At 72.5% G+C, this 56,805-nt stretch carries 49 protein-coding genes (2 of these 49 cut by a window edge); 19 read left to right on the forward strand and 30 right to left on the reverse strand.

Going from position 1 to position 56,805, the window contains the following annotated elements:
* The 8 genes from A6A06_RS38835 to rsmI all read right to left on the reverse strand — a co-directional run.
* Positions 1–640, reverse strand: partial view of a helix-turn-helix transcriptional regulator gene (locus A6A06_RS38835; RefSeq protein WP_073768696.1) — the 5' portion only. 77 nt of this gene lie to the left of the window's left edge; only the first 640 of its 717 coding nucleotides appear in the window; the start codon lies at positions 638–640; the stop codon falls past the left edge of the window.
* A 237-nt stretch (positions 641–877) separates the two neighbouring features.
* Positions 878–2,680: an ABC-F family ATP-binding cassette domain-containing protein gene (locus A6A06_RS38840; protein WP_073768698.1), complete on the reverse strand. Its 1,803-nt coding sequence runs from the start codon at positions 2,678–2,680 to the stop codon at positions 878–880.
* Positions 2,681–2,985: 305 nt separating this feature from the next.
* Positions 2,986–3,903, reverse strand: coding sequence for a 4-(cytidine 5'-diphospho)-2-C-methyl-D-erythritol kinase (locus A6A06_RS38845; RefSeq protein ID WP_073768700.1), 918 nt, complete (start codon positions 3,901–3,903; stop codon positions 2,986–2,988).
* The gene (gene rsmA / locus A6A06_RS38850; protein ID WP_073768702.1) at positions 3,900–4,793 is read right to left on the reverse strand and encodes a 16S rRNA (adenine(1518)-N(6)/adenine(1519)-N(6))-dimethyltransferase RsmA; all 894 of its coding nucleotides are present in this window, start codon (positions 4,791–4,793) and stop codon (positions 3,900–3,902) included. Before rsmA ends, A6A06_RS38845 begins: the two co-directional genes overlap by 4 nt.
* A gap of 88 nt (positions 4,794–4,881) precedes the next feature.
* Positions 4,882–6,558: a resuscitation-promoting factor gene (locus tag A6A06_RS38855; RefSeq protein ID WP_199931422.1), complete on the reverse strand. Its 1,677-nt coding sequence runs from the start codon at positions 6,556–6,558 to the stop codon at positions 4,882–4,884.
* Positions 6,559–6,684: 126 nt separating this feature from the next.
* Positions 6,685–7,617 (reverse strand): TatD family hydrolase, encoded by a 933-nt coding sequence (locus A6A06_RS38860; protein WP_073768704.1) that lies wholly within the window; start codon positions 7,615–7,617, stop codon positions 6,685–6,687.
* Between the two features lie 75 nt (positions 7,618–7,692).
* Positions 7,693–8,166 carry a hypothetical protein gene (locus A6A06_RS38865; RefSeq protein ID WP_073768706.1) on the reverse strand — a complete coding sequence of 158 codons (474 nt, stop codon included), beginning with the start codon at positions 8,164–8,166 and terminating at the stop codon, positions 7,693–7,695.
* Positions 8,167–8,336: 170 nt separating this feature from the next.
* On the reverse strand, positions 8,337–9,206 hold the full coding sequence (gene rsmI, locus A6A06_RS38870; RefSeq protein ID WP_073768708.1) for a 16S rRNA (cytidine(1402)-2'-O)-methyltransferase: 870 nt from the start codon (positions 9,204–9,206) through the stop codon (positions 8,337–8,339).
* A 173-nt stretch (positions 9,207–9,379) separates the two neighbouring features.
* Between rsmI and A6A06_RS38875 the strand changes: the two genes are divergently transcribed.
* The 4 genes from A6A06_RS38875 to A6A06_RS38890 all read left to right on the forward strand — a co-directional run bounded on the left by A6A06_RS38875 (position 9,380) and on the right by A6A06_RS38890 (position 14,442).
* Positions 9,380–11,107, forward strand: a complete 1,728-nt coding sequence (locus tag A6A06_RS38875) for a dolichyl-phosphate-mannose--protein mannosyltransferase (RefSeq protein ID WP_073768710.1) — start codon at positions 9,380–9,382, stop codon at positions 11,105–11,107.
* Positions 11,108–11,243: 136 nt separating this feature from the next.
* Positions 11,244–11,591 (forward strand): hypothetical protein, encoded by a 348-nt coding sequence (locus A6A06_RS38880; protein WP_199931423.1) that lies wholly within the window; start codon positions 11,244–11,246, stop codon positions 11,589–11,591.
* A 124-nt stretch (positions 11,592–11,715) separates the two neighbouring features.
* A complete protein-coding gene (locus tag A6A06_RS38885; protein ID WP_073768714.1) occupies positions 11,716–13,371 on the forward strand; it encodes a penicillin-binding transpeptidase domain-containing protein in 1,656 nt (551 codons plus the stop codon).
* Between the two features lie 225 nt (positions 13,372–13,596).
* Positions 13,597–14,442, forward strand: a complete 846-nt coding sequence (locus A6A06_RS38890) for an EamA family transporter (RefSeq protein ID WP_073768716.1) — start codon at positions 13,597–13,599, stop codon at positions 14,440–14,442.
* 88 nt (positions 14,443–14,530) lie between these two features.
* On the opposite strand, the gene A6A06_RS38895 is transcribed toward A6A06_RS38890, so the two are convergent.
* From A6A06_RS38895 to A6A06_RS38915, 5 genes are all read right to left on the reverse strand, one after another.
* Entirely contained in the window at positions 14,531–15,340 is an 810-nt protein-coding gene (locus tag A6A06_RS38895; RefSeq protein ID WP_073768718.1) for an SDR family NAD(P)-dependent oxidoreductase, read from the reverse strand.
* Positions 15,341–15,416: 76 nt separating this feature from the next.
* The gene (locus A6A06_RS38900) at positions 15,417–16,619 is read right to left on the reverse strand and encodes a serine hydrolase domain-containing protein (RefSeq protein ID WP_073768720.1); all 1,203 of its coding nucleotides are present in this window, start codon (positions 16,617–16,619) and stop codon (positions 15,417–15,419) included.
* 89 nt (positions 16,620–16,708) lie between these two features.
* Entirely contained in the window at positions 16,709–17,515 is an 807-nt protein-coding gene (locus A6A06_RS38905; protein ID WP_073768722.1) for an energy-coupling factor ABC transporter ATP-binding protein, read from the reverse strand.
* Entirely contained in the window at positions 17,503–18,264 is a 762-nt protein-coding gene (cbiQ, locus tag A6A06_RS38910; protein WP_073768724.1) for a cobalt ECF transporter T component CbiQ, read from the reverse strand. Before cbiQ ends, A6A06_RS38905 begins: the two co-directional genes overlap by 13 nt.
* Before the next feature lies 1 nt (position 18,265).
* The gene (locus tag A6A06_RS38915; protein WP_079194645.1) at positions 18,266–19,534 is read right to left on the reverse strand and encodes an energy-coupling factor ABC transporter permease; all 1,269 of its coding nucleotides are present in this window, start codon (positions 19,532–19,534) and stop codon (positions 18,266–18,268) included.
* Positions 19,535–19,684: 150 nt separating this feature from the next.
* Here A6A06_RS38915 and A6A06_RS38920 point away from each other — a divergent pair, with 150 nt between their 5' ends.
* Entirely contained in the window at positions 19,685–21,730 is a 2,046-nt protein-coding gene (locus tag A6A06_RS38920; protein WP_073768726.1) for an MFS transporter, read from the forward strand.
* Between the two features lie 46 nt (positions 21,731–21,776).
* Here A6A06_RS38920 and A6A06_RS38925 read toward each other — a convergent pair whose 3' ends face one another.
* On the reverse strand, positions 21,777–21,998 hold the full coding sequence (locus A6A06_RS38925) for a DUF397 domain-containing protein (protein WP_073768728.1): 222 nt from the start codon (positions 21,996–21,998) through the stop codon (positions 21,777–21,779).
* Positions 21,995–22,858 carry a DUF5753 domain-containing protein gene (locus A6A06_RS38930; RefSeq protein ID WP_073768730.1) on the reverse strand — a complete coding sequence of 288 codons (864 nt, stop codon included), beginning with the start codon at positions 22,856–22,858 and terminating at the stop codon, positions 21,995–21,997. The genes A6A06_RS38925 and A6A06_RS38930 overlap by 4 nt, the downstream gene beginning before the upstream one ends.
* 248 nt (positions 22,859–23,106) lie before the next feature.
* Between A6A06_RS38930 and A6A06_RS38935 the strand changes: the two genes are divergently transcribed.
* Together A6A06_RS38935 and A6A06_RS38940 are read left to right on the forward strand one after the other, a co-directional pair.
* Positions 23,107–23,547: an ATP-binding protein gene (locus A6A06_RS38935; RefSeq protein WP_073768732.1), complete on the forward strand. Its 441-nt coding sequence runs from the start codon at positions 23,107–23,109 to the stop codon at positions 23,545–23,547.
* A 269-nt stretch (positions 23,548–23,816) separates the two neighbouring features.
* On the forward strand, positions 23,817–25,019 hold the full coding sequence (locus A6A06_RS38940) for a serine hydrolase domain-containing protein (protein WP_073768734.1): 1,203 nt from the start codon (positions 23,817–23,819) through the stop codon (positions 25,017–25,019).
* A gap of 125 nt (positions 25,020–25,144) precedes the next feature.
* On the opposite strand, the gene A6A06_RS38945 is transcribed toward A6A06_RS38940, so the two are convergent.
* On the reverse strand, positions 25,145–27,352 hold the full coding sequence (locus tag A6A06_RS38945; protein ID WP_073768736.1) for an MMPL family transporter: 2,208 nt from the start codon (positions 27,350–27,352) through the stop codon (positions 25,145–25,147).
* 139 nt (positions 27,353–27,491) lie between these two features.
* Positions 27,492–28,064 (reverse strand): TetR/AcrR family transcriptional regulator, encoded by a 573-nt coding sequence (locus tag A6A06_RS38950; protein WP_073768738.1) that lies wholly within the window; start codon positions 28,062–28,064, stop codon positions 27,492–27,494.
* 206 nt (positions 28,065–28,270) lie between these two features.
* Here A6A06_RS38950 and A6A06_RS38955 point away from each other — a divergent pair, with 206 nt between their 5' ends.
* Both A6A06_RS38955 and A6A06_RS38960 read left to right on the forward strand, forming a co-directional pair.
* Positions 28,271–31,651, forward strand: a complete 3,381-nt coding sequence (locus A6A06_RS38955) for a S41 family peptidase (protein WP_242441181.1) — start codon at positions 28,271–28,273, stop codon at positions 31,649–31,651.
* 31 nt (positions 31,652–31,682) lie between these two features.
* The gene (locus A6A06_RS38960; RefSeq protein WP_073768742.1) at positions 31,683–32,285 is read left to right on the forward strand and encodes a hypothetical protein; all 603 of its coding nucleotides are present in this window, start codon (positions 31,683–31,685) and stop codon (positions 32,283–32,285) included.
* 74 nt (positions 32,286–32,359) lie between these two features.
* On the opposite strand, the gene A6A06_RS38965 is transcribed toward A6A06_RS38960, so the two are convergent.
* From A6A06_RS38965 to A6A06_RS38975, 3 genes are read right to left on the reverse strand one after another with little or no spacing between them, the layout of a single operon-like run.
* Positions 32,360–33,241 (reverse strand): SDR family oxidoreductase, encoded by an 882-nt coding sequence (locus A6A06_RS38965; RefSeq protein ID WP_073768744.1) that lies wholly within the window; start codon positions 33,239–33,241, stop codon positions 32,360–32,362.
* Positions 33,238–34,191, reverse strand: a complete 954-nt coding sequence (locus A6A06_RS38970) for an alpha/beta fold hydrolase (RefSeq protein ID WP_443333828.1) — start codon at positions 34,189–34,191, stop codon at positions 33,238–33,240. Before A6A06_RS38970 ends, A6A06_RS38965 begins: the two co-directional genes overlap by 4 nt.
* Positions 34,192–34,205: 14 nt before the next feature.
* Entirely contained in the window at positions 34,206–35,735 is a 1,530-nt protein-coding gene (locus tag A6A06_RS38975) for a flavin-containing monooxygenase (RefSeq protein WP_073768746.1), read from the reverse strand.
* A 312-nt stretch (positions 35,736–36,047) separates the two neighbouring features.
* Here A6A06_RS38975 and A6A06_RS38980 point away from each other — a divergent pair, with 312 nt between their 5' ends.
* Positions 36,048–36,830, forward strand: coding sequence for a MerR family transcriptional regulator (locus tag A6A06_RS38980; RefSeq protein WP_073768871.1), 783 nt, complete (start codon positions 36,048–36,050; stop codon positions 36,828–36,830).
* A gap of 124 nt (positions 36,831–36,954) precedes the next feature.
* Positions 36,955–37,701 (forward strand): ALF repeat-containing protein, encoded by a 747-nt coding sequence (locus A6A06_RS38985; RefSeq protein ID WP_073768748.1) that lies wholly within the window; start codon positions 36,955–36,957, stop codon positions 37,699–37,701.
* 220 nt (positions 37,702–37,921) lie between these two features.
* Here A6A06_RS38985 and A6A06_RS38990 read toward each other — a convergent pair whose 3' ends face one another.
* Positions 37,922–38,218 carry a hypothetical protein gene (locus A6A06_RS38990; RefSeq protein ID WP_073768750.1) on the reverse strand — a complete coding sequence of 99 codons (297 nt, stop codon included), beginning with the start codon at positions 38,216–38,218 and terminating at the stop codon, positions 37,922–37,924.
* A gap of 105 nt (positions 38,219–38,323) precedes the next feature.
* Complete coding sequence (locus A6A06_RS38995) at positions 38,324–39,442, reverse strand: methyltransferase domain-containing protein (RefSeq protein ID WP_079194647.1); 1,119 nt, start codon at positions 39,440–39,442, stop codon at positions 38,324–38,326.
* A 780-nt stretch (positions 39,443–40,222) separates the two neighbouring features.
* Between A6A06_RS38995 and A6A06_RS39005 the strand changes: the two genes are divergently transcribed.
* Both A6A06_RS39005 and A6A06_RS39010 read left to right on the forward strand, forming a co-directional pair.
* A complete protein-coding gene (locus A6A06_RS39005) occupies positions 40,223–41,410 on the forward strand; it encodes a helix-turn-helix domain-containing protein (protein WP_073768755.1) in 1,188 nt (395 codons plus the stop codon).
* Between the two features lie 46 nt (positions 41,411–41,456).
* Positions 41,457–41,669, forward strand: coding sequence for a DUF397 domain-containing protein (locus tag A6A06_RS39010; RefSeq protein WP_073768873.1), 213 nt, complete (start codon positions 41,457–41,459; stop codon positions 41,667–41,669).
* 38 nt (positions 41,670–41,707) lie between these two features.
* Here A6A06_RS39010 and A6A06_RS39015 read toward each other — a convergent pair whose 3' ends face one another.
* Positions 41,708–42,514, reverse strand: coding sequence for an exodeoxyribonuclease III (locus A6A06_RS39015; RefSeq protein WP_073768758.1), 807 nt, complete (start codon positions 42,512–42,514; stop codon positions 41,708–41,710).
* Between the two features lie 150 nt (positions 42,515–42,664).
* Entirely contained in the window at positions 42,665–42,991 is a 327-nt protein-coding gene (locus A6A06_RS39020; RefSeq protein WP_073768760.1) for a hypothetical protein, read from the reverse strand.
* 216 nt (positions 42,992–43,207) lie between these two features.
* Here A6A06_RS39020 and A6A06_RS39025 point away from each other — a divergent pair, with 216 nt between their 5' ends.
* The 4 genes from A6A06_RS39025 to A6A06_RS39040 all read left to right on the forward strand — a co-directional run bounded on the left by A6A06_RS39025 (position 43,208) and on the right by A6A06_RS39040 (position 46,447).
* Positions 43,208–43,804 (forward strand): GNAT family N-acetyltransferase, encoded by a 597-nt coding sequence (locus A6A06_RS39025; protein ID WP_073768762.1) that lies wholly within the window; start codon positions 43,208–43,210, stop codon positions 43,802–43,804.
* A 105-nt stretch (positions 43,805–43,909) separates the two neighbouring features.
* Complete coding sequence (locus A6A06_RS39030) at positions 43,910–44,920, forward strand: ABC transporter ATP-binding protein (RefSeq protein ID WP_073768764.1); 1,011 nt, start codon at positions 43,910–43,912, stop codon at positions 44,918–44,920.
* On the forward strand, positions 44,917–45,921 hold the full coding sequence (locus A6A06_RS39035; RefSeq protein WP_073768766.1) for an ABC transporter permease subunit: 1,005 nt from the start codon (positions 44,917–44,919) through the stop codon (positions 45,919–45,921). Before A6A06_RS39030 ends, A6A06_RS39035 begins: the two co-directional genes overlap by 4 nt.
* Positions 45,922–46,045: 124 nt before the next feature.
* On the forward strand, positions 46,046–46,447 hold the full coding sequence (locus tag A6A06_RS39040; RefSeq protein WP_073768875.1) for a GntR family transcriptional regulator: 402 nt from the start codon (positions 46,046–46,048) through the stop codon (positions 46,445–46,447).
* Positions 46,448–46,498: 51 nt separating this feature from the next.
* Here A6A06_RS39040 and A6A06_RS39045 read toward each other — a convergent pair whose 3' ends face one another.
* The 3 genes from A6A06_RS39045 to A6A06_RS39055 all read right to left on the reverse strand — a co-directional run bounded on the left by A6A06_RS39045 (position 46,499) and on the right by A6A06_RS39055 (position 48,882).
* Positions 46,499–47,002 carry a DUF1269 domain-containing protein gene (locus tag A6A06_RS39045; protein ID WP_073768768.1) on the reverse strand — a complete coding sequence of 168 codons (504 nt, stop codon included), beginning with the start codon at positions 47,000–47,002 and terminating at the stop codon, positions 46,499–46,501.
* A 122-nt stretch (positions 47,003–47,124) separates the two neighbouring features.
* A complete protein-coding gene (locus A6A06_RS39050) occupies positions 47,125–48,384 on the reverse strand; it encodes a sensor histidine kinase (RefSeq protein ID WP_073768770.1) in 1,260 nt (419 codons plus the stop codon).
* Between the two features lie 6 nt (positions 48,385–48,390).
* Complete coding sequence (locus tag A6A06_RS39055) at positions 48,391–48,882, reverse strand: hypothetical protein (protein ID WP_073768772.1); 492 nt, start codon at positions 48,880–48,882, stop codon at positions 48,391–48,393.
* A gap of 342 nt (positions 48,883–49,224) precedes the next feature.
* On the opposite strand from A6A06_RS39055, the gene A6A06_RS39060 reads away from it, so the two are divergent.
* On the forward strand, positions 49,225–50,058 hold the full coding sequence (locus A6A06_RS39060; RefSeq protein WP_073768774.1) for a MerR family transcriptional regulator: 834 nt from the start codon (positions 49,225–49,227) through the stop codon (positions 50,056–50,058).
* Complete coding sequence (locus A6A06_RS39065; protein WP_073768776.1) at positions 50,055–51,311, forward strand: glycosyltransferase; 1,257 nt, start codon at positions 50,055–50,057, stop codon at positions 51,309–51,311. The genes A6A06_RS39060 and A6A06_RS39065 overlap by 4 nt, the downstream gene beginning before the upstream one ends.
* A 50-nt stretch (positions 51,312–51,361) precedes the next feature.
* Here A6A06_RS39065 and A6A06_RS39070 read toward each other — a convergent pair whose 3' ends face one another.
* The 3 genes from A6A06_RS39070 to A6A06_RS39080 form a co-directional block, all read right to left on the reverse strand.
* Positions 51,362–54,439 carry an alpha-mannosidase gene (locus A6A06_RS39070; RefSeq protein WP_073768778.1) on the reverse strand — a complete coding sequence of 1,026 codons (3,078 nt, stop codon included), beginning with the start codon at positions 54,437–54,439 and terminating at the stop codon, positions 51,362–51,364.
* A gap of 186 nt (positions 54,440–54,625) precedes the next feature.
* Positions 54,626–55,897, reverse strand: a complete 1,272-nt coding sequence (locus A6A06_RS39075) for a glycoside hydrolase 5 family protein (RefSeq protein ID WP_073768877.1) — start codon at positions 55,895–55,897, stop codon at positions 54,626–54,628.
* Positions 55,898–56,058: 161 nt separating this feature from the next.
* On the reverse strand, positions 56,059–56,805 hold the 3' portion of the coding sequence (locus tag A6A06_RS39080) for a carbohydrate ABC transporter permease (protein WP_073768879.1). It continues 60 nt past the right edge of the window; only the last 747 of its 807 coding nucleotides appear in the window; the start codon falls outside the window, past its right edge — the gene reads right to left on this strand; it ends in the stop codon at positions 56,059–56,061.

Here is a 56,805-nt window from a genome sequence, read left to right on the forward strand (position 1 = left end):
CCGTACGGGCCGCCAGCGCCGCGGCCTCCAGCCGCGAGCCCACGCCCAGCTTCATCAGCACCCGCTGCACATGCGTACGGGCGGTGCTCGGCGCGATCCCCATCCCCGCGGCGATCAGCCGGGTGTCCTCACCTTCCGCGACCCGCACCAGCACCTCCACCTCGCGCGGAGTGAGCATCTGGAGCAGCCGGGCGCCCTCGTCGTCGGGCTGGGCGGCCGGATGCAGCAGCTCCTCGAAGGCTTGCTGGAGCAACTGCGGCGCGATGGCCGCCTCGCCCGCCCGCGCCTTCATCATGGCGCGTTCCACGCCCTCGATGCGCTCGTCGTGCCGTACGTACCCCGAAGCGCCCGCGGCGAACGCGGCCGCGATACCCCGCGGGTTGGGCACCGGACCGAGGACCACGACCGCGACCTGCGGCCGCTCCTTCTTGATCCGTACGACCGGGTCGAAGGCGCCCGGCTCGGCCGGGGACGCCGTGCCCAGCAGGCACACTTCGGGCGCCCGGCTCACCACCAGATCCGCCGCCCCGGCGCTCGGGGCGGCCGCCGCGAGCACGCGGTGCCCGCGCAGTTTCAAGGCCGAGGCGAGTGCCTCGGCGAGCAGTCGGTGATCGTCGACCACCATCAGCCGCACGCCCATTGCAGCAACCCCCCAAATTCCCCGGCGAGCCCAGCCCCCCGGCCCTCGCCAGGCCCCTTGCCCCCGGAAGCTACACGCTTGTTCGACGTTGCGCGCCCCCTAAGGGGAAGAAGCCTGCCGTAATGCTGAAATCCCGGCCAGTCATGGTTGGTGACACACAGTTTCTTGGCCGAATGTGACAGGAGAGGCGCCGGAGCTGATCGTTCGCGGTCGGCTCCGGCGGTGGCGGCCCGTCCGCTACGCGTCCTCCGCCAGCTCCAGCCACCGCATCTCCAGCTCCTCGCGCTCCCCCACCAGCGAGCGCAGCTGCGCGTCCAGCCCCGCGACCTTCTCGAAGTCCGTCGCGTGCTCCGCGATCTGCGCGTGCAGCTTCGACTCCTTCTCCCCGATCCGGTCCAGCTGCCGCTCGATCTTCTGGAGCTCCTTCTGTGCCGCCCGCGTCACCGCCGCCGGCTTCTGCTTCGGCGCGGCCTCCGCCGGGGCCGCCGCGGGCGCCGCCGCGTCGATCACCTGCTGCCGCCGCTCCAGGTACTCGTCCAGCCCCCGCGGCAGCATCCGCAGCGTCGCGTCCCCCAGCAGTGCGAACACCCGGTCCGTGGTCCGCTCGACGAAGTACCGGTCGTGGCTGATGACCACCAGCGACCCCGCCCAGCCGTCCAGCAGGTCCTCCAGCTGCGTCAGCGTCTCGATGTCGAGGTCGTTCGTCGGCTCGTCCAGGAACAGCACGTTCGGCTCGTCCATCAGCAGCCGCAGGATCTGCAGCCGCCGCCGCTCACCACCCGACAGATCGCCGACCGGCGTCCACTGCTTCTCCTTGGTGAACCCGAACTTCTCGCACAGCTGCCCCGCGGTCATCTCCCGGCCCTTGCCGAGATCCACCCGCTCCCGCACCCGCTGCACCGCCTCCAGCACCCGCAGCGCCGGGTCCAGCTCCGTGACCTCCTGCGACAGATAGGCCAGCTTCACGGTCTTGCCGACCACGACCTTGCCCGCCACCGGCTGCGCCTCGCCCTCCGTCCGCGCCGCCTCGGCCAGCAGACGCAGCAACGACGTCTTGCCCGCACCGTTGACACCCACCAGCCCGATCCGGTCCCCCGGCCCGAGCTGCCACGTCAGATGCTTCACCAGGACCTTCGGCCCGGCCTGCACGGTCACGTCCGCCAGCTCGAAAACCGTCTTGCCCAGCCGCGAGTTCGCGAACTTCATCAGCTCGGCGGTGTCCCGCGGCGGCGGCACGTCCGCGATCAGCTCGTTGGCCGCCTCGATACGGAACCGCGGCTTGCTCGTCCGCGCCGGAGCCCCCCGCCGCAGCCAGGCCAGCTCCTTGCGCATCAGGTTCTGCCGCTTGGCCTCTTCAGTGGCCGCGATCCGCTCCCGCTCCGCACGGGCGAAGACGTAATCGCTGTAGCCGCCCTCGTACTCATGGACATCGCCGCGCTGCACGTCCCACATCCGGGTGCACACCTGGTCCAGGAACCACCGGTCGTGCGTCACGCACACCAGCGCCGACCGCCGCGCCCGCAGATGCCCCGCGAGCCACGAGATCCCCTCGACGTCCAGATGGTTCGTCGGCTCGTCCAGCACGATCAGGTCCTGCTCGGCGATCAGCAGCTTCGCCAGCGCGATCCGCCGCCGCTCACCACCCGACAGCGGCCCGATCACGGTGTCCAGCCCCTGCCCCAGCCCCGGCAGGTCCAGCCCGCCGAACAGCCCGGTCAGCACGTCCCGGATCTTCGCGTTGCCCCGCCACTCGTGATCCGCGAGATCACCGATCACCTCGTGGCGTACGGTCGCGGCCGGATCCAGCGAATCGTGCTGCGTCAGCACCCCCAGCCGCAGCCCGCTGTTGTGCGTCACCCGGCCGTCGTCGGCACCCTCCAGCTTCGCGAGGATCCGGATCAAGGTCGTCTTACCGTCGCCGTTACGCCCCACGACGCCGATCCGGTCCCCCTCATTGACACCCAGGGAAACACCGTCGAGCAGTGCACGGGTCCCGTACACCTTGCCCACGGCTTCCAGATTGACGAGGTTGGCGGCCACTCTTCACTCCATCGGTCGGGTCCTCCTGACAGCCTAGTCCGGCGCCGGAAGGGTTTTTCCTCACGCTTCCCGCGCAGGAAGAAACGACGGGGCTTGTGAAAGCTCCCCAGCCACGACGGCGGGACAGCCGCCCACGGCGCGGGCTCGGGTCCATGCAGGGGTCTCCCCGCAGAGCAGCCGGGTATCTGGGTTCACAACTACATTCCCCGTTGCCGTACACGGTGTCGAGGAGAGACCCCTGCGGGGGCCCGAGCCCCCACCCACCGGACGGACAGCGCAAGACGCGCACCCCCAACCAGGCAGCCCTAAACGACCGTAGCCCCCGCCACGGGCCCCACCGCAACCCGAGCAGCCCGGCACGTCCCGGACGCCACCACCGCATCCGCCACCGCCACCGCCGACTCCGCGTCCTTGGCCAGGAAGGCCGTGGTCGGCCCGGACCCGGACACCAACGCCGCCAGCGCCCCCGCAGCCGTCCCCGCCGACAGCGTCGCGGCCAGCGACGGCCGCAAGGACAGAGCCGCAGGCTGGAGGTCGTTGGACAGCGCACCGGCCAGAGCCGCCGCATCCCCGGCCCGCAACGCGTCCATCAGCCCCGGCGAAGCCTCCGGCTCCGGCACGTCCACACCCTCGTTGAGCCGGTCGAACTCGGCGTACACGGCCGGCGTGGACAGCCCCCCATCGGCCACCGCGAACACCCAGTGGAACGCCCCGGCCCCCACACCGCCCACCTCCAGCGGCGTCAGCAGCTCCCCACGCCCAAGCCCCAGCGCCGCCCCGCCCACCAGCGAGAACGGCACATCACTGCCCAGCTCGGCGCAGATCTCCAGCAGCTCCTCGCGCGAGGCGCCGGTGCCCCACAGCGCGTCGCACGCCACCAGCGCGCCCGCCGCGTCCGCGCTGCCGCCGGCCATGCCGCCCGCGACGGGAATGTCCTTGGCGATGTGCAGGTGCACATCGGGCGCGATGCCGTACCGCGCCGCGAGAAGCTCGGCTGCGCGCGCGGCGAGGTTCGTGCGGTCGAGGGGCACACGGTCGGTGTCCGGCCCGGTCGCGGTGACGCGCAGCGCGGGGGCCGGGGCCGCGGTGACCTCGTCGTACAGCCCGACGGCCAGGAAGACGTTGGCCAGGTCGTGGAACCCGTCCGGTCGCGCCCCACCGACCGCGAGCTGGACGTTGACCTTGGCGGGTACGCGAACGGTGACGGCGGTCCGGCCGGTCACGACGCGCTCCCCTCGCGAGCGGGCCGGTGTTCGGCGATGCGCGCGAACTCCTCGACGGTCAGCGCCTCACCCCGCGCCTGCGGCGACACCCCCGCCGCGACCAGCGCCGCCTCGGCGGCAGCGGCGGACCCGGCCCACCCGGCCAGCGCCGCGCGCAGCGTCTTGCGGCGCTGCGCGAACGCCGCGTCGACGACGGCGAAGACCTGGTCGCGGCTCGCGGTGGTCTCGACCGGCTTCTCGCGGCGGACGAGCGAGACGAGCCCGGAGTCGACGTTGGGCGCCGGCCAGAACACGTTGCGCCCGATCGCGCCGGCCCGCTTGACCTCGGCGTACCAGTTGGCCTTGACCGACGGGACGCCGTACACCTTGTTGCCGGGCCGGGCCGCGAGCCGATCGGCGACCTCGGACTGGACCATGACCAGGGTGCGGTCGATGGTCGGGAACGTGGCGAGCATGTGGAGCAGCACCGGCACCGCGACGTTGTACGGGAGGTTGGCGACCAGCGCGGTGGGCGCGGGTCCGGGCAGTTCCCGCACCAGCATCGCGTCACTGTGCACGAGCGCGAAGCGGTCCGCGCGGGCGGGCAGCCGCGTCTCGACGGTGGAGGGCAGCGCGGCGGCCAGTACGGCGTCGATCTCGACGGCGGTGACGCGGTCGGCGGCCTCCAGCAGGGCCAGGGTCAGCGAGCCGAGCCCGGGGCCGACCTCGACGACGACGTCGTCCGGCCGGACCTCGGCGGTGCGCACGATGCGCCGGACGGTGTTGGCGTCGATGACGAAGTTCTGGCCGCGCTGCTTGGTGGGGCGGACGCCCAGCGCGGCGGCCAGTTCGCGGATGTCGGCGGCGCCCAGGAGGGGGCCGGGCTCGTCGGTGGTGCTGCTGTTGCTCACCCGTGCAGCTTACGGCGCCCCGGCCCGGCCCCGACGACGGCGCCCGCCGCGCACCGGGCGCCGCCCGGCGTCCCGGCTCCGGATTGCCTCACTCGTGCAGCCTGCGCCCGCACACCGGCCACGGGCTCGCCCCCCGGCTGATGTAGAGCTTCTTGGCGCGGTAGGTCTGTTCCCTGGCCGGTGCGTCCTGCGGCCGCCCGTTGCCGCCGAGGCCGCGCCAGGTGCCGGAGTCGAACTGGTAGAGGCCGCCGTATGTGCCGGACGCGTCGACGGCGTCGGCGCGTCCGCCCGCCTCGCACTGGGCGAGCGCGTCCCAGTCGAGGTGGTCGGCGCCGTCGACGCTCATCGGCATCGGCCTGGTGCCGACGTGCACGATCCGGTCGCGCGGCTCGCGGACGACTTCCGAGCCGACCTTCTTCGGTTTCTGCTGGACGCCGTTGACCGTGCGTACCTCGTAGGTGAGGCGCCGTACGCCGGGCTGTCCCTGGCGGATCACCGTCTCGGTGCCCTTGAAGATCGTCGGGTCGGCCTTCTTGACCGTCTCGAACGGGATGGTCACCTCGCGGACCTTCTCGGCGCCGGTGATCCGCAGGACGGAGACGGTCTGCCCGTCGCGGGGGAAGGACTCGGGCGCCACGGAGGTGGTGTCCTCGCCGCGCAGCACGATGCCTGCCTGGTCGAGCGCTTCGCGGACGGTGGCGGCGTTGGTGCGGACGGTGTGTTCGCGGCCGTCGGCGACGAAGGCGACGCTGCGCTCGGTGCGGACGTCGAGGTCGAGGCCGTTGCGGCCGATGCGCCGGGCGGGGCCGGTGGACAGGTGGGCGCCTTCGGCGCGGACGCCGAGCTGGCGCAGTGCGCCGCCGACGGTCTCGGCGGTCGTCCAGACCTGGCGCCGTTCGCCGTCGAGGGTGAGGCGGACCGGCCGTCCGTAGCGGACGGTGATCTCGTCGCCGCTGGTCAGCGCGGCGTCGGCGGCGGGTTCGACGAGGTCGTGCGCGCCGACTTCGACGTCCTCGTCGGCGAGCAGGTCGCCGACGTCGGCGGCGAAGGTGTGCAGGGTGCGGGGTTCGCCGTCGACGTCGATGCGGACGGCCTTGTCGTGGGCGATGAACGCGGAGGTGCCGCCGGCGAGGAAGGCCACGACGAGGGCCTGCGGGAGCAGGCGGCGGCGGGTCTCGGTGCCGTCGGTGCCGCGGCGGTCCGCGGCGTTGGGCCGGCCGGTCATGCCGCGGCGGTGGGCGGTGCCGCGGGCGGCGCGGCGGGCGGCGGCCCGGCCGCCGGTGCGGGGGGAAGGGACACCGGCGAGGTCGTCGCGCAGCGGGACCAGCGGCCCTTGGTGCGGCACGCGTCCCGGTGGTGTCTGGGGGGCGTCGGGCGCGGGGGGCTCCCACGCCTCTGCCTCACCGGTCCCCGCGTGTCTCCCCGGTGCTTCCTGCGCCGGTGACGGCGACTGTGCCTGCGCCTGCGCCGGAGGCACCGGGTACACCGGGGACGGCGGCCCGTATCCGGTGCGGCTGTCCCGCGCCGGTTCGTGGCGCTCGTGGCGTTCGGACGTCCCGTACGGGCCGTACGTCTCGTACACGTCGTACGGCCCGTACTCGCCGTACGCGCTGTATGCCCCGTACTCGCCGTGCTCCCTGTACTCGCCGTACGACGCGTACCTCCCGTACGGGTCGGGGTTCTCGACGGCTGCGTCGCGCGGCGGCTCGGTGCTCGGTCCGTATCCGCCGTGCGCGACGTGGTGGCTGCCCTGCGAATGAGTCACGACGCTCCACGTGCCACGGGTCCGGGTTGTGGGGCCGGAATGTAGCGGAGTGACGGTGACTCTCCAAAGCGGACCCGCTACACAGTGTCGCCGCGCTATTGTGTCGCGCCCGCGTCCGGGGGACGGTCAGCAGGCGAAGGCGCGCGCCGTGTTCGCGGCCACGGCGGTGGCCAGCGCGTCCTCCGTCATTCCCTTGACGGCGGCCATGGCCCGCAGCGTGACCGGAATGAGATACGGGGCGTTAGGCCGTCCGCGGTACGGGGCCGGGGTGAGGAAGGGGGCGTCGGTCTCGACGAGCACCAGTTCGGGCGGGGCGACGGCGAGCGCGTCGCGCAGCGGCTGGGCGTTCTTGAAGGTGACGTTGCCCGCGAAGGACATGAAGTAGCCGGCCTCGGCGCAGATCTTGGCCATCTCCGCGTCGCCCGAGTAGCAGTGGAAGACGACGGTGTCCGGCGCGCCCTCTTCGCGCAGGATCCGCAACACGTCGTCGTGGGCCTCGCGGTCGTGGATGACCAGGGCCTTGCCGTGCCGCTTGGCGATCTCGATGTGGGCGCGGAAGGAGCGCTGCTGGGCGGCCATGCCGTCGGGGCCGGTACGGAAGTGGTCCAGGCCGGTCTCGCCGACGCCGCGGACGTGCGGCAGTGCCGCCAGGGCGTCGATCTCGGCGAGCGCGGCGTCGAGGGCGGCGTCGCCGCCCGGCTCCCGGGCACCTTGCCGCGACCAGCCTCCCCCAGCCCTGGGGGGCTGGGAGGTGCCCCCAGGATCACCCAGAACGATGCGGGGCGCCTCGTTCGGGTGCAGCGCGACCGTCGCGTGCACGGCCTCGTGCGCGGCGGCCGTCTCGGCGGCCCAGCGCGAGCCGTTCACGTCGCAGCCCACCTGGATCACGGTGGTGACGCCTACGGAGGCGGCCTTGGCCAAGGCCTCCGTGACCGTGTCGGTGGGGGCCTCTCCCATCGGTAGCTGGGGGAGCATGTCGAGATGCGTGTGCGAGTCCGCGACCGGCACCCGAAGCGGTTCGGGCAGCGGCGGCGGCGCGTCCTTGGTCGTCCTGCTCATGGCCGCGATCCTACGAGGGCCGGGTGAACACCACTCCTTCCGGAGGCCCGCCCCGGCGGGACCGCGGCCGCCGGCTCACCTGTGGTGGTGCTGGAAGAGGTGCAGCAGGTCGGCGAGGTGCCAGTGGTGGCGTTCGCGGCGGCCGTCCGCCGTGGCGCCGCCGGCGGCGGGCTCGCCCTGCTGCGGCACGGTTCCCGCGCCCGCGCCCGCGTGGCCTTCGGCGGCGCCCGCCGAGGGCTGCTCGTACAGACCGGCCATCGCCTTGGAGACCATCGAGACCTGTCCGGCCCGCATGATGCGCACGACGTGGCCGTCGCAGTTCCGGCAGGTGGGGCGGGTCAGGGGGGAAGGCACGCGCTCGCCGTCCGCGTGGTACACACAGTGCGCGCGCCCGTCCGCGTCGACGTGGTGCCATATTTCGTACGACTGCTCCCAGCCGTGACCGCAGCCCATGCACGCGAAGGCGTAGGCCTCGTGTGCCGGAGGGTCCATCCGGGGGGTGGGGTGGGCGCCGGTGGTGGTACCCGGCGTACGCGCGATGTCACTCATAGCCGCTCCTCTTGCCCGCTGGACAAGGTCTCCGGGGACGAACGTCCCACCTCCCAGTGGACGCCTTTCCCGGCGGTGGCGCAGCAAGGCCTCCTACCTGTTGGCCCAGATTTGGCGGGGTGTAGAGAATCGGCCCCGCTGCGCGGCCCACGTTTTACCTTCCAGGCTAGTCATTTACCTTCCGCCGGACCCGTTCGCGCCGCATTCTTTGCCGCCACGACGGCATCGAACACCTCGCGCTTGGGCAGTCCGGTCTCGGCGGCGACGGCGGCGATGGCCTCCTTGCGGCGCTCTCCGGCCTCTTCCCTGACGTGTACGCGACGGACGAGCTCGTCGGGGCCGAGGTCCTGCGGGCCGGTTTCCGGGGCGCCCTCGACGACGATGGTGATCTCGCCGCGTACGCCGTCCGCCGCCCACGCGGCCAGTTCCTCCAGCGGCCCGCGCCGTACCTCCTCGTACGTCTTGGTCAGCTCGCGGCAGACCGCGGCGCGGCGGTCGGCGCCGAAGACCCCGGTCATGTCGGCGAGGGTGTCGTCGAGGCGGTGCGGTGCCTCGAAGTAGACGAGGGTGCGGCGCTCGTCGGCGACCTCGCGCAGCCGGGAGCGGCGTTCGCCGCCCTTGCGGGGCAGGAAGCCCTCGAAGCAGAAGCGGTCCACGGGCAGGCCGGAGACGGCGAGCGCGGTGAGCACCGCGCTGGGGCCCGGCACCGCGGTGACCTTGATGCCGCGCTCGACGGCGGCGGCGACCAGCCGGTAGCCGGGGTCGGAGACGGAGGGCATCCCGGCGTCGGTGACGAGCAGGACGCGGGCACCCGCTTCGAGGGCGTCGGCGAGTTCGGGGGTGCGGGCCGCCTCGTTGCCCTCGAAGTACGACACGACGCGGCCGGTCGTGTGCACGCCGAGCGCCTGGGTCAGGCGGCGCAGCCGCCGGGTGTCCTCGGCGGCGATCACCTCGGCCGCCGCCAGTTCGGCGGCGAGCCGCGGCGGGGCGTCCGCGACGTCGCCGATGGGCGTCCCTGCAAGTACCAGCGTTCCAGTCACGCCCCCATCCTCCCAGCCGTACGGCGCGGCGCGTTCCGGTGGCGGCGGCCGCACGCGGACCACCGGCCCCGTACGCCCCGCCCGTACCGGTGTACGCCCCGCCCGTACCGGTCGCGAGGGCGCGGCCGCGCGGCCCCCATGTCCCGCACAGGCCGCTTCCCTACGATGGGCCGGTGACGAGTGACACCGCGACAGACGCAGACCGCGCCGAGGAGCCCGCCGGGCAGCAGCCCCGCCGGTGGCAGCGCAGACTGCGCCGGTTCGGCTACGCCGGGCAGCCGCAGGCCGACGCCCGCGAGCGGCTGGTGCCGCCGTTCCCCGCACCGGGGACGCGGGTGTGGTCGGTGCTGGGCCTGGGCCCGGCGACCGCCGCCCGGCTGGCGCGCTGGTCGGGCTGGGGCGGTCCGCTGCTGGTCGCGCTCTTCGCGGGCCTGCTGCGGTTCTGGAACCTGGGCAGCCCGGCGAAGGTGATATTCGACGAGACGTACTACCCCAAGGACGCCTGGTCGCTGCTCCAGTACGGGTACGAGGGGACCTGGGCGAAGAACGCCAACGACGCGCTGGTGGCCCACCCCCCGGAGATCCTGCTCTCGCCCGAGCACTCCTACGTCGTCCATCCGCCGCTGGGCAAGTGGATGATCGCGCTGGGCGAGTGGGCGTTCGGGATGAACCCCTTCGGCTGGCGGTTCACGGTCGCGCTGCTCGGCACGCTGTCGGTGCTGATGATCTGCCGGATCGGCCGCCGGCTGATGCGCTCCACGGCGCTGGGCTGCCTGGCGGGCGTCCTGCTGGCGGTGGACGGGCTGCACTTCGTGATGAGCCGTACCGCGCTGCTGGACCTCATCGTGATGTTCTGGGTGGTGGCGGCGTTCGGCTGCCTGCTGGTGGACCGGGACCGCACCCGGGCGCGGCTGGCGGCGGCGCTGCCGGTCGGTACGGACGGGCTGGCGCGGCCGGACGCCGGGGTGGGTGACCGGCTGCGGCTGGGGTGGCGGCCGTGGCGGCTGGCGGCCGGGGTGTGCCTGGGCCTGTCCGCCGCGAGCAAGTGGAACGGCCTGTACTACCTGGCGGCGTTCGCCGTCCTGTCGGTGCTGTGGGACGTGGCGTCGCGGCGCACCGCGGGCGCCCGGCACCCCGTACGCGCGGTGCTGCGCCGGGACCTGGTGCCCGCGTTCTTCTCGACCGCGGTGGCGGGCATGGCCGCGTACCTGGTGACGTGGACCGGCTGGATCGTCACCAAGGGCGGCTACCACCGCGACTGGGCCACCGCCACGCCGGAGGGCCGGGCGGGCGGCTGGCAGTGGCTGCCGGACTGGCTGCGCAGCCTGTGGCACTACGAGACGGAGGTCTACGACTTCCACAAGGGCCTGTCCACGCCGCACACCTACCAGTCCAACCCCTGGAGCTGGCTGGTGCAGGGCCGTCCCGTCTCGTACTTCTACGAGGACCCCAAGATGGGGCAGGACGGGTGCAAGGCGGCCGAGGGCTGTGCACGGGAAGTGCTCGCGCTGGGTACTCCCCTGCTGTGGTGGGCGGGCTGTTTCGCGATCCTGTACGTGCTCTACCGCTGGGTGTTCAAGCGGGACTGGCGGGCGGGCGCCATCGCCTGCGGCATCGCCGCGGGTCTGCTGCCCTGGTTCCTGTACCAGGACCGGACGATCTTCCTGTTCTACGCGGTGGTGTTCGTGCCGTTCGTGTGCCTGGCGCTGGCCATGATGACCGGCGCGATCCTGGGCCCGCCGGGGTCGAGCGAGCGGCGGCGCGCGGTCGGCGCGGTGGGAGCCGGGGTACTCGTCCTGCTGATCGTCTGGAACTTCATCTACTTCTACCCGCTCTACACGGGGCAGCCGATCCCCAAGAGCGCCTGGCACAACCGCATGTGGTTCGACACCTGGGTCTAGGGCACGACACGGCCGGGACCCGTATGCCGAAAGCGCCGTCCGCACAAGGACGGCGGTCATACTTGGCCTCCATCGAACGATGCCGGTCAATGCCGATCGCCGCCTCCGGGCCCGGGCGGCCGAGGAGGGACCGTAATTGAGCACGCCGAAACTCGTGTACGTCATCGAGCACAACAAGCCGGAACAGGTCCAGGACCACGGTGCGCTGCGCACCGTCGCGCCCGCGTGCAAGGAGCTGGCCCTCGCGGCGTTCCTCGACATCGAGCAGGCCAGGGAGGAGGCCGAGATCTGGGCCGAGCGGGAGCACTACCCGGACCTGACCTGGCAGGAGACCAACAACCCGCTCCTCGGTGACGCGACGGGCCTCCAGGCCGAGACGGAGATCGACGGGCAGAAGGCCACGGTGTTCCGCGTCACCGCGGTCGAGGTGGTCCCCCCGCAGCACTGGCAGCACCGGCCGTCCCGTCAGCAGCCGCCCGCCTGAGGCGCCGACGGCGCCGCCCGCGGCACAGGGCCGAGAGACACCCCCGCACCCCGTGTCCCATAGAGTGCGCTGCACGTTCTTGTGTGCGTGCTGAAGAACGAGGATTCGGGAGGGGATCGGTGACATGCGCCGTGAGGTGAGGTACGGGCTGATCGGCGGGGCGGTGGCCCTGGTCCTGGGCGGCGTCGGCGGCTACACGCTGCTCGGCGGCTCCGGTGACGGCGGGGCCCAGGAGGTCCGCACGGCCCGGGACGGCAAGCCCGGCGGCGGGGCGCCCGAGGTGGAGTCCGGTCCGCTGTCCGCCGGGGAAGTGACCGGCACCGCGGGGAAGTTCCTCGACGCCTGGAAGGCGGGCGCAGCCGACCGGGCCGCGGCCCTCACGGACGACGCGAAGGCGGCCGCCGCCGGTCTGGCCGCGTACCCGGAGCAGACCCACTTCACGGACCTGACGTTCACGCCGGGCAAGGCCACCGGCGACAAGGTCGCCTACACGGTCGCCGCCCAGATCTCGTACAAGGGCATGAAGGCGCCGTACTCGTACGGCACTTCACTGACCGTCAAGCGCGACAAGGAGACCGGCGAGCCGCGTGTCGCCTGGGCGCCGGGCATCCTGCACCCGCAGCTGGGCAAGGGCGACGTGCTGCGGACCGGCGAGGCCGAGGCGCCCCCGATCAAGGCCGTGGACCGCAACGGCGCCGAGCTGACCAAGGAAGCGCACCCGGCGCTGGCCGGGGTGCTGGACAGCCTGCGCGACAAGTACGGCAAGAAGACGGACGGCAAGCCCGGCGTGGAGCTGTCCATCCACCGGGCCGCCGGCGACAAGGCGACCCAGAAGCCCGACGAGACGCTGAAGGTGCTCTCCAAGGGCAAGCCGGGCACCCTGAAGACCACCCTGGACGCCACGGTGCAGGCGGCGGCGGAGAAGGCCGTCAAGGGCAAGCCGAAGGCGTCCGCGGTCGCCGTCAAGCCGAGCACCGGCGAGATCCTGGCCATCGCCAACTCGCCGGAGAAGGGCTTCAACACGGCCACGCAGGGCTCGCTGGCACCCGGCTCGACGATGAAGGTCGTGACGGCCTCGATGCTCATCGACAAGGGGCTGACGGCGCCGGGCAAGCCGCACCCGTGCGAGAAGTTCGTGACGGTCGGCGGCTGGAAGTTCCAGAACCTGAACAAGACCGAGATCAAGAACGGCACCTTCGCCCAGAGCTTCGCCGCGTCCTGCAACAACGCGTTCATCGCCATGGCTCCCAAGCTCAAGGACGACGACCTGACGCAGCAGGCCCGCGACGTCTTCGGCATCGGCCTGAACTGGCAGACCGGCATCCCGACCTTCGACGGCGCGGTGCCGGTGCAGAGCGACGCGCAGATGGCCGCCTCGCTGATCGGGCAGGGCGGGGTGCGGATGAACCCGCTGACCGTCGCCTCGGTCGCGGCGACGGTGCGGACCGGCGGCTTCCACCAGCCGTACATCGTCGCGCCCTCGCTGGACGGCCGCGCCCTGGCCAAGGCCCCGCGCGCGATGAAGCCGGCCACCGCGTCCGCGCTGAAGTCGCTGATGAAGCTGACCGCCACGTCCGGCACGGCGGCGGAGGCGATGGCCGGGCTCAGCGGTGACGTCGGCGCGAAGACCGGCTCGGCGGAGGTCGACGGGCAGGAGAAGCCGAACGCCTGGTTCACCGCCTACCGCGGGGACGTCGCGGCGGCGGCGGTCGTCCCGGCCAGCGGCCACGGCGGCTCGAACGCCGGGCCGGTCGTCCGCTCGATCCTCTCGGCAGGCTGAGGCCCCCGCCTCGGCCCCGGGCCGGGAGGCCCGGCCCCGGGGTGATCTCGCACACCCCGCCCTCTCCCACCATCGCGTGGCCCGTACAGCTACAGCTAGCGTGCGGGCCATGCGCCATTCTCCGTACGGTTGTGAAGCCACCCGCCCACCGGCCTCCGGCGCCGCCACCGGGCCCTGGGCCCCGTACGCCCGGAGCGGGGCGGCCGGCCCGCGTGAGCGGACCGCATGAGCCCCCTGGTCGTCGCCGCGGTGCTGGTCGCCGCCGTCACGCACGCCGGGTGGAACGCGATTGCCCACCACATCAAGGACCAGCTGATCGCCTTCACGCTGGTCGGCGGCGGCGGCGCGGTCTGCGGAGCGGTGCTGGCCTGCTTCGCGCCGCTGCCCGCGGCCGGCGCCTGGCTCCCGCTCGCCGCCTCCGCCGTGCTGCACATCGTCTACCAGGTGCTGCTGATGCAGTCCTTCCGGCTGGGCGAGTTCGGGCAGATGTACCCCATCGCGCGGGGCACCGCGCCGCTCGTCGTCACGGTCCTGGCCGCCGTCTTCGTCGGGGAGCTGCCCGACGCCTGGGCCCTGGCCGGCGTCGCGCTCGCCTCGGCGGGCCTGGTCGGCGTCGCGCTGTGGGGCATCCGCGGCTCCGGTACGAAGCCGCACTGGCCGGCCATCGTCGCCGCCCTCGCCACCGGGCTGGCCATCGCCTCGTACACGACGGTGGACGGCGTCGGCGTCCGCGCCTCCGGCACGCCGATCGGCTACATCGCCTGGCTGATGATCCTCGAAGGCGTCGCGATCCCCGCGTACGCGCTGGTCACCCGCCGCCGCCTGCTGCTCACCCAGCTCCGCCCGGTGGCCCTGCGCGGCGCGGCCGGCGGCGTCCTGTCCGTCTTCGCCTACGGCCTGGTCCTGTGGGCCCAGACCCGGGCCCACCTGGCGCCGATCGCCGCGCTGCGCGAATCCTCGATCATCGTCGGCGCCGCCATCGGCACCCTGTTCTTCAAGGAACGTTTCGGCGCGCCACGCCTCGCGGCCGCCGGGCTGATGGTCGCGGGGATCGCCCTGATGCTGCACTAGCTGCACCTGAGGCGGGGCCCGGGTCAGCGGACCGGGTCACCGGCCCGGGTCACCGGCCCGGGTCACCGGCCCGGGTCACCGGCCCGGGTCACCGGCCCGGGTCACCGCGCAGTGCCCGGGTCAGTTCCGTGTTGGCGAGCAGGATGCCGCCGTCGACCGGGAGCGTGACGCCGGTGATCCAGGCGGCGTCGGAGGAGGCCAGGAAGGCCACGGCCGCGGCGATGTCGTCGGGGCGGCCGACGCGGCCCAGGGGGTAGGCGGCCGCGGCGCGTTCCAGTACGTCGGGGCGGTCTCCCCAGTTGGGCGTGTCGACCGTGCCCGGCGCGACCAGGTTGACGCGTACGCCCCGCCCGGCCGCCTCGCCCGCGAGCGTACGGGTGAGGGAGGCCAGGCCCGCCTTGGCGGCGCTGTAGGCGTGGTTGCCGAAGTCCTGCTCGCCGTTGACCGAGCCGACGCTGACGATCGCGCCGCGGCCGCCGGCGGCGGCCAGGTGGGGCAGTGCGGCGCGGGCGCAGCGGAAGGCGCCGCCGAGGGTGATGTCCAGGTCACCGGCCCAGTCCTCGTCCCGCTGGTCCTCGAAGAGCGGGGTGTCGGGCGTGCACCGGCAGGCGTTGTTGACGAGTACGTCGAGGCCGCCGAAGCGGTGCGCGGCGTGGGCGACGGCCGCCTCGACGGCGGCGCGGTCGGCGACGTCGCAGGCGAGTGCCTCGGCGGTGCCGCCGCCGTCGCGTACGCCCGCGCTCTCGCGGATGCGGGCGGCCGCCTTCTCGGCCCGGTCCCCGTCCAGGTCGGTGACCAGGACCCGTGCTCCCTCGGCGGCCAGCCGCCGGGCGGTGGCCTCGCCGATGCCCCGGCCGGCGCCGGTGATCAGGACGCGGTAGCCGTCGAATCGCCTCATACGCCCAGCCTGACGCACGAGTCCCGCGAGCAACAGACCTCGGGCGGCGGGTGCCCCGGGTCCGGCTGCGCGCGCCTCAGGCTTCGAGCGCGGCCCGCAGCCCCCGTACCAGGGCCTGGGCCCGCGGGTCGGCCGTCACGTTCTGCTGCATCCCGTTGGTGACGTAGCCGAGGGCCGTGCCGGACTCGGGGTCGGCGAAGGCCAGGCAGCCGCCGCGGCCGGGGTGGCCGAAGGAGCCGGGGGCCAGCAGCGGCGAGGCGGGGCCGTGCAGCATGTGGCCGAGGCCGAAGCGGGTGTTGACGATCAGGGTGCGGTCGGGTCCGGCCGACTCCTCCGTGCGGGCCAGGGTGAGCGTGGCGGGCGCGAAGAGGCGGGGGTGGCCGTCGACGGGGCCGATGAGCGCCGCGTAGCAGCGGGCCAGGGCGCGGGCGGTGGCGATGCCGTTGGAGGCGGGGAGTTCGGCGGCGCGGTAGGCGTCGGCGTTCTCGTCGGGGGCCGGGGTGATGGCGCCGAAGGCGCGCCGGGTGAGGGAGGCGGGGTCGCGGTAGGCGTCGGTGACGTTGCGCTTGGGGCGGACGCGCAGCCCGGCCGCGGCGGGCGGGGCCGGTGCCTCGACGTCGGCCAGGCGGCCGGTGCGGGCGCGCGCGTCGGCGGGTGCGCCGACCCACAGTTCCAGGCCGAGGGGTCCGGATATCTCGTCGGCGATCCAGGTGCCGATGGTGCGGCCGGTGACCCGTCGTACCAGTTCGGCCAGCAGCCAGCTGTACGTCTGGGCGTGATAGCCGTGCTCGGCGCCCGGGGTCCAGGCGGGGGCCTGGGCGGCGAGGGCGGCGGGGCCGCTGACCCCGTCGATGGCCTGCTCCGGGGTGAGCGGGGTGTCCAGGACGGACAGTCCGGCGCGGTGCGAGAGGAGGTGGCGGACCAGGACGCGTTCCTTGCCGGCGGCCTTGAACTCGGGCCAGTACGTGCCGACGGGGGCGTCCAGGTCGAGCAGGCCGCGCTGGTGCAGCAGGAGCGGGACGATGGCGGCGACGCCCTTGGTGGCGGAGCGGACGACCTGGGCGGTGTCCGCCTCCCAGGGTGCGCCGTCCTCGGCGCCGTCGGCGTCCCTGCTGCCGCCCCACAGGTCGACGATCTTGCGCCCGTGCCGGTAGACGGCGACAGCCGCGCCGCGCTCGCCGCGCTGCGCGAAGTTGGCCGCAAAGGCGTCCCGGACCGGCTCGAAGCCGTCCGCGACCGTGCCCTGGACGTCCACCACTGTTTCCCGCTTCCCACTCATCCGTCGCGTTTGTGACCTATCAATGGTGCAACGCGCGGATCAGTGCTGGTGACCAGGGGCGGCGGCGGACGCGGTGTGCGGGGGTGCCGTCAGGGCGTGGGGATCGTCACAGAGCGCGGATCGAAACCGAAGGGGAGTTCGAGCCGGTGTGCGGTCATGAGGTCCGTGTCGCCCAGCAGATCCTGGGTGGGGCCGTCGGCGGCGATGACGCCGCCGGACAGCACGAGGGCGCGCGGGCACAGTTCGAGCGCGTACGGCAGGTCGTGCGTGACCATCAGCACCGTCACGTCCAACGCCCGCAGGATGTCCGCGAGTTCGCGGCGCGAGGCGGGGTCGAGGTTGGACGACGGCTCGTCCAGGACGAGGATTTCCGGGCGCATCGCGAGGACGGTGGCGACCGCGACCCGGCGGCGCTGCCCGAAGGAGAGGTGGTGCGGCGGGCGGTCGGCGTAGTCCGTCATGCCGACCCGGCCGAGGGCCTCGGTGACCCGCGCCGCCAGTTCGGCGCCGCGCAGCCCGGCCGCGGCGGGTCCGAAGGCGACGTCCTCGCGGACGGTGGGCATGAACAGCTGGTCGTCGGGGTCCTGGAAGACGATGCCGACGCGGCGGCGGATCTCGGCGAGGTGGCGCCGGGTGACGGGCAGCCCGGCGACCGTGACCGTGCCGGCGCCGGGCGCGAGGATGCCGTTCAGGTGCAGGACGAGGGTGGTCTTGCCGGCGCCGTTGGGGCCGAGCAGCGCGACCCGCTCGCCGCGGGCCACGGTCAGGTCGACGCCGAAGAGGGCCTGGTGGCCGTCGGGGTAGGCGTAGGCGAGTCCGGCGACTTCCAGGGAGGGCGCCGGGGGCGGTACGGGCGCGGTGGCGCGCGTGGTCACGGGGCTGTTCAAAGGTTCCATCCCAGCAGGCATACGGCGAGGGCGGCGGCGGGCAGGGCGGCGGCGCGGGTCCACTGGGCGCCGGTCGCGGCGGCGGCGTCCGGTACGGGCAGGGTGCCCGTGTAGCCGCGGCTGACCATGGCGAGGTGGACGCGTTCGCCGCGTTCGTAGGAGCGGATGAACAGGGCTCCGGCGGACTTGGCGAGGACGCCCCAGTGGCGTACGCCGCGCGCCTCGAAGCCGCGGGAGAGGCGGGCGATGCGCATCCGGCGCAGCTCGTCGGCGATGACGTCGCCGTACCGGATCATGAAGGAGGCGATCTGGACGAGCAGCGGCGGCATCCGCAGCCGTTGCAGGCCGAGCAGCAGGCCGCGCAGGTCGGTGGTGGCGGCGAGGAGGACGGAGGCGGCGACGCCCAGGGTGCCCTTGGCGAGGATGTTCCAGGCGCCCCAGAGTCCGGGCTCGCTCAGCGCCGTCCCCAGGATGTGGACGCGCGGCCCGGTGGCGACGAACGGCATCAGCACGGCGAAGGCCACGAACGGTACCTCGATGAGCAGCCGCTTGAGCAGGAATCCGGCGGGCACCCGGGCCGCCGTGGCGACCGCGGCGAGCAGCAGCGCGTACAGGGCGAAGGACGGGACGGCGGTGCGCGGGGTGGCGACGACGGTCAGGACGAAGCAGAGCACGGCCGCGATCTTGCAGTGCGGCGGCAGGGCGTGCACGGGCGAGTGTCCGTGCCGGTAGAGCTTGTGGGTGTGCCCGGCGCTCATGTCAGGCCGATTCCGGCGTGTGCCGCTGCGGCGGTACGGCGTCCCCGGCCGTGCCCCCGGCCGCGTCCCGGGCCGTGCCCCCGGCCGTGCCCCCGGCCGCCTCTCCGGCCGTGTCCCGGGCCGCATCCCCGGTCGCCTCTCCGGCCGCGTCCCGGGCCGCGCCGCGTCGGCGCCGTACGACGACGAAGACGCCGGTGCCGACGGCGAGCGTCGCGCCCACCCCGATCACCCCTGCCAGCCCGCCGGAGATCCGGGGGTTCGCGATGTCCCGGACGCTGTAGTCGGCCAGTGGCGAGTCCTTCGCGGCGTGCTCCTCGGCCTTGGCGTCGATGCCCTGGTCCTGGGCGACCTTCTCCAGGCCGTCCGGGCTGCTGGAGGCGTAGTAGCTGACGCCGCCCGCGCAGATCAGCGCGGCGGCGACGCCGGCCAGCCAGACGCGGCGGGTGGAGCGGCGGGCGGCGGCGGGCAGCGGTGCGCCGCCCGCCGCGTCGCCCGCCGCGTCCTCGCCGGGCCGTGGCGCCTCGGCGGGTTCCGGCTCCCCCGCTGCCGCCGCGGGTCCGGCCAAGGGGGAAGTCCGCAGCTGGAGCGGCTTGGCCAGCCCACGCGCCCCGTGGACGAGGTCGGGGCGCACGGCGAGGACCGCACCGACGGTGAGTGCGGTGATGGCGGCCTCGCCGATGCCGATGAGGACGTGTACGCCGGTCATCGCCGCGAAGACGGTGCCGATCGGTACGTGGGTGGTGCCGCCCAGCGCGTACAGGCCGGTGAAGGCGACGGCGGCGGCCGGTACGGAGACCACGGCGGCCACGAAGGAGGCGGCCATGACCGTGCGGCGGCCGCGCGGCAGGACCTTGACCAGGCCGCGGAAGATCCCGTACGCGACGACGGTGGTCACCACCGCCATGTCGGTGATGTTGACGCCGAGTGCGGTCAGCCCGCCGTCCGCGAACAGCACGGCCTGCATCAGCAGGACGACCGAGACGCAGAGCACGCCGGTGTACGGGCCGACGAGGATCGCGGCCAGCGCGCCGCCCAGCAGGTGGCCGCTGGTCCCGGCGGCGACGGGGAAGTTGAGCATCTGCACGGCGAAGATGAAGGCGGCGACCAGTCCGGCGAGCGGTGCGGTGCGTTCGGCGCCGAGTGCGGCGTGCGGACCGTGGCCGCCCAGTTCGCGGCGGGCGCCGCGCAGGCTGACCGCGACGGCGGCAGCGGCGAGGACGCCGGTGGCGGCCGAGACGGGGGCGTCGATGAATCCGTCGGGTACGTGCATGAGGGTCTCCGCTCAGCCGCGCAACCCTTTCATCGTGGCCGTACTGCAAACGGGTCGCAAGAGCGCCTGGGACGCGAAACGGCAACGGCGCGTCACCCCCACAGCAGCAAAAGGTGGCGAAGCGGGGCATTGGCACAAAGGCTTGGTGGCATGACCACGGCCGCCGCGCACGCCCCCGCCCCCGAAGCGCGGAGCACTCCGCCCGCGCTCAGCCGCCGCCGTACCAACCTCGTCTTCACCACGATCGTGCTCGGCATGCTGCTGGCCGCCCTGGACCAGACGATCGTGTCCACCGCGCTGCCCACGATCGTGGCGGACCTGGGCGGCGGCGGGCACATGGCGTGGGTGGTGACGGCGTACCTGCTGGCGGAGACCGTCGCGACGGTGCTGGTCGGCAAGTTCGGCGACCTCTTCGGCCGGAAGATCATCTTTCAGGTCAGCGCGGTGGTCTTCGTCGGCGGCTCGATCCTGGCCGGGGCCTCGACCTCGATGCTGATGCTGGTCGCGGCCCGCGCCGTGCAGGGCATCGGCGGCGGCGGGCTGATGGTGACGGCGATGGCGCTGATCGCGGACGTCATCCCGCTGCGCGAACGCGGCAAGTACCAGGGCGCACTGGGCGCCGTCTTCGGTGTGACGACGGTCGTCGGGCCCACGCTGGGCGGCCTGTTCACCGACCACGCCTCCTGGCGCTGGTGCTTCTACGTCAACATCCCCATCGCGATCGTCATGGTCGTCATGGCGGCGCGTACGGTCCCCGTCGTACGCGCCGCGATCCGCCCGGTGATCGACTACATCGGCATCGTGCTGATCGCGCTGGGCGCCTCCGGCCTGGTGCTCGGCCTGGAGTGGGGCGGCAACGAGTACGCCTGGGGCTCGCCCGTCATCATCGGCCTGTTCGTGGGGTCGGTGCTGCTGCTGGCGGCCTTCGTCTTCGTGGAGCTGCGGGCCAAGGAACCCATGCTCCCCATGCACCTGTTCCGCAACCCGGTCTTCACGGTCTGCTCGGTGCTCAGCTTCATCGTCGGCTTCGCGATGCTCGGCGCGATGACGTACCTGCCGACGTACCTCCAGTTCGTCGACGGCGTCTCGGCGACGATGTCGGGCGTCCGGACCCTCCCGATGGTCGCCGGACTGCTCGGCACCTCCATGCTCTCCGGCGTCGTCGTCAGCCGCACCGGCCGCTACCGGATCTTCCCCATCGTCGGTACGGGCGTGATGGCGCTGGGCCTGTACCTGATGTCGACCATGGGCGCGAGCACCGGCCCCTGGCTCGAATCGCTGTACATGTTCGTGCTCGGCCTCGGCATCGGGCTGGCGATGCAGGTCCTGACCATCGCCGTACAGAACACCGTCAACTACCACGAGCTGGGCTCGGCGACCTCCGGAGTGACCTTCTTCCGTACCCTCGGCTCGTCCTTCGGCACCGCCGTCTTCGGCACGCTCTACAGCAACCGTCTCGACCCCAACCTGAAGGCGGCCCTGGCGAAGTCGCCGGGCGTACCACCGGAGGCAGCGGCCAGCCCGCAGGCGCTGCACAGGCTGCCCGCCGCCCAGGCCCGACCCATGATCGACGCGTACGCCGACACCGTCAACCACGTCTTCCAGTGGGTGGTGCCGGTCGCGCTGGCCGGGTTCGTGGTGGCCTGGTTCCTCAAGGAGGTGCCGCTGCGCGACAGCGCGCGGGCGGCGGCGGGCGATCTCGGCGAGGGTTTCGCCGCACCCGACTCCACCGATTCCGACCAGCAGTTGGAGCGCGCGGTGGCCCGGGTGATGCGCAAGGCGGAAGGCCCGGTGAGCCTGGAGGTACTGGCCGCGTCCGGCAGCCCCCTCACCCCCGGCCAGGCATGGGCACTGGGCCAGATCCACTGGCGTACGCGCATCCACGGCGAGACCTCGCTCACCGCCATCGCCCAGGCCCACCGGATGCCGGACGAGGTACTGGAGCCCATCTTCACGCGGGCGGTGTCCGCCGGATACGCACGCTACGAGGACGACGGCCGCCTGGCACCGACCGAGGCAGGCCGCACCGAAACCGACCGGCTGATCGTGGCCTGGCGCGAATGGCTCGACGAACGCCTGGAAGGCTGGACCGCCGACGACCCGGAAGACCGCGCCCGCCTGGCCCGCGCCCTCGACAACATGGCAGCACGCCTGCTGGACGAGGACACCTCACACCGGGAGCGCACCGCGGTCTGAACCCCCGGCACGCACCGAGGCCACCCGGGACCCCGGACGCGGCCCCCTACCCAAGCCCACCGAGCCGGCCCGCGGCCACGGCAGAAACAAACGCGGCCAGCCGCCCGCGGCTGAACTGCAACGCGGGCCCGCTCGGGTCCTTACTGTCCCGTACGGCCACTGTGTGGGCGTCGACTATGCCGCATTCGACGCACTGCGCTCCGCTGTCGCTGTACGTGGACTTCCACCACGCCACGGGAAGGGCGGAAGCGTCGTCAACGTGGCTCATGTGTTCTTCCTTATCTCTGTGATCAGGTCCGCCGACGCCCCGACCGGGAGCGCGGCGGAGGTAAGCCGCTGCCAGGCGTCCCGGTGAGCCGCCACCTTGTCAGGTTCCTCGATGTACAGGGCCGAGGTCAGCCCCTCGGTATGAACGACGTCAAGGTCGACATGCGAGCCGAACCCCAGCACCGAGAAACTGCCCAGTTGCCCAACGTGCAACGTCGCGTCGGCAGGTAGCACCTGTACATTCACGTTCGCTCGCCTGCCCAGGGCGAGCAGTCGGCCCAACTGCTCGTACATCAAGCCTTCGACCTCGGAAGCCGAGCTCAGGGCCTGCTCGGAGATGATGGCCCACAAAGCGAGTGGGTCCTCGCGGGTGAGCACCGCCTGGCGAGCGAGGCGCACCTCCACCAAAGCATCGACGCGTGCCTCGACCGCCTCGGTCATCGCCGTCGCGCGGATGATCTCGCGGGCGTACTCGCCGGTCTGAAGCAGGCCCGGGACCACACCCAACTGCCACGAAGACACCGTTTCGGCCTCGGCCTCAAGACTGATCAAGTCCTCGTACACAGGCGTCAGAACACCCCGGTACGAGTGCCACCAACCACGCTGACCGCCCTCTTTCGTGAGCAACAGCAGTGCGGCGCGCAGCTCTTCGCTCACCTCGCGGCCCAGCTCGGCGTACAGGTCGAGCAGCGCCTCCACATCCTTGGCTTTGGCTGCCGTCTTGGCCGTCTCGACCCGGGAGACCTTCGAGGAGACGAACCGGCCGCCGGATTTCTCGGCGAGTTGGTCGAGCGTGAGGTCACCCCGCAAAGCACGCAGCTTCGCACCGAGGCGCCGACGGCGCACAGTGGGTGCGCTCACATCTTCCCCCTCCTGTCCGGTGTTCTGTTCTGCCCGACAGTCTGCCGTGCTCCGTCATCGGCTGTCACCCGCGCGCTATGCACCTGACGCCTCTTTCCCACGTACGAGTGCAATTTTTCATTCCAGCTCGCCCGGCCTTGCCGAGCGTATCGATGCGAGAGCACTCTGTGCAGCGAAATGCGATCGGCCCATCGGCGTATGGCTCCATCACTCCGTACGCCATGGCGAATTCCCGTGAGGGGACTTGCATGATCGAACGATGGCAGGAGCACCAATCCGCCTGCTGTGCAACAGACATGGGGCCTCCGTCAGTTCTGGTCTTGGCGGGAGAGCCACAATCAGCAAAAGCCGCGCGCCAGTTCGTACGTGCGTACGTTGGTTACCACGTACAGGGCGTATCCGCGGAACACATCGACCGGGTCACCCTCGTGACGTCGGAGCTGGTCACCAATTCCATCCGCTACGGCACCGAACCGGGCGATTCCCTGCGCATCGTGCTCGACGCCGACGGCGGCCGTACGCGTATCGAGGTGCACGACCCCGTTCGCCGCCGCCCGCGCGTCAGACCCGAATCCGAAGAGCGCAGCCGCGGGCGCGGCCTGCTCGTCCTCGATGCCCTGTGCCCCGGCAGGTGGGGCATCTACGACATCGCACTCGGCAAATCCGTCTGGGCCGAGGTGAAAGCATGACCACGCCCGACACCGCGGCGCCGCCCGGCCCCGGAATGCGCTGGGGCACCACGTACCACGTCTGAACCGCCGACACGCAGAGGTGCGACTCCCCCGTTCTGATCACCTCGGGGTGTGCCCGCTCGGCCGCGCAGGCACGTCGCGGCTGCATGTCCCCGGGCCTGGTCCGCCGCTACGAGGCTCGGGGGCAGGCAGCCGGGCGCGTTCTGGACCGACACCCCGGACAGGGTTAGGTTGCCAGGGCAACCATCCGCCCGTGGAAGGAGCCGGTGACCGTGACCACAGCCGTGCAGGGCATCTGTGCCCCGGAGTTCGAGAACGTACGGGCCGAGTTCGAGCGGAACTTCGCCGAGCGCGGTGAAGTGGGCGCGTCGGTCGCGGTGAAACGGGACGGCGAGTTCGTCGTCGATCTGTGGGGCGGGGACGCCGATGCCGCGGGTACACGGGCGTGGGAGCGTGACACGCTCGTCAACGTCTACTCGACGAGCAAGGGGATGACCGCCCTGTGCGCCCATCTGCTCGTCGACCGCGGCGAGTTGGATCTGGACGCGCCGGTCTCCCGCTACTGGCCGGAGTTCGCGCAGGCCGGGAAGGGGGACGTGCCGGTGCGCTGGCTGCTCTCCCACCGGGTGGGGCTGCTCGGTCCGCGGGAGCGGCTGACGCCCGAGGACGTGTACGACTGGGAGAAGACCTGCGCGGTCCTGGCCGCCACCGAACCGTGGTGGGAGCCGGGTACGGCGCAGGGTTACCACGCCGTCAGCTTCGGCTTCCTGGTCGGCGAGGTCGTACGCCGCGTCACCGGCGTCTCGCTCGGCACCTTCCTGCGTACGGAGATCACCGAACCCCTCGGCGCGGACCTCTACATCGGCACCCCCGCCGCGGAGCACGGCCGCTGCGCCCAGCTGATCGTCCCGGAGGGCGGCTCCCTGCGCAGCCTGTACTCGGAGCTGCTGGCGGACGGGCCGGTGCGGTCGCTGGACGCCGCCCCCTTGGCGCCGCTGGCGATTGCCATGGGCCATCTGCCGACGGGCGACGTGAACAGCGCCGCCTGCCGTTCGGCCGAGATCCCCGCCGCCAACGGCAACGCCACCGCCCGCGGCCTGGCGGAGGTGTACGGAGCCCTCGTCGACGGCAAAATCGTCGGCGCCGGCACCCTCGCCGCCCTGCGGGAGCCCCAGGGCCGGCCCGGAGAACCGGATGTGGTGCTCAGCGCCACCGCGCCGAACGGCCTGCCGTTCTCCTGGGGCTGCGGCTACATGCTCAACACGGGCGGCTACCTGGGCCCCAACAAGGGCGCCTTCGGGCACGGCGGCGCGGGCGGCTCGTTCGCCTTCGCCGACCCGGAGAACCGGCTGTCGTACGCGTACGCCATGAACAAGTTCGGGGGCGGCACGACGGGCGGCGACCCCCGCAACTTCGCGCTGGTGGAAGCGGTGTACGCGGCGGCGGGGCCGGCCGGGCGCACCGGCTGAGACGGAGCCGGGCGGCGGGCCCGTTCCGTACGGGCCCGCCGCCGGGCTTTCGTCGCGCCGCCCCGTCCCCACGGGGCAGCGCGGCCGGGGCGGCCGCACCGCTCACGCGGCCGCCCCGGGGATCGTCACACCTTGGTGAGTTCGGGCTGTTCGGCCGGCTCGGGCGTGAGGTGCTTCTGGAGTTGTTCGCCCTCGACGTCGACGTTGGGCAGGGCGCGCTGGAGCCACTTGGGCAGCCACCAGGCCGCGCGGCCGAGGAGTGCGAGGACGGCGGGGACGAGGGCCATGCGGACCACGAACGCGTCGAAGAAGACGGCGACGGCGAGCCCGAAGCCGATCATCTTGATCATGGATTCGGAGGAGCCGATGAAGCCCGCGAAGACCGAGATCATGATGACCGCGGCGGCCGTGACCACCCGCGCGCCGTGCCGGAAGCCGGTGACGACGGCCTGTCCCGGGCGTTCCCCGTGGACGTACGCCTCGCGCATCCGCGTGACGAGGAAGACCTCGTAGTCCATGGCGAGTCCGAAGACCACGCCCACCATGAAGATCGGCATCATGCTCATGACCGGGCCGGTCTGTTCGACGCCGAACAGGCCGGACAGCCAGCCCCACTGGAAGACCGCGACCACCGCGCCGAGCGCCGCGACGACCGAGAGCAGGAAGCCGAGGGCTGCCTTCAGGGGCACCAGGACCGAGCGGAAGACGACCATCAGGAGCAGGAAGGCCAGGCCGACCACCAGCGCCAGGTAGGGCAGCAGGGCGTCGTTGAGCTTCTCGGAGACGTCGATGTTCATCGCGGTGGTGCCGGTGACCAGGGCCCGCGCGTCGGCGTCCCGCGCCGCGTCGCCCGCCTTGCCGCGGATCTCGTGGACCAGGTCCTCGGTCTCGGTGCTGCTCGGCTTGGACTTCGGTACGACGCTGAGCATCGCCGTGTCCCCGGCCTGGTTGAAGGTGGGCGGGGTGACGGCCGCGACGCCGTCCAGCTTGGCGACGGTCCCGGCGACCCGCGACGCCGCCGCCTTCGGGTCGTTGCTGCCCTGTCCGTCCACGACCAGCATCAGCGGGCCGTTGAAACCGGGGCCGAAGCCGTCGGAGAGCAGGTCGTACGCCTTGCGCTGGGTGGTGCTGGTGGGCTGGGCTCCGTCGTCCGGCAGGCCCATCTCCAGCGAGCTCGCGGGGACGGCGATGACGCCCAGGCCGACGACTCCGGCGAGCAGTACGGCGACCGGGCGCCGCAGTACGAAGCGCGCCCAGCGGGTGCCCATGTTGGGCTTGCCGCCCTCGGCCTCCCCCACGGCCGGTACGCCCTTGCGTGCCTTGCGGCTCAGCACCCGCTTGCCCGCGAAGCCGAGCAGCGCGGGGATGAGGGTCAGGGCGACGAGGACGGCGATGACGACCGTGCCGGCCGCCGCGATGCCCATCTTGGTGAGCATCGGGATGTTGACCACCGACAGGCCCACGAGCGCGATGACGACGGTGAGTCCGGCGAAGACCACGGCGGACCCGGCGGTGCCGGTCGCGCGCCCGGCGGCCTCCTCGCGTTCGCGGCCCTCGGCCAGTTCGGAGCGGTAGCGGGAGACGATGAACAGCGCGTAGTCGATGCCGACGGCGAGGCCGATCATCATGGCGAGGGTGGACGTCGTACTGGACAGGTCCAGGACGCTGCCGAGCGCGGTGATGGACGAGACGCCGATGCCCACGCCGATCAGCGCGGTCAGCAGCGGCAGGCCGGCGGCTATCAGCGCGCCGAAGGTGATGACGAGGACGACGGCGGAGATGACGATGCCGATGATCTCGGTGGCGCCGGTCTCCGGCATGGCCTGGAGCGCGTTGCCGCCGATCTCGACGGTCAGCCCGGCGTCCCGGCCGTGCTGGGCCGCTTCCTTGAGCGCGTCGCGCGCGTCGTCCTTCAGCTCGAAGCCGTTGACCTTGTAGGTGACCTGCGCGTAGGCGATTTTGCCGTCCTGGGCCACGCCCTTGGCCAGGTACGGGTCGGAGACCGAGGCGACCTGCGGCGAGGAGGACTTCAGCTCGCCGACGACCTTCTCGACGGCTTCCTTCTGTGCCGGTGCGGTCACCTGCTGCCCGTCGGGCGCCTTGAAGACCACGCGCGCGGTGGCGCCGTCCGCCTTGGTGCCGGGGAAGCGCTCGCCCAGCAGGTCGAAGGTCTTCTGCGATTCGGTCCCCGGTACGGAGAAGGAGTCGGCGGCGGGCGAGGACGCGGTGGCGGCGCCGACTCCGGCGACGGCCAGCAGCGCCACCCATATGAGGGCGACGAAGCGGCGTCGCCTGAAGGCGAACCGTCCGAGTTTGTAGAGGAATGTAGCCACGAGAAGGGGCGCTCCCGTCGGGATGAGGGACGTACAAGGGCGTACGGAGCCGGCCCGACGACGAGAGCGGCGCGTCGAGTGCTGCCGTTATGGGGGGAGTTGGGGACGGCGGGGTCCGGCCCGCGGGGGCCGGGCCCGGTCAGACGCCGAGGGCGGGGAGGACCACGGCGTCGACGTAATCGGCGAGGAAGGCGCGGTTCGGGGGCCGGTCCTCGATGAGCTGCTGGGCGGCGAAGGCGCCGAGCAGCATGTGGGGTACGTAGCGGAGCGCGGGGCGTCCCGCGGGGATCTCGCCGCGTTCGACGGCGCGGGCGAGCATCGCGTCCATCCCGGAGATGTCCGGGTTGACGATCAGGTCGCGCAGCGCCTGGTGGAGGTCGGGATTGTCGTACGCGGCCCGTGCGAGGCCCCGCAGCAGCGCGCAGTCGCGTTCCATCTCGCAGTCGTCCGCGCGGGAGACCATGGCGTGCAGGTCGCCGCGGAGGCTGCCGGTGTCGATGTCGGCGACCCGGACGGGCTTGTGGTGGTGGAGCGCCTGGGCGACCAGTTCGGGCTTGCCCTGCCACTGGCGGTAGAGGGTGGCCTTGCTGGCGTGGGTGCGGGTGGCGACGGCGTCCATGGTCAGGGCGTCGTAGCCGACCTCGCGGAGCAGGTCGAGCACGGCCGCGTAGAGCTCTGCCTCGCGCTCGGGGGTCAGCCGGCTGCGGCCCATGACGGCACACCTCCTCATAGTGAACGAAACCGTTTCGTACAGCTCGGCTCGACCGTACTCCCCGCCCCAGCGAAACGGAAACGTTTCGATGGTGGTCTGCGTCACGGGAACACCTGCCCGGCCGAGTTGCCGCCGTCCGCCCGCGCCGAAAGCATGGGGGCGTGAGTGACGGCGCGTATCTCCGGTTCCCGCATCTCCACGGCGAGATGCTGTGTTTCGCCGCCGAGGACGACCTCTGGGTGGCACCGCTGACCACCGACGGCGGCAGTGCGCCGCGGGCCTGGCGACTGACGGTCGACCGCACCCGCGTCAGCCACCCGCGGTTCTCCCCGGACGGCCGGCACATCGCCTTCACCACCTGGCGCAGCCTCGACCCGGAGATCCACCTCGCCCCGGTGGAGGGCGGCCCGGCCCGCCGCCTCACCTATTGGGGGAGCACCGACGCCCGCGTCTGCGGCTGGACCCCGGACGGCCACATCCTGGCCGTCTCCTCGCACGGCCAGCCCTTCTCGTACTACTCCTGGGCCTACAGCGTCCCCGCCGACGGCAGCCCCGGCGGCCGGCTGCCCTGGGGGCCGGTCTCCGACCTCGCGGTCGCCGACTTCGCCGCGGACGGGCACCGGATGGACGGCGACGGCCACCCGTACGGGAACGTCGGGGACGGCGGCCCCGAAAGCGGCGGCCACGACGACTCCTGTGAGCGCAAGACGCTGCTGCTGACCGGCAAGCCGCCGCACGAGCCCGCCTCCTGGAAGCGCTACCGCGGCGGCGCGATGGGCCGGATGTGGCTGCACGGCACCCGGCTCGTGCCGGACCTGCGCGGCCACCTGGACGCGGTGATGTTCGTCGGCGACCGGATCGCGTTCCTCTCCGACCACGAGGGCATCGCCAACGTCTACTCCTGCAAGCCGGACAGCACGGACCTGCGCCGCCACACCGACCACGCCGACTTCTACGCCCGGCACGCCGCCACCGACGGCTCCCGCATCGTCTACCAGTGCGGCGGCGACCTGTGGCTGGTCGACGACCTGAGCCCCGGCGGCAGGCCGCGCCGCCTCCGGGTGCGCCTGGGCGGCCCGCGCGCCGGACGCCGTACGTACCAGATCCCCGCCGGATCGCACATCACCTCCCTCGCCGTGGACACCACCGGCCGGGCCAGCGCCGTCGGCGTACGCGGCAGCCTGTACTGGCTCACCCACCGCGACGGCCCGGCCCGCACCATCCACGACGAGCCGGGGGTACGCGTCCGGCTGCCCGAGATGCTCGGCTCCACCGGCCGGATCGCCTACGTCACCTCCGCCGAGGGCGACGACGCCGTCGAGATCGCCGACCTGCCCAAGGCCGGCATCCCGCGCGAGCCGCGCCGCCTCGCGGCCGGGCGCCTCGGCCGCGTCCACGAGCTGGTCGCCGCGCCGGACGGCGAACGGCTGGCGGTGGCCGCGCACGACGGGCGGCTGCTGCTCGTCGACGTCCCGGCGGACGGCGACGGCGAGGGCGAGGTCGCCGAGCTGATCAGGTCCGACAACGGCCCCGTCCGCGACCTGGCGTTCTCCCCCGACTCCGGCTGGCTGACCTGGTCCCACCCCGGTATCGGCCGGGCGCTGCGGCAGATCAAGATGGCCCGGCTCACCGGCAACGGCGCCGGGAACGGCGAACCGGCCGCCCGCGGCGTCGTGGACGTCACCGACGGCCGCTTCGAGGACGAGCAGCCGGTCTTCACCCGCGACGGCCGCTACCTCGCGTTCCTGTCCTGGCGCGGCTTCGACCCGGTCTACGACGTGCACACCGGCGACCTGTCCTTCCCGCTCGGCTGCCGCCCCTACCTCGTACCGCTGTCCTCCGCGACGCCCTCCCCCTTCCAGCTGTCCGCCGACGGGCGGCCCGCGGCGGGCGGCCTGGACCCGGCGGAGGCGCCGGTGACGGCCGAGGGCACGGCGCTGGTGGAGGTGGAGGGCCTGGCGAGCCGGGTGACGCCGTTCCCGGTGTCGGCGTCCAAGTACTCGGCGCTGCGCCCGGTCGCGGGCGGCGGGCTGGTCTGGCTGCGCTGGCCGATCTCCGGCGCGCTCGGCGAGACCTTCGCCAACCCCGACAACACCTCGGGCCAGCCGACGCTGGAACACTTCGACCTGGTCAAGGCCAAGCGCACCGAACTGACCGCCGTCGTCGACTCGTACGCGCTCAGCGGCGACGGCTCCCGGCTGGTCGTCAACGACGAGGGCGACCTGCGGGCGGTGCCCGCCACCGAGCCGCCGGACGCCGACTCGACCGTCCACCTGGACCCGCGGCGCATCCTGCACGAGGTGGACCCGCCCGCCGAGTGGCGCCAGGCGTACGACGAGGCGGGCCGGATCATCCGCGCGTACTTCTGGGACCCCGGGCTGTGCGGCGTCGACTGGGACGCGGTGCTGGAGCAGTACCGGCCGCTGGTCGAACGGGTCGCCGCGCCCGACGAGTTCGCCGACCTGATGCGCGAGGTGCTGGGCGAGCTGGGCACCTCGCACGCGTACGTCACGGCGGGCAAGCGCAACGAGGGGCCGCCGCACTACCAGCGCGCGATCGGCCTGCTCGGCGCCAACTTCGTCTTCAAGGACGGCTACTGGGTGGTGCGGCGCATCCTGCCCGGCGACTCCTCCGACTCCCGGGCCCGCTCGCCGCTCGCCGGTACGGGCATCCGCGAGGGCGCCGCGCTGACGCACGTGGACGGCCGCCGGGTCGAACCGGCGGCGGGCCCCTACCCGCTGCTGGCCGCGGCCGGCGGCACCACCGTGGAGCTGACCTTCTCCCAACCCGTCGCCCACCACCACCCTTCAGTGGAAGGCCCTGCGGGCCCTTTCAATTGGGAGAGCGGCGGCCCGTCCCGGCGCGTGGCGGTGGTCCCGCTGGTCGACGAGCGGCCGCTGCGCTACCAGGACTGGGTGACCAAGCGCCGCGCCGTCGTCCGCGAGCTGAGCGACGGCCGGTGCGGCTATCTGCACATCCCCGACATGGGCGGCTCCGGCTGGGCGCAGTTCAACCGCGACCTGCGCATGGAGGTCTCGCGGCCCGCGCTGATCGTGGACGTACGGGGCAACGCGGGCGGCAACATCTCCGAGCTGGTCGTCGAGAAGCTGACCCGCACCATCGTCGGCTGGGACCTGACGCGCGACGCCCAGCCCGTCAGCTACGCGAGCAACGCGCCGCGCGGCCCGGTCGTCGCCGTCGCCGACGAGATGACGTCCTCCGACGGCGACATGATCACCGCGGCGTTCAAGCTCCAGGGCATCGGCCCGGTGGTGGGCCTGCGCACCTGGGGCGGCGTCGTCGGCATGACCGGCAGGCACCGGCTCGGGGACGGCACCTTCATCACGGTGCCGATGAACGCCGCGTGGTTCGAGGCGTACGGCTGGGGCGTGGAGAACCACGGCGTGGAGCCGGACATCGAGGCGCCGCGCTCGCCGCTGGACTGGGCGGAGGGCCGCCACCCGCAGCTCGGTGTCGCCGTCCGTACCGCGCTGGACCTGCTGGAACGCCACCCCGCCGGAACGCCGCCGGACCTGTCGGACGTACCGGACCGGCGGCGCCCCGAACTGCCGCCGCGGAGCGGCTGAGCACCCACCGCACACCGACAGGAGCACCTGCATGGGAACGCACATACGCACAGCGTCACTGGCCGCCACCGCAGCGTTGACGGGCGCGCTCGCCACGGCCGCACCCGCCCACGCCGCGGAACCACCCGCACCCGCCGCCCGTGACGGCGGGACGTACCTGCTCTTCGACAAGAACCAGCGCGACCCGTCCGCCTCCCGCCTCCGCCTGGTGCAGACCGGTACGGGCCGGGTGCTGGCCGACTACCGCTCCGGCTCCGGGCAGGGCGGTACGGCGGGCCGTGACGAGTGCGCGAGGAGCCAGGGCTGGCTGCCGGACGGCACGTACCAGGTGCTCTCGCACACCACGCGCAAGAAGGGCGGGCGCGACGGCATCAACGGGTACGCGATCCGCGTCGCGGACAAGGTGTGCCGGGACGGCCGTACCCAGCGCACCGCCCTGTTCCTGCACAGCGAGATGCGGCCGGACGGCACCCAGGCCGCCGCGCTGCCGGGCCGCGACAACCCGTACCGCTGGGACGGCGACGTCGACTACCGCTCGCTGGGCTGCGTGAAACTGGCCCCGGCGGACATCAAGCACCTGTTCGCGGAGGCGCAGCAGCACGGCTGGCCGACGTCGCTGAAGGTCGTCAAGTAGCGGGCGGCGGACGTGGGGTGTACCCGGTCGGTACGGGTACACCCCACGGACGCTCGCGGCGTACGGAACCGCTCTCAGCGGTTCGTCCGCACCTTCTCGTCCGCCTCGCCGCCCGCGCCCACCAGGCCCACACGCAGCCCGTCCAGCCGGTCCCCGAAGCGGCGCATCTCGCGCTGTCCCACCGTCCCGATGACGGACGGCAGATACCCGCGGAACGACTGCATGCCGCGCAGCCACCACTGCCCGTACACGTGCGAGGAGCGGCGCTCGATGCCCGCCACGATCCGGTCGACGGCCGGGCTCAGCGGGTACGTCTTGTTCGACGGCCAGGGCAGCCGCTGGCGCAGTTCGCGCATCACGTCGTCCTGGTCGGCACCGCGCACCATGTCCGTGTCGGTCCAGCTCAGGTAGCCGACGCCGACGCGTACGCCCTTGTAGCCGACCTCGGCGCGCAGACTGTGCGCGAACGCCTCGACGCCGGACTTGGAGGCGCAGTACGCGGTCATCATCGGCGCCGGGGTGATGGCGGCGAGCGAGGCTATCTGGAGGAAGTAGCCGCGCGACTCCATCAGGACGGGCAGGAAGGCGCGGGCGGTGACGGCGCCGCCGATGAGGTTGACCTCGATGACCCGCCGCCAGGAGACCGGGTCGGACTCGACGAACGGGCCGCCGGTGGCCACCCCGGCGTTGGCGATCACGATGTCCACCTTGCCGAAGCGCGCCTTGACCTCGCGCGCCACCTGGGCCATCGCCTCGTGGTCGGTGACGTCGGCGTGCCAGTGCGCCGCCTCGCCGTGCAACGCGGCGGCCACCCTGGCCAGTTCCTCCGGCTCCAGGCCGACGAGCGCGAGCGTGGCGCCGCGCGCGGACAGTTTGCGGGCGAGGAGTTCGCCGACCCCGCGGGCCGCGCCGGTGACGACGGCGACCTGTCCCTCCAGACTCCTGCGTGCGCTCATGCGGTCTTCTCCTTCGCCTCGGCGGTCGCCGTGTCCGCCGCTGTCTTCCCGTCGCTGCGCAGGTGGTCCCTGACCAGGTCCCGGATGCGGCCCGCGACCGCGTCCGGCTCCTCGATGGGTGTCATGTGCCCGGCCCCGGGCAGTTCGGTCAGCCCCAGGAACCGGGGCAGTACGGAGGCCAGCCGCCGGGAGTGCACGATCGGGGTCAGCCGGTCGGCGGTGCCCGCGACGACGGCGGTCGGCACGTCCAACCGCGCCGCGCCGCCCGTCAGTTCGAGGTCGGCGAGGACCTTGCCCCACCTCGACCGGACGCCCACCGGGCAGGCGTGCACGATACGCGCACACGCCTCCACCTGCTCAGGAGTGGCGGCCGGGCCCATCGTGGCGTACTTCAGGACGCGCTTGGCGAGCGCGGTGACCGGCCCGAGCGGCGCCCGCGAGCCGAGGACGGCCCGGTGCGCGACGCGCCGCCCGCCCGGCGAGCGCAGCGGGATCACCATGGCCTCCGCCGACAGGCTGGCGCTGCCGGTGCTGCACAGCAGGACGGCGGCGGCCCGTTCCCGGAACTCCGCGCGTTCGGCGGACGCCATCATCGTCATGCCGCCCATGGAGTGCCCGGCCAGCACGGCCCGCTCCCCCGGCTCCAGCGCGGCGCCGAGGACGGCCGTCAGGTCGTCGGCGAGTGCGGTGGTGCTGTAGCCGCGCGGGCCCGTCGCCGGGGTGCGGCCGTGCCCCCGCTGGTCGTAGAGCACCACCTTGTGGTCGGCGGCCAGGTTCCGTACGACCGGGGCCCAGAAGGCGGTCGAGCAGGTCCAGCCGTGCGACAGGACGACGGCGGGCAGGCCCGGGTCGTCCGGTCCGTGGATCTCCACATGCAGGCGGGATCCGTCGGCGGAGGTCGCGGTCAGTTCGCGGCGCGGCGCGGGCGGCGCGTACCGCCCGCTGGTCATGGGCGTCACCGTCATCACGCCACCGCCTTCGCGGCCGCGCCGGTGGCGCGTTCCGCGGCGCGCTGTGCCGGGATGCGCAGCACTTCGTACTCGGCGAGGTCCACCTGCCGCGTCATCTTCCGGAACTCGGCCGTCGTACCGGGCCAGGCCGTGGTGTTGCGGCCGTTGGAGTCCAGGTACCAGCTGTCGCAGCCGCCGGTGGTCCACACCGTGCGCTCCATGCGCTTCTGGATGCCGCGGGTCCAGGCGTGCACGGCCGAGGGCCGGGCGTTCAGCGCGATCTTCCCGCCCAGTACGTCCAGCTGCCGCAGGTAGTCCACGAGGTAGTTCAGCTGCGATTCGATCATCAGGATCATCGAGCTGTTGCCCAGGCCCGTGTTGGGGCCGATGATCGTCAGGAAGTTGGGGAAGCCGGCCGCGCTGGCGCCGCGCAGCGACTCCATGCCGTCCTTCCACTCCTCGGCGAGCGTGGTGCCGTTGGCGCCGGTGACGCGGTGGGCGATCGGCATGTCGGTGACGTGGAAGCCCGTACCGAAGACGATCGCGTCCGCCTCCGTCTCCGTACCGTCCGAGGCGACCAGCACGTTGCCCCGGACCTCCTTGAGCCCGCCCGTCACGACGTCGACGTTCGGCTGGGTGAGCGCCGGGTAGTACGTGTTCGACAGCAGGATCCGCTTGCAGCCGATCCGGTAGTCCGGTGTCAGCTTGGCCTGGAGCACCGGGTCCTTGACGGCCCGCTTCATGTGCCCCTTGGCGAGTCCTTCGATCAGGCCCAGCTCGTTCGGGCGCTTGGTGAAGGCGCTGACCTGCAATTCCCGTATGCCCCAGAGCAGTCCGCGGCGGGCGACGCGGGTCGCCGGGACCTTGGCGTGCAGCCAGCGCTCCAGGCCGCTGATCTTGCGGTCGGCGCGCGGCAGCACCCAGGCGGGGGTGCGCTGGAAGAGGGTGAGGCGGTCGACCGTCGGCTGGACGGCCGGCACGATCTGGATCGCCGAGGCGCCGGTGCCGATCATCGCGACGCGCTTGCCGCGCAGGTCGTAGTCGTGGTCCCAGCGCGCGGAGTGGAACACCTTGCCCGGGAACGTGTCCAGCCCCGGTATGTCCGGCACCTTCGGGTCCGACAGCGGCCCGGTCGCCGACACGACCACGTCGGCCGTCAGGGAGCCCTTCGCCGTCTCCACCTCCCAGTACAGCTCCTCGCCGTTCCACCGCAGGCTGCGCACCTCCGAGTCGAAGCGGAGGTGCGGCCGCAGCCCGAAGGTGTCGGTGACGTGCTCCAGGTACGCGCGGATGTGCGGCTGCCCGGAGAAGTTGCGCGGCCACTCGGGGTTGGGCGCGAAGGAGAACGAGTACAGGTGCGAGGGTACGTCGCACGCGCATCCCGGATAGCTGTTGTCACGCCAGGTGCCGCCCACCGAGCCGGCCCGCTCCAGGACCACGAAGTCGGTGATGCCCTGGCGTCGCAGCCGCACGGCCGCCCCCAGACCACCGAACCCCGATCCGATCACCGCCACCCGTACGTGCTCGTGTTCGCGCTCGGCCATGCCGCCGCCTCCCGAGTTGACCGTCAGAACGTCAAGCCTTGAACGTCAAACCTTGGCTCTAATCGCGCCAGCAATCACTGGCACGATTGGAGGGTAGGACACGTACGTACCGAGCGGTAGGGGGTAGGCGGCGGGAAGTTACCGCAGGTTGCACCTCGGCCGGGGCCCGGTGGGGCGACATAGGGTGAACCCGTGGCAGAGAACAGGAACGGCGCACCCGCCCCGGACGAAGCGGACCCGGACACCGCCGACGACCCCCGGCCGGACGACACGACCCCGCACCCCGCCGACGCCGGTCCCCGCGAGTTCCGCATGGCCGACCTCGCCGGGGAAGCCGGAATCACCGTCCGCACCCTCCGCTTCTACCGCGAGCGCAAACTCATCCCGCCGCCACGCCGCGAGGGCCGCATCGCCTGGTACAACGAGCACCACCTCGCCCGCCTCCGCACCATCGCCGGCCTGCTCGAACGCGGCCACACCCTCGGCGGCATCGCCGAACTGCTCTCCGCCTTCGACACCGGCCGCGACGTCGGCGAACTCCTCGGCCTGGAAGACACCCTCGCCGCCCCCTGGTCCGAGGAAACCCTCGTACGCCTCACCCCCGAAGAACTCGCCGACCACTTCAAGGACGACGTCACCCCGGAGAACCTCTCCGCCTCCCTCGACATCGGCTACCTGGCCGTGGACGGCGACGAGTTCGTCCACATCAGCCGCCGCCTGCTCGACGCCTCCACCGAACTCGTCGCCAACGGCGTCCCGCTCTCCGCCGTCCTCCGGGCCGGCCGCGAGGTCCGCGCCCACGCCGACGCCCTCGCCGACCTGTTCATCTCGGTCATCCGCACCCACGTCCTGAGCGACGTCCTCGACCGCGCCGCCGCCGGCACCCCCATCGCCCCCGCCGAGATCGCCCACATCACCCGGACCGTCGAAAAACTCCGCCCCATCTCCAAGGGCATCGTCGACGCGGAACTCTCCATGGCGATGGACCGCAGGGTCCGTACGGAACTGGAGGCGTGGCACCGGGAACGAGGCGGACCGGACTGCGGGCAGAACCGCGAACAGGGCCCCGGGGGCCCCGAGCAGGACAACCCCTAGGGCTCAAGTACGTGCGGATGGCAACAACAACCGGCCAACATTGCCCATTTCCGGCAGTGACACCGGCAGCGCGCAAAGGGGATGATCCTGCCATCGGTAGATCAACTACGGAGGCACACGCCCAATGAGACCGACCCGCGCTGCCCTGCTCGTCGCGGCCACCGCCCTGGCACCGGCCCTCCTCTTCGCCACCCCGGCCTTCGCCACCGCCCCGACGACCGCCCCGACGACCGCGGCAGCCACGTCCGGGACGCAGGCCGGCGAGACGCCGATCGACGAGATGTCGACAGAAGACCTCCGTTTCGCGATCCTCCGCATCCTCGGGGGCAAGGACGTCGGCAAGGGAGTCCAGCGCGAAGCCGGCCGGGCCCTCGACGACGGCACGCCGGAAGCCATGCGGACCTTCCTGAAGACCGGCTACCGCCTCGCCCGCGCCGAAGACGACCGCTTCGCCATCGCCCGCATCCTCGCGGGCAAGGACGTCGGCGAGGGCGTCCGGCGCGAAGCCGGCCGGGCCCTCGACGGCACCCCCGAAGACGCCCGCGCCTTCCTCGAAACCGGCTACCGCCTCGCCCGCGCCGAAGACGACAGCGTCGCCATCTTCCGCATCCTCGGGGGCAAGGACGTCGGCGAGGGGGTCCGGCGCGAAGCCGTCCGAGCCCTCACCAACGGCACGCCGGAAGCCCTGCGGACCTTCCTCGAAACCGGCTACCGCCTCGCCCGCGCCGAGGACGACCGCGTCGCCATCTTCCGCATCCTGGCCAAGCCGAACATCAGCAAAGCCCTCCGTGCGGCCGCCGAAAAAGCCGTACAGGGTACGCCGGAGGAAATGCGCCACTTCCTTGAGGTCGGGCAGTACCAGGTCCGTTGACCTGAGACGGAGTCACACCGGCCAGGCGTCCCCTGACGGCTCTCGCCGCAACATCGCATGACCGCACGACCGCACGACCGAGCCCCTGCCCGGCGAGCATTTCACCGGGCAGGGGCTCGGCTCGTTCACTCCCGGGTCCGCCTACGAGACCAGCCCCCGAAGCAATCCAGCCACCAGGCCATCAGACCAACCAGCCATCAGACCATCCAGCCGTCAGACCTCAGCCACCGATCGGGCCGGGGTTGTTGTTGTCCGCGTCCTGGCACTGCTTGATCCGCTTCTCGATCGCCCGCGCCTTGGCTCGCTCCTTGCCGGCCGCCTTGTGCTGCCCTCGGGCGTCCAGCTTGGCCGCCTTCGACTTGTGCGCCCTGACCTGCTCACTCATCTGCCCGATGTGGCAGGTGACCTTGCCCCGGGCCGACACGGCGCCCTCGGCGGCCTGCGCGGGAACAGCCGAAAACAGGACACCGCCCGCAATGGCAGCGGAAACGGCAAGTGTGGTGAAACGTCGACGCATGAAGCTCCCCGTTCAAGTAACGGGCCGCACTGGCCCGTTGAGATGTGGCCGATAACAGTCGATCACTGTAGCCGAAGTGATCAACGGCTTCGGGCGTCCCCCAAGTCACCGTATGTCGTGCGGAAGCCCGCACATTTCGCCCGGCTCATCCAGCCACACCTGTTCGCCGTCCTCAGCGACGGTCAGACCGAACCGCTCATAACCGGGCCGGCCGTTCCCCACCCACCATCGGTACGCGGCCTCCACCTCGTCCCAGAGCCGACGCACCCCGTACTGCCAGACCCGGGCCGTCCCGCCATCGCGAAACTGCACACACGCCCACGACCGGTCCCGCAGCCCGTAGAACCACACCGGCCGGGCCCCCTCACGCTTCTCCGCCGCCACTTGCAGACAGTCCGGCACCCGCAGCCCAAAAACGAACCGCTGAGGCCCGAACGCCCCTCCCAGAAACTCCGCCTCCATGACGTCCGTAGAGGTCTCCCGCCCCTCGGCCACACTCCCCCGTACGTACTCACCGTGCACCACCATCGGAAGACGCTGCGCCCGCAGTTTCATGAACTCCACCGGCCCGGTGAACCGCCCTGAAGCGCTCTGCCCGTCCTCCGCCACCACCAGGCGAACCACCGCATCGGCATTGCTGAAATGCGTCCCCCAAGGGGCCACGAGAATTCCCCCGGCACGGCACTGCTCGACCCACGCCCGCGGAAAGCGCCGGAGTCCGCAGGTCGCGATGATCCGGTCGTACGGGGCCCCTTCCGGATACCCCCGGAAGCCGTCGCCGTGAATGACACGAGCCGAACTGCCGAACGCCTCCAAGGCCGTACGAGCCCGGTCGGCCACCTCCTTGTCCACCTCCACCGTGACCACTCGGCCGCCCCCGGCCCGGTGGGCCAGCAGCGCAGCATTCCACCCCGTAGCCGTACCGACTTCCAACACCCGTACCCCGGGGCGCACATCCAGGTCCCGAAGCATCCGGAACACCACCGACGGCATGGACGCGGAACTGGTAGGCACCGCCCCCGGCTCCGTACCAGCGTGATCACCGTCGTCCCACTGCGTGACCACCGGACAGTCGGAATCGGCGTACGCCTGCCACCGCTCCGGCTCCTCCGCCCGCGATACGGGGACGCTGCGCCCGGCCTCCATATCCCACGGCCACATGAGCGACGGCAGAAATGCCGCCCGGGGTACGGCCGCGAACGCATCCGCCCAGTCGGCGGTCATCGCTCCACCTGCCCTGAGGGCACGCTCCAGCCCGCCAAGGCCGGGGCCTGCCTGGCGTACGTATTCCACGCCTACGCGTCCCTCGGCGGGTTGGGAACGCCGGGGCCGCCGTCGGGCGTGGGCGGCTGGTGCGGGCCGGGGTAGGGCTCGCCAGGGAGCTTGTCGCCTCCGTGGCTACGGGAAATCGTCTTCATCGTGTGGATACCTCCTGAGGGCCAACAGTCAGCTGCGCTTCCACCTCGGCGTAATCCTGGAAGTGCCAGCGATAGTGCCTGTACCCCGTGTACTCGGCGTGCTCACGCATCCACACCTCCACCGGATGAGGAGTCAGTCATGCGTCGGATTTCGCGCCGCACTCCTGTTCCTCACCCGAGACGCAAACAGCCTCGCAAGTGGGCTCTGCCGACGCGTCCTGCGCAATCGTGAAGGGCACGAACCGGAAGATACGGCGGTCATTGCCCGCACTCCCCGACCTGGTGCTTGCGCATCAGCGCGTTGGCGTCGGACACGCCGCTGTAATCACCGGTCGAGCGGCGGTTCTCCCTGCGCGTGGACATCCCGAGACACGTCTTGCAGCCCGGACGGGGGCGTGGCTCGGATTCTTGCCGCAACGGTCGCTCCACCGGCTGCTCATGCGAGGCCCTGGGGATCGTCATGTAACCAGTCAACTCAAGCGGATCCGGGTGAACTTGCACATGGCTTGCACAAAGAAGTGTGCGGGTACCCGTAGGGCTTGCGACCATGACCGGATAAAGCACCTCCTCGGGTAGGGCTGATCACATGGGCACGATCGCGGAACTGGCACCGGGCGCGAACCTCGCAGCGCTCCGCAAGGCGCGCGGTATGTCGCAGACGCAGTTGGCCTCGCGGGCGAGCGTCTCCGTATCACTTCTGTCGAAAATCGAGGTGGGGGACAGGGCCCTGACACCTGCCGTGGCGGCGGCCCTGGGCAAGCCGATGGGGCTCAGCATGGCCGAGGTGCTGGGCCGGGCCTCCGTCTCCCAGGGGGATGAGCGGCGGCTGGCGGAGCTGCGGTCGGCGATCCGGGACTACGACCTGCCCGGGTGCCGGGAGGTTCACGAGGCCGGGATGGTCGCGGCTCTGGAAACCGTCCGGCGGCACCGGGACGCGGCGGAGGTGGACCGCCTGCTGGCCCTGCTCCCCAAGCTGCTCAGGAGCGCCACCACCTACGCCCACGCCGCCAACACGGCGGACGCGTGGATGGCGCTGTCCGAGGTCTACAGCAGCGTGTACTGGCTGGCCGCCCGGCACCGCTGGATGGACATGGCGGAGCTGGCCGTGACGCGGCAGCGGTGGGCCGTCGAACAGAAGCCCAATGCGCTGGGGGTGGCCATCGCCGCCCGTGACCGGGCCGGGGCGTATCTCAACGGCGGTGACTTCGAGGGCGGCCTCACCATCGTCGACCGCGCCATCGCGCAGGCTCAGGCCGGCCTGTCGGGGCAGGACCGGGCCTTCGCCGTAGGCGTGCTGAACCTTCGTGGCATGACCCTTGCCGGTCGCCTGAACGACAAGGAGGAAGGCAAACGGGAGGCGGAACGGCACATCGCGTCCGCGTGTGAGGCCGCCGAATGGTTCGACAGCCGGGACCGGCACCGGCACAACATGATCTTCGGCCCGCGGAACACCACCACACACGTCCTCGCCACCCGCCTCGACCTGGGCCGCCCGCACGAAGCCCTGACCGTGGCGGAGAACCTCGACACGGCCCTGGCGGGCCTGCCCGCCACCCGTGTCGGCCCGGCCAGGATGAACCTCGCCCGCGCCCAGTTGGACGTGGGTGACCGTGACGGCGCCCTGGAGAGCCTGGGCGCCGCGTGGGACGCGGCTCCGCAGATGGCACGTATCCATCCCATGGCGCGGGAGGTGTTCCGCGTGCTGTCGTCCCTGCACCGGCGCAGCAAGCCGGAGCTGCTGCGCCTGTCCAGGCTCTCGGGAATCAGCCTCTAGTGACCGAGCATGTACGGGATATGGAGGCAATGTGTCCTGGCACACCATGACTCTGCCCTTGGACCTCGCTTGGTCCAAGTCCACCTACAGCAGCCCAGGTGGCGGCAGCTGCCTGGAGTGGTCCCCCTCGACAGCCGAAGCGACCGGCACCGTCCCGATCCGCGACAGCAAGGCCCCGGAGGGCCCCGTACTCGCCCTCTCCCTCAGCGCCTTCGCGGACTTCATCGCGGGTGTCAAGAGCGGGGCGTTCTCCGGCTGAGCATCGGCGCCCGGCCCTCTCGGCTCAGCCGTCAGCCGTCAGCCCTGATCGTAGACAACCGTCACCGGCGCGTGGTCCGACCACCGGGTGTCGTAGGACGCGGCGCGTTCGACGAAGCCCTTGACCGCGCGGGCGGCGAGGGCGGGGGTGGCGGCGTGGTAGTCGATGCGCCAGCCGGCGTCGTTGTCGAAGGCGCGGCCGCGGTAGGACCACCAGGAGTACGGGCCTTCGGTGTCCGGGTGGAGGGCGCGGACGACGTCCACGTAGCCGCCGTCGTGCTCGTCGAGGACGCGGGTGAGCCAGGCGCGCTCTTCGGGGAGGAAGCCGGCCTTCTTCTGGTTGGCCTTCCAGTTCTTCAGGTCGGCCTCCTGGTGGGCGATGTTCCAGTCGCCGCACACCAGGACCTCGCGGCCGGACGCGGCGGCCCGCTCGCGCAGCGCGGCGAGGTACGGGAGGAACTCGGCCATGAAGCGTTCCTTCTCGTCCTGCCGGTCGGTGCCCACGTCACCGGAGGGGAGATAGAGGCTGGCCACCGTCACGCCGGGCAGGTCGATCTCGGCGTAGCGGCCGCTGGTGTCGAATTCGGCGGATCCGAAGCCGATCTGTACGCGCTCGGGCTCGCGGCGCGAGTAGAGGGAGACCCCGGCCCGGCCCTTGGCGGCGGCGGGGGCGTGCATGGTGTGCCAGCCGTCGGGCTCGCGGGCCTCGGCGGGCAGCTGGCCGGGCTCGGCGCGTACTTCCTGGAGGCAGATCACGTCGGCGTCCGTCTCCGCCAGCCACGGCAGGAAGCCCTTCTTGGCCGCGGCGCGCAGGCCGTTGACGTTGACGGTTGTCACAGTTAGCACTTTTTGCTCCCTCATCGCGCTGGCGGCAGCGCAGCCTACGCGATGAGGGGAGACGGAAACGATTCGGCGCTACCCGCGCCAGGGCCCGGCGCGGTGCGCGCGCAAGTGCCCGGCGCGGTGAGCGCCGGGCACCACGGTGGGCCGCCCCGGTCAGTGGCAGATCGAGGAGGCCGGAGTCGCGTACAGGTCGCGATAGCAGGTCGGCAGCCGGTCGGTGCCGGTCTTGTTGACCGCGGAGATCACGTACTTTCCGTTGCGGTCGCCGAGCAGCTGGTACGGCTTGTAACCCCATCCGATGGTGCCGGGGTAGTCCTGCTCGCCGCGGCCGTCGCCGTTCCCGCTGTCGTCGTTCGGCTGGCTGCCGAAGGTGACCGGCGGCGCGGGGTCCGCCGGGGCCGCCACGGCAGCTCCGGTCAGACCGGTTGCGGACAGCGAGAGTACGGCGGCGGCGGTGGCCAGCACGGGACGCAGACGCATGGCATTCTCCTTCGGTTCGGCGTCAGTGGCGCAGCAGCCGTTCCCCGTCGGCGGCCCGTATCGTCCGATCCCGTGCCGACACACCCCCATCGGGTGCTTTGGCTCCGCCAGACCGCCGTACGCGAGAGGAGGGCGGGGGCGGGGTCCGGTAGAGGGGAACCGGCCCGCCACCTGGCGCTCTCGCCCTGGCGGCCGGACATCCGTACGATTCGGCGGATGGAGATCCGTCCCGTCCCCTATGACCACGCCGACGCCGTCACCCTGGACCGGCTGGTGCAGGGCGAGTACGCGCAGCGCTACGGCGAGGGCGATGTCACTCCCCTCGATCCGGCGATGTTCCGGCCGCCGCACGGTGTGTACCTGCTCGCCTACGAGGACGGGCGCCCGCTGGCCACCGGCGGCTGGCGGGCGCAGGACACCAACCCCGAGGGGTACGCGGACGGGGACGCCGAGATCAAGCGGATGTTCGTGGTGGCGGAGGCCCGCGGTCGCGGGCTGGCCCGGCGCATCCTCGCGGCGCTGGAGGCGGACGCGCGCGCGGCGGGCCGTACCCGGATGGTGCTGGAGACCGGCACCAAGCAGCCGGAGGCGCTGGCGCTGTACGCGTCGTGCGGCTACCGGATGGTGTCGAAGTTCGGGCTGTACCGGACGTACGAGGAGAGCCGCTGCATGGCGAAGCCGCTGGTGGAGGGGTCGGTGGAGGGGGCGATGCAGGGGTCGGTGGAAGGATCGGCGGAGGGGTCGGCGGAGGGCCTGCGGGACGGGGGCCGCCCGGTGCCGGGGAGCCGGCGGGCCGGGGACACCCGGGTCTGAGACCACCCGGCCCCGGAGCCCCCTCGGCAGGAGCTCGCGTTGACACGGATCATCGCCGCTCCCCATACTCATTCCACTAATGAACTAGTGGAAGGGGGGATTCGGGTGAGCGACCCGAGCCCATGGGCGATCGAGGCGTACGGCCTCGGAAAGAAGTACCGGCGCGACTGGGCCCTGCGGGACTGTTCCTTCCGGCTCCCGGCGGGTCACGTCTGCGCGCTGGTCGGCCCGAACGGCGCGGGCAAGAGCACGTTCCTGGGCGCCGCCACCCGGCTGGTACGGCCGACGGCCGGCACGCTGCGGCTGTTCGGCGTGCCGGTGAGCGACCCGGCCGTACTGGAACACGTCGCCTTCCTCGCCCAGGACAAGCCGCTGTACCCGCGCTTCACGGTCGCCGAGACGCTGCGGATGGGGCGGGAGCTGAACCCGCACTGGGACGCGGCGGTCGCCGAGCGGATCGTCCGCGCCGGGCGGATTCCCCTCGACGCCCGGGTCGCCACGCTCTCCGGCGGCCAGCGCACCCGGGTCGCGCTCGCCCTCGCCTTCGGCAAGCGGCCGAAGCTGCTGCTGCTCGACGAGCCGATGTCGGACCTGGACCCGCTCGCCCGGCACGAGCTGTCGGGCCTGCTGATGGCGGAGGCCGCCGAGCACGGCACCACCGTGCTGATGTCCTCGCATCTGCTCTCCGAGATGGCGGACATGTGCGACTACCTGCTGGTGCTCGCGGACGGGCAGCTGCGGATGGCCGGGCAGACCGACGAGCTGGTGCCCGCGCACCTGCTCGTGTCCGGGCTGGCGGAGCAGGCCGACGGTACGGCCAGTGGTACGGCCGGTGGTACGGCCGGCAGCGGCGTGCCCGCCGGACTCGCCGAGCACCACACCGTCGTGGAGTCCCGTGTCACCGGGCGCCAGTTCACCGCCCTGATCCGCCCCGGCGGCCCGCTCCCCGACTCCTGGGAGACACACGAACCGAGCATGGAGGAAGTCTTGCTGGCCTACTTGCGCTCCCCGGGAGCACCGCCGCTGATCGCCGAGGAGGCGCGGGTGGAGTCGAAGCCCGGTACGGGGGCCCGTACGGCATCCGGTACCGACGGCGGTCGGGGGGCCGCGGCATGAGCGCCCTCACCCGTACCCCCGGCAGCGCCGGCAAGGACGCCGCCACCCGCCGCGGCGTCCTGCACGGCATGACCTGGCTGGTCTGGCGCCGCCACCGGGGCACCTTCCTCCTGGGCTTCGCGATCACGGCCCTGGCCTGCGCGGTCTTCGCGTACCAGCGCATGGGCGTGCTGGACTTCCTCGAAGCGCATCCGCACACCATGGGCCGCTCGTCGAGTGCGGACGGCGAACTGCTGATGCGGTTCCAGGACGCCTTCCACTCGACCTTCAGCGGGGACGTGGGGTTCCTGAAGTTCGTGCCCGTCGTCCTCGGCGTGTTCGTCGGCGTCCCGCTGATCGCCTCCGAGCAGGAGCAGGGCACCATCCGGCTGGCCACCACCCAGTCCGTCTCCCGCGTCCGCTGGATCGCGGCGAAGCTGGGCGTGCCGCTGCTGCTGGTGTTCGTGTGCACCTCGCTGATGTCGGCGGCGTTCACGTGGCTGTGGGAGCCGGCCCACGAGCTGGCCGAGTTCGGCGACTGGTACCACGACGGCCTGCTGGAGGTCACCGGCCCGTTCCCGGTCGCGCGCTCCCTGTTCCTGACGGTCGTCGGCATCGCCGTCGGGATGCTCCTGCGCCGCGTCGTCGCCTCGATGGCGCTGCTCTTCGTCTTCGGCCTCGGTACCGGCGTGGTCTGGGCGGAGCGGGTGTGGCCGCTGCTGGCCCCCCTGCGCCGCAAGGTGTACCCGTACGACCAGGGGGACCCGCTCCTGCCCGGCGGCGCCGTACGGATGGACGACTGGAAGGCCACCGCGGACGGCAAGGTCTTCGGCATCGGAACCTGCACCGACGACCCCGATACGGCGTGCCGCGCGCAGCACGGCATCGTCAACCGGGCCACCGACTACTACGGCTACGACCAGATGGCGCACATGCAGTGGTTCGGTACCGGCATCCTGTTGGCGCTGGCCGTGGCGGTGACCGTGTTCATCGTCTGGTGGGCGCGGCGCAGGCCACTCTGAGCGGCACCGCTTTGACACTCCGTACGAGTGGGCCGATCATCAAGCCGAAACGGACGCCGGCGCACAAGTCGGCACAGGGGCCGGGGACGGTGCGGGGGCAGTGGCCCGCACGGGCGGCGGGGAGGTGGTGAACGCGGTGGAGTTCCGTATCGACCGGCGCAGCGGCGTCGCCACCTACCTCCAGATCGTCCAGCAGGTCCGGCAGGCCCTGCGGCTGGGCGTCCTCGTCGAGGGCGACCGGCTGCCCACGGCCGCGCAGGTCGCGGCCTCGACGAAGGTCAACCCGAACACGACGCTGAAGGCGTACCGGGAGCTGGAGCGCGAGGGCCTGGTGGAACCGCGGCCCGGCCTGGGCACGTTCGTGAGCCGGTCGCTGGCCCGGCCCGAGTCCGCCGCCGACTCCGACGCGCTGCTGCGCGAGGAACTGCGGTCGTGGATGGAGAAGGCCCGGACGCAGGGCCTGAGCCGGGAGGACGTACAGGCGCTGCTGAACGCGGTGCTGGAGGAGCGGTATCCGGCGGGGTGAGCGGGCAGCCGCCCGCCCCGGGGGTGCGGCTCACCGCGGGTGTACGGGGCTTCAGCGGCTCTCCGCGATCACTTCCTCCACGTGCCTGCGGACCTCGGCGGCCGGGTAGCGGACGACCTCCTCGCCGATACCCGCCAGCGCCGCGTCGACCGGGCCCCTGGCCGGTTCCGAGACCTCGGCGACCAGGACGGTGCTGCCCGGCGGCACCTCCGCCGCCAGCATGTTGACGGCCGCGTTGTCCGCGCTGGCCCGGCGCGCGTCGTGCGCGCCGCCGAGCAGACCGCCGGCGCCGAAGCCGACCAGGACGCCCAGCGGCCCGCCCAGCAGTCCGACGAGCCCGCCCACCAGGCCGCCGACGGCGAAGCCGCGCGCGGTGCCGGTGTGGTCCTCGCTCTCGGGGAAGGTGACGTTGCCGTCGGCGTCCCGGACGATCACGATGGCCTCGCGCAGCGTGATCCGGTGTTCGGCGTCCTCGTGGCGCAGCGCGTCCAGGGCGCGCCGCGCCGCGCCCTCACCGGCGGCGGTGAGGTCCATGAAGAGCACGTTCTCATCCATCACGGCGGCTCCAGTGGTCTGCTCGTACAGCTCGTACAGCTCGTACAGGTCGGTCTACAACACGCCTGCTCCGGCTGCGGGCGTCTCACACCACTCTTCGCGCGACCGGTCCGGTACGCACGTCAGGGGCCGTCCAAGGGAGGGCGGCCGGAGGCGGTGCCCTCGGCGGCCGGGCTCAGCGCACCGCTCAGGTCCAGCGTCGCCCGTGCGCCGCCGCCCTCCGGGTTGGCGAACGTGAGCTTCCCGCCCAGCACCCGTGCCTGCCCGGAGGCGATGGTCAGCCCGAGGCCGAGTCCGTGGCCGTCCGAGCCGCCGCCCGTACGGAAGCGCTGCGGGCCGTGTGCCAGCAGCGCCTCCGGGAAGCCCGGTCCGCTGTCGCTCACGCGCAGGACCCCGCGCTCGACCTCGACGGCGACCGGCGCGGCGCCGTGCCGCAGCGCGTTGCCGACCAGGTTGACGAGGATCCGTTCGACCCGCCGCGGGTCGGTCTCCACCAGTCCGTCCGAGATCACCCGTACGTCCACGCCCGCCCGTACGTCCTCGCCCATCGCCGCCACCGTCCGCCGTGCCAGCTCGCCCAGCGGCCGCAGTTCCGTGTCGGCCTCCTCGGTACGCGCGTCCAGCCGCGCCACCTCCAGCACGTCCTCCATCAGCGCCCGTACGCGCTGCGCCCGGTCCTGGACCAGCTCGGTGGGGCGCGAGGGCGGCAGCAGTCCGGCGGCCGCGACCAGGCCGGCGACGGGGGTGCGCAGTTCGTGGGCGATGTTCGCGGTGACGTCGCGCTCGGCCTGGAGGCGGGCGGCCAGCGCGTCGGCCATGGTGTTCACCGCGGTGGTCAGCTGGGCTATCTCGTCCTTGCCGCCGCGCGGCAGCCGCGCCGTCAGATCGCCCTCGGCGATCCGCTGGGCGGTGCCGGCCGAGGAGGTCAGCCGCCGTCCCAGCCGGTGCGCGACGAGCAGGCCCACGACGCAGCCCAGGGCGGTGCCCGCGATGCCGGACACCCACAGGACGCGGTCGAGGCTGCGCAGGGTCTCCCGCTCCCGTACGTACGGGCGCTTGAGCGCGATGATCTCGCCTTCCAGCTCGGTCGCGGCCCACAGGTGCGGATGGGGGCCGTCGGGTTCGAGGTAGACGCCGCGCTTGCCGTGGGCGACGGCGTCCTTCAGGGGGCCGGGGAGGTCCGGCGGGTCGACGATGGCCCGGCCGGTGTCGACGCCGGCCGCCCGGTCCTGCACCGTGCTCTGCAGCCGCCCGTCGATCGATTCGGCCGCCAGGTCGAACTGCGCGTCCACGGTCCGGTTGTGGACGAGCACCCCGATGAGGACCGCGACCACGGCGGCCGTGGCGGCAATCGCCATGCCGATCTTCGCGCGCAACCCCATGGCGGCCTAGAACTCCGGGGTGTGCAGGCTGACCCTGCCCAGTTCGGCGGCCTTCTGCGGCGGCAGGCGGTCGGAGACGAGCGTGGCGCGCGAGTAGAACGCCGGCCGGTCCTGCTTCTCCCGGCCGTCCCGCTGTTCCTGCTTGAACAGGCCGCTGAGCGTGACCTTGACCGCATACGGCTGTCTCTCGCATCCGGGGCGGCACCACATGCCGCTGAGCCCTCCGGTGGCTTCGGCGGTCGCGTCGCCCCAGGAGGTCCAGCGCAGGCCGGTCAGGCTGACCGTGTCGGTCAGGGCGAAGGAGGCCGGGCGCTGCAACGGGCGGCGCGCCGCGTCGGAGACGTAGACGGGGTCGGTGACCTCGGCCGGGCCGGCCGGCGGCGAGGGGGACACGGCGGGGCCCGCCACCCGCAGGCCGCGCGGATCCGAGCAGCCGGACAGCAGCAGCGCGGCCGCGGACGACGCGGCGACGCAGACGGTCGCGGTGAGTGAGCGCACGGGTCCCTCGGTCGGCATATGGGCTTTTACGACAAAGGTAGCCGTGTCGCCCCAGATTGCCCCCACGCTAAGCAGCCCGTTTCACGGCGGTCTCACGGCCGTGTAACAGCACTCCATCGTTGGCCGGTGACAGCGACCCACGGTTGGCCGCGTGCGGCCGGCTGTCCATGGGGCGTGGTGCGACATCGGCCATGCGCGGCGGGGCGGGGGGCAAGGGCCCCCGCGGCCCCGACCCCGACCCCGACCCCGCTTGACCCTCACCCCACGTCAGGCCGCAGCCTTTACCCGTACGGCACGGGTCGTACGGCGGCCCCCGCGGGCCGTGGCGCGAAAGGTGACTCCATGGCGTACTCGGTCGGGCAGGTCTCCGGCTTCGCGGGCATCACGGTCCGCACCCTGCACCACTACGACACGACCGGCCTGCTCTCTCCCAGTGCCCGCAGCCCCGCCGGTTACCGCTGCTACGACGACGCCGACCTGGCGCGCCTCCAGCAGATCCTCTTCTACCGGCAGCTCGGCTTCGGCCTCGACGAGATCGCCGCCATCCTCCGGGACCCGCAGGCCGACGCACTGGACCACCTGCGCGCCCGGCACCGGCTGCTCAACGAGCAGATCACCGAGCTGCGGCGGCTGGTCGAGGTCGCCGAGCGGGCGATGGAGGTGCAGCGTACGGGGGTGGAACTGACGCCCGAGGAACGCTTCGAGGTCTTCGGCGAGGTCACCTTCGACCTCAGTTACGCCACCGAGGCGCACCTGAAGTGGCAGCACAGCGAGGGCCACCAGCAGTCCATGGCGCGGGCCGCCGCGCACACCAAGGAGGACTGGGCGCGGATCATGGCCGAGGCCGGCGCGTGGCGGCACCGGCTGCTCGGCGCCTTCGACGCCGGGGAGGCAGCCGACGGCGACCTGGCCGCCGCCCTGGCCGAGGAGCACCGGGCCCACATCAGCCGCTGGTTCACGCCCTGCCCCACCGACATGCACTGCCGGATCGCCGACGACTTCGCGGCCGACCCGCGCGCCTTCGCCCTCGTCGTACCGCCGTCCGAGCAGCGCCCCGGTCTCGCCGCGTACCTGCACACGGCGGTGCTCGCCAACGCGGTGCGCCGCGGTCCGGGCGTCTGCGAAGCCGCTCCGCCCTCCGCGGCCCTGCCGCCCGTCCTCCCGGAGCCGTCATGAAGATCCTCATCGCGGCGGCCGGTTCGTACGGCGACGTCGCCCCGTACACCGGCCTCGGCGCCCGCCTCCGGGAGGCCGGGCACACCGTCGCCCTGGCCGCCGACGCCTCGTACGCGCAGCTCGTACGGACCGCCGGGCTGGAGTTCCGCGCGCTGCCCGCCGATCCCCGACGGGAGCAGGGCGGGGCCCCCGGCGGGAAGCGGGAGCTGATGCGGCGGGCCGCCGCCTTCGTCCGGGAGCTGGGGCCGGGCGTCGCCGATGCCGCCGCCCAGGGCGCCGACCTGCTGCTCCTGTCCGCGACCACGGCCCCGCTCGGCCGGAGCGTCGCCGAGGCGATGGACATCCCGTCGGTGGACCTGCCCCTTCAGCCGAACGCCCCCACCGGCGACTTCCCGCCCGTCGTCGCGGGCACCCGCTCGCTCGGCCGCTGGGGCAACCGCGCCGCCGGCCGCCTTTCGCTGCGGGTGGTGGACCGCCTGTATGCGGACGGGGTACGGGATGTGCGCGCCCGGCTGGGGCTGCCGCCCGTCTCGGCAGGCGCGGTACGCCGCCGCCGGGCCGGGGACGCCCGTCCCGTGCTGCACGGTGTCAGCCCGGCGCTCGTCCCCCGCCCCGCGGACTGGCGCCCCGGCCTGGAACTGGTCGGCAACTGGTGGCCGTACACCGCACCGGACGCCGTTCTCCCGCCCGTACTGGAGGACTTCCTCGCGGCGGGTCCGCCGCCCGTCTTCGTCGGCTTCGGCAGCATGACGGCGGGCGCGCGGGACGGCGGCGCACCCGGGCGGCTGACGGCGAACATCGTCGCCGCCCTGCGCCGCGCGAAGGTCCGGGGCGTGATCCAGGCCGGCTGGGCAGGCCTGGCCGGCCCGGAATCCGGCGACGACATCCTGACCGTCGGCGAGGTCCCGCACTCCCTCCTCTTCCCCCGCACCGCGGCCGTCGTGCACCACGCGGGCGCGGGCACGACGGCCGCCGGGCTGCGGGCCGGGGTCCCGGCCGTGCCGGTCCCGGTCACCGCCGACCAGCCCTTCTGGGCCGCCCGGCTGGCCGCGGTGGGTGCCGGTACCGCTCCGGTGCCGTTCCGCGCGCTGTCGGAGGACGAGACGGCGGGCGCCACCGACCACCTGGCTGACGCCATCGCCCGCGCCGTACGGGAACCCTCCTACCGCGAACACGCCGCAGGGATCGCGCGGCGCATGGACGCGGAGGACGGCGCGGGCGAGGTGCTCAAGGTGGTGGAGCACTGGGGCTGAGGCAGGTCCGGCCGGGGCCGCGCGGCTCCGGCCGGCCCCGCCCTCCCCCGTCAGCCCTCCGCTCCCCGCGTCAGCCGTACGGTGACGATCTGGAAGGGCCGCAGCGTCAGCGCCACCCGCCCGTCGCGCACCTCCCCGACGGCCGGGCCCGTCTCCGGGTCGTCCACCGCCCGCTCCAGCAGGTCCGTCTCGACCGCCCCCGCCACCGGGAACCCGGCCGTGAGCGTGGCCGAGGCCCGGCCCCCGCGCGACTCGTACAGCCGGACCACGACGTCCCCGCTGCGGTCCTCGGCCAGCTTCACGGCTTCGGCGACGACCGCGTCGTTGTCCACGCCGACCAGCGGCTCGACCGGCCCGCCGCCCCGCACCGTGCGCTCCGGGAGGTTGATCCGGTGCCCTTCGCGCACCGCGTCCCCGATCGCCGCGCCGGGCGCGAGCGCGTACCGCAGCCGGTGGTGGCCCTGGTCGGTCTCCGGGTCCGGGTAGCGGGGTGCCCGCAGCAGGGACAGCCGGACGGTCGTGGTCTGGCCGCCGTCCGGGCGGATGTCGCGGGTGACGTCGTGCCCGTACGTGGAGTCGTTGACGAGTGCCGCGCCCCAGCCCGGCTCCTCGACCTGGACCCAGCGGTGCGCGCAGATCTCGAACTTGGCGGCCTCCCAGGACGTGTTGGTGTGGGTGGCGCGGTGGACGTGCCCGAACTGGGTCTCGGAGGCGGACCGGTCGGCCTTCACGTCCAGCGGGAACGCGGCCTTGAGGAACGTCTCGGTCTCCCGCCAATCCACCTCGGTGTCGATGTCCAGGACCTTGGCGCCCGCCCGCAGCGTCAGCGTCTGCTCGACGGTGGAGCCCTGCCCGAAGGACCGGGCGACCTTGATCCGTACCTCCTCCGGGCCCGCCGCATCGACCGTCAGCGCGTCCACCGCCACCAGATCGGTGACGTTGTGGCGGTAGAACTCGTCCACGTCCCAGGCGTCCCACATGTTGGGGAAGTCCGGGTGGATCTGGAGGAGGTTGGCCGCCGCGCCCGGGGCAACGGCCTCCCGCCCGGCTTCGACGTCGTACGCGGACACGACCAGCCCCCGCGCGTCGATCTCGACCCGCAGCCGGTCGTTGGCGAGCCGGTAGCCGCCGGTCGCCCGGCCGTCCACGGTCAGCGGCTCGACGGACACCGGGCGTACGGAGACGGGCGCACCGCCCCGGCCGGGTGCCGCGTCCGCGCCGCCCGCCGGGATGCCGCCGCGGGCGTGCGGCGCCGCGTTGAAGACGATCTCCCGGGTGCCGGGCCCGGCCAGCGCGGTCTGCGCGGCGGTCACGATGGCGGTCAGTTCGTCGCGTACCCGTGCGTACGTCTCGCGGGCCTCCCGGTGCACCCAGGCGATCGACGAGCCGGGCAGGATGTCGTGGAACTGGTGCAGCAGCACCGTCTTCCAGATGCGCTCCAGGTCCTCGTACGGGTAGGCGTGGCCCGGGACCCGTACGGCAGCGGTGGCGGCCCACAGCTCGGCCTCGCGCAGCAGGGACTCACTGTGCCGGTTGCCCTGCTTGGTCTTGGCCTGGGAGGTGTACGTGCCGCGGTGCAGCTCCAGGTACAGCTCGCCCGCCCACACCGGCGCGTCCGGATACTCCGCGTGCGCCTTCTCGAAGAACGCGGCGGGCCGCTCGATCTCGACCCGCGGCGAACCCTCCAGGTCGCGCAGCCGCGCCGCGCGCGCCAGCATCTCGCGGGTGGCGCCGCCACCGCCGTCACCCCACCCGAAGGGCGCCAGCGACCGCGACCCCCGGCCCTTCTCGCGGTAGTTCCGCGCGGCGTGCGCCATCTCCTTGCCGCCGAGGTCGGAGTTGTAGGTGTCGACGGGCGGGAAGTGGGTGAAGACACGGGTGCCGTCGATGCCCTCCCACCAGAACGTGTGGTGCGGGAACCGGTTGACCTGACTCCAGGAGATCTTCTGCGTCAGGAACCACGTGGAGCCCGACAGCTTCACGAGCTGCGGCATGGCCGCGGTGTAGCCGAAGGAGTCCGGCAGCCACACCTCCTTCGTCTCGATCCCGAACTCGTCGAGGAAGAACTTCTTCCCGTACAGGAACTGCCGGGCCATCGCCTCGCCGCCGACCATGTTGGTGTCCGACTCCACCCACATGCCGCCGACCGGCACGAACTGCCCGGCCTCGATCTTCGCCCGGACCTTCGCGAACACCTCGGGCCGGTGCTCCTTGATCCAGGCGAGCTGCTGCGCCTGCGACATGGCGAAGACGAACTCGGGGTGCTCGTCCATCAGGTTGACCATGTTGGAGGAGGTACGGGCCACCTTGCGGACCGTCTCGCGCAGCGGCCACAGCCAGGCGGAGTCGATGTGCGCGTGGCCGACCGCGCTGATGCGGTGGGCCGAGGCGTGGGCCGGTGCCGTCAGGACGTCCGCGAGTTCCCCGCGCGCCCGCGCGGCCGTGCCGGGGATGTCCTTCAGGTCGACGGCGTCCAGGGCCCGTTCGACGGCGCGCAGGATGCCGTGGCGGCGCGCGTCGGCGACGTCCAGTTCCTGCATCAGGCTGCCCAGCACCTCCAGATCCTGGACGAGTTCCCAGACCTCGGTCTCGAAGACGGCGAGGTCCATGCGCCGCACCCGGTACAGCGGTGCGTGACTCGCGGTGAGCCGGTCGCCCTCGTAGGTGGGCCGGTGGTCCGCCAGCACCGGGTTGGAGGCCGCCTCCACGTACAGCTCGACCTCCTCCCCTCCGGCGGCCGGCGCGGCGACGCGCACCCAGTCGTTGCGCGGGTTGAGGCCCTTCACCGCCTCGCCGTCCGCCCGGTAGACCAGACCCTCGCACTGGAAGCCGGGCATGTTCGCGTCGAAACCGAGGTCCAGTACGGCTTCGACGGTGCGCCCGGCCCACTCCGCCGGGACCTGACCGGTGACCCGGAACCAGGTGGTGCCCCAGGCGGGCCCCCACGCCTCCCCGGTCTTCGTCGGCTCGTAGTCGGCGGCCAGCCCCTGGGCCGGCGGCACCGGCTCGCCCGGCGCCTCCCAGCGCTCGACCGTCAGCGGCACGGACCGGCTGCGGACGGCGGGCACGATGCGGTCGGTCAGGACACGGCGTAGACGGTGTTCCACGATGCTGCGGTCGTCGTGCATGGGGGGCTCCGGTGGGTGTGTGGCGGGTGCGGGGTGGTCACGATCGGGCTGCACGGTGGTGCGGGTACTGCGGTACGGCGGTACTGCGGTACTGCGGGTTTTCTGCCCCTCGGGCGGGTGGCTTACCAGGTGAATACGGCCGTGGCGGCAGCCGACCGGCCGGGTGGGCCCAGTGGCATGGAGCGTTCACTTCACGTCCGACGGCCACACCACCTCCGTGATCCCCCGGCGCTCCAGGTACGCGGCGTCCCGCGCCCGGTCCGCCGTCACGGCTCCCGCCCGTACGCCCTGGTCGGCCAGCCGTACCCAGGCCTCGAAGAAGGGACCGCCCGGCGCGCACACCGACCGGTGCGGTGCCGTGCGCTCCTCCCCCGCGTCCAGGACGAGCGCGGTCGTACGGCGCACCGGCCGTGGCGGCCCGGCGCGCAGCCGGGCCGCCACCCCTGCCACCGCCCGCCCGGCCGGTTTGGTCTCGCGGTCCGAGGTGAGCAGGCCGAGCCCGTACTCCAGCTCAGGGAAGTCCGCCAGTTCCCGCGACACGTCGTGCGAACACCACCAGGTGATGCCGGAAAGCTCCTCGCAGGTCAGGGCGTTGTCGATGGTCGCGGCGGCGAATCCGGCGGCGTGCTCGGCCGGTACGAGCGGTGCGGGCGCGCCGACCTCCTGGAGCCAGACCGGCCGTGCCGGGTCGTCCGCCCAGGCGGCGGCCACCTGGATCAGGTACTCGGCCAGGCGTACTGTCGCGGTCCCGTCGTGGCCGTGCCGCTGGGCCGTGCCGTTGAAGACCCAGGAGTGGACGGTGGTGGCCCGGCCGAGGCGCGCGGCCTGCGCGGGCGTGAAGGGGTGGCCGTCCTGGAACCACACCGCGTCGTACTCGGCGTGGGTGTGCAGCCGCCCCGGCGCGGCCCGCTCGCACACCGCCAGCAGCCGCCTCAGCCACTGCCCGGCCTCCTCGTACGTACACGGGTCGGGGTCCGGGTGCGGCGGTCCCGAGAACTGGTTGACCTCGTTGCCCAGCGTCATCCCCAGGAAGTTGGGGCGCCCGGCGAGGGAGGAGGCGAGTGCCTCCAGGTAGCGGGCCTCACCGTCGACCGCCGCGGGGTCGGTGAACAGGTTCCGCCGGTGCCAGGTGCGCAGCCAGGACGGTACGAAGTCGAAGCTGGACAGGTGGCCCTGGAGGGCGTCCACGGCGACGTCCAGGCCGCACTGCGCGGCCGCGTCCACCAGCTGGCCGAGCTGTTCGACGGCGCGCGGGCGGATGAGGGAACGGTTGGGCTGGAAGACGGGCCAGAGGGCGAAGACGCGGACGTGGTCGAGGCCGAGCGCCGCGAGCGCGTCCAGGTCCCGGCGTACGTCGTCGAGGTCGAAGTCCAGCCAGTGGTGGAACCAGCCGTGACTGGGGGTGTAGTTGGCGCCGAGCCGCGGCGCCCCGTCCGGCCGCCCGGCGGGCGTGGTCACATCGGTTCCCTTCGCGACGGCTTGAGCGTCCCCGTTCACGTCTTGAGCGCTCCTCTGCACGGCTTGAGCCTCCCCGTTCACCTCTTGAGCGCCCCTCTGCACGGCTTGAGCCTCCCCGTTCACCTCTTGAGCGCCCCTCTGCGCAACTTGAGCCTCCCCGTTCACGTCTTGAGCGCTCCTTCGCCCACGCCCCGGAAGAAGTACCGCTGGAGGGCGAAGAACAGCGCCATCATCGGGATCAGCGCGGCCATCGCTCCCGCCGCGATGAGCCGCTGGTCGTTGACCGTGGTGGCTCCGGCCAGGGATTTCAGGCCGAGCTGGAGGGTGTAGTGGTCGCTGTTGGTCAGCACGATCAACGGCCAGAGGAAGTCGTCCCAGGCCCCCATGAAGCTGGTCAGGCAGACCACCGCCAGCGCGCCCTTCGCGGCCGGTACGAACACCTTCGTGAAGCGCTGCCACTCGTTGGCCCCGTCGAGGACCGCGGCCTCCTCCACCTCCTTCGGTACGGCGAGGAACGCGGCCCGCATGATCATCAGGTTGAGGACGGAGACCGCGCCGGGCAGCCAGACACCGATGAGCGTGTCGACCAGCCCCATGGAACGGACCGTGAGGAACATCGAGATCATCACGGACTCGAACGGGAACATCAGCGTCGCGACCAGCACCGTGAAGACGGTCCGCCGCCCGCGCCACCCGGCCCGCGACAGCGCGTACCCGCCCATCGCGGCGAAGACGCAGTTGGAGGTGACGGCCAGCGCCGCGACGATCAGCGTGTTGCCGACGTAGTGCACCAGGGGGAAGGACTCGGCGACCCGCAGGTAGTTGTCCAGGGTGGGCCGGCTGGGCAGCACACCCCCGTAGACGTTCTCCTCCCGTCCCTTCAGCGACGTGAGGAACTGCCAGACGAT

The organism is Streptomyces sp. CB02923, from assembly GCF_001905005.1.
In the GTDB taxonomy this organism is placed as follows: Bacteria; Actinomycetota; Actinomycetes; order Streptomycetales; family Streptomycetaceae; genus Streptomyces.

What these genes read in the sequence shown, in the direction of transcription:
- cbiQ (WP_073768724.1), bottom strand. Translation starts at nt 18,264, where the DNA reads ATGAGCGCCGGGCACACCCACAAGCTCTACCGGCACGGACACTCGCCC.
- A6A06_RS39025 (WP_073768762.1), top strand. Translation starts at nt 43,208, where the DNA reads ATGGAGATCCGTCCCGTCCCCTATGACCACGCCGACGCCGTCACCCTG.
- A6A06_RS38975 (WP_073768746.1), bottom strand. Translation starts at nt 35,735, where the DNA reads ATGGCCGAGCGCGAACACGAGCACGTACGGGTGGCGGTGATCGGATCG.
- A6A06_RS38890 (WP_073768716.1), top strand. Translation starts at nt 13,597, where the DNA reads ATGAGCCCCCTGGTCGTCGCCGCGGTGCTGGTCGCCGCCGTCACGCAC.
- A6A06_RS38970 (WP_443333828.1), bottom strand. Translation starts at nt 34,191, where the DNA reads ATGACCAGCGGGCGGTACGCGCCGCCCGCGCCGCGCCGCGAACTGACC.
- A6A06_RS38950 (WP_073768738.1), bottom strand. Translation starts at nt 28,064, where the DNA reads ATGGGCCGCAGCCGGCTGACCCCCGAGCGCGAGGCAGAGCTCTACGCG.
- A6A06_RS38885 (WP_073768714.1), top strand. Translation starts at nt 11,716, where the DNA reads ATGCGCCGTGAGGTGAGGTACGGGCTGATCGGCGGGGCGGTGGCCCTG.
- A6A06_RS39070 (WP_073768778.1), bottom strand. Translation starts at nt 54,439, where the DNA reads ATGCACGACGACCGCAGCATCGTGGAACACCGTCTACGCCGTGTCCTG.
- A6A06_RS38925 (WP_073768728.1), bottom strand. Translation starts at nt 21,998, where the DNA reads ATGAGCCACGTTGACGACGCTTCCGCCCTTCCCGTGGCGTGGTGGAAG.
- A6A06_RS38895 (WP_073768718.1), bottom strand. Translation starts at nt 15,340, where the DNA reads ATGAGGCGATTCGACGGCTACCGCGTCCTGATCACCGGCGCCGGCCGG.
- A6A06_RS39045 (WP_073768768.1), bottom strand. Translation starts at nt 47,002, where the DNA reads ATGGATGAGAACGTGCTCTTCATGGACCTCACCGCCGCCGGTGAGGGC.
- A6A06_RS38985 (WP_073768748.1), top strand. Translation starts at nt 36,955, where the DNA reads ATGAGACCGACCCGCGCTGCCCTGCTCGTCGCGGCCACCGCCCTGGCA.
- A6A06_RS39065 (WP_073768776.1), top strand. Translation starts at nt 50,055, where the DNA reads ATGAAGATCCTCATCGCGGCGGCCGGTTCGTACGGCGACGTCGCCCCG.
- A6A06_RS39005 (WP_073768755.1), top strand. Translation starts at nt 40,223, where the DNA reads ATGGGCACGATCGCGGAACTGGCACCGGGCGCGAACCTCGCAGCGCTC.
- A6A06_RS38965 (WP_073768744.1), bottom strand. Translation starts at nt 33,241, where the DNA reads ATGAGCGCACGCAGGAGTCTGGAGGGACAGGTCGCCGTCGTCACCGGC.
- A6A06_RS39050 (WP_073768770.1), bottom strand. Translation starts at nt 48,384, where the DNA reads ATGGGGTTGCGCGCGAAGATCGGCATGGCGATTGCCGCCACGGCCGCC.
- A6A06_RS38920 (WP_073768726.1), top strand. Translation starts at nt 19,685, where the DNA reads ATGACCACGGCCGCCGCGCACGCCCCCGCCCCCGAAGCGCGGAGCACT.
- A6A06_RS39020 (WP_073768760.1), bottom strand. Translation starts at nt 42,991, where the DNA reads ATGCGTCTGCGTCCCGTGCTGGCCACCGCCGCCGCCGTACTCTCGCTG.
- A6A06_RS38905 (WP_073768722.1), bottom strand. Translation starts at nt 17,515, where the DNA reads ATGGAACCTTTGAACAGCCCCGTGACCACGCGCGCCACCGCGCCCGTA.
- A6A06_RS38915 (WP_079194645.1), bottom strand. Translation starts at nt 19,534, where the DNA reads ATGCACGTACCCGACGGATTCATCGACGCCCCCGTCTCGGCCGCCACC.
- A6A06_RS38995 (WP_079194647.1), bottom strand. Translation starts at nt 39,442, where the DNA reads ATGACCGCCGACTGGGCGGATGCGTTCGCGGCCGTACCCCGGGCGGCA.
- A6A06_RS38865 (WP_073768706.1), bottom strand. Translation starts at nt 8,166, where the DNA reads ATGAGTGACATCGCGCGTACGCCGGGTACCACCACCGGCGCCCACCCC.
- A6A06_RS38900 (WP_073768720.1), bottom strand. Translation starts at nt 16,619, where the DNA reads ATGAGTGGGAAGCGGGAAACAGTGGTGGACGTCCAGGGCACGGTCGCG.
- A6A06_RS39060 (WP_073768774.1), top strand. Translation starts at nt 49,225, where the DNA reads ATGGCGTACTCGGTCGGGCAGGTCTCCGGCTTCGCGGGCATCACGGTC.
- A6A06_RS38860 (WP_073768704.1), bottom strand. Translation starts at nt 7,617, where the DNA reads ATGAGCAGGACGACCAAGGACGCGCCGCCGCCGCTGCCCGAACCGCTT.
- A6A06_RS38935 (WP_073768732.1), top strand. Translation starts at nt 23,107, where the DNA reads ATGATCGAACGATGGCAGGAGCACCAATCCGCCTGCTGTGCAACAGAC.
- A6A06_RS38955 (WP_242441181.1), top strand. Translation starts at nt 28,271, where the DNA reads ATGCTGTGTTTCGCCGCCGAGGACGACCTCTGGGTGGCACCGCTGACC.
- A6A06_RS39035 (WP_073768766.1), top strand. Translation starts at nt 44,917, where the DNA reads ATGAGCGCCCTCACCCGTACCCCCGGCAGCGCCGGCAAGGACGCCGCC.
- A6A06_RS38960 (WP_073768742.1), top strand. Translation starts at nt 31,683, where the DNA reads ATGGGAACGCACATACGCACAGCGTCACTGGCCGCCACCGCAGCGTTG.
- A6A06_RS38990 (WP_073768750.1), bottom strand. Translation starts at nt 38,218, where the DNA reads ATGCGTCGACGTTTCACCACACTTGCCGTTTCCGCTGCCATTGCGGGC.
- A6A06_RS38980 (WP_073768871.1), top strand. Translation starts at nt 36,048, where the DNA reads ATGGCCGACCTCGCCGGGGAAGCCGGAATCACCGTCCGCACCCTCCGC.
- A6A06_RS39010 (WP_073768873.1), top strand. Translation starts at nt 41,457, where the DNA reads ATGACTCTGCCCTTGGACCTCGCTTGGTCCAAGTCCACCTACAGCAGC.